This window comes from Glycomyces sp. NPDC047010 (assembly GCF_040644205.1).
In the GTDB taxonomy this organism is placed as follows: Bacteria; Actinomycetota; Actinomycetes; order Mycobacteriales; family Micromonosporaceae; genus Glycomyces.
The window spans coordinates 57,672-113,742 of record NZ_JBEYVY010000012.1; the positions used below are offsets into that span (position 1 = coordinate 57,672).

General features: G+C 71.5%; 51 protein-coding genes (2 of these 51 only partly in view). 20 read left to right on the plus strand and 31 right to left on the minus strand.

The features are described from left to right. Nucleotides 1-706, minus strand: the start of a protein-coding gene (locus AB0A65_RS22450) for an ABC transporter substrate-binding protein (protein WP_359954033.1). It extends 1,328 nt beyond the left edge of the window; the window shows 706 of its 2,034 coding nt (coding positions 1-706); the start codon lies at nucleotides 704-706; the stop codon falls past the left edge of the window. 291 nt (nucleotides 707-997) lie between these two features. Then, entirely contained in the window at nucleotides 998-1,510 is a 513-nt protein-coding gene (locus tag AB0A65_RS22455; protein WP_359954035.1) for a hypothetical protein, read from the minus strand. Nucleotides 1,511-1,639: 129 nt separating this feature from the next. Here AB0A65_RS22455 and AB0A65_RS22460 point away from each other — a divergent pair, with 129 nt between their 5' ends. Then, the gene (locus AB0A65_RS22460; protein ID WP_359954037.1) at nucleotides 1,640-2,071 is read left to right on the plus strand and encodes a PH domain-containing protein; all 432 of its coding nucleotides are present in this window, start codon (nucleotides 1,640-1,642) and stop codon (nucleotides 2,069-2,071) included. Between the two features lie 6 nt (nucleotides 2,072-2,077). On the opposite strand, the gene AB0A65_RS22465 is transcribed toward AB0A65_RS22460, so the two are convergent. Then, nucleotides 2,078-4,831 (minus strand): BTAD domain-containing putative transcriptional regulator, encoded by a 2,754-nt coding sequence (locus AB0A65_RS22465; protein ID WP_359954039.1) that lies wholly within the window; start codon nucleotides 4,829-4,831, stop codon nucleotides 2,078-2,080. 251 nt (nucleotides 4,832-5,082) lie between these two features. Between AB0A65_RS22465 and AB0A65_RS22470 the strand changes: the two genes are divergently transcribed. Next, nucleotides 5,083-5,625, plus strand: a complete 543-nt coding sequence (locus tag AB0A65_RS22470; RefSeq protein ID WP_359954041.1) for a hypothetical protein — start codon at nucleotides 5,083-5,085, stop codon at nucleotides 5,623-5,625. Nucleotides 5,626-5,678: 53 nt separating this feature from the next. On the opposite strand, the gene AB0A65_RS22475 is transcribed toward AB0A65_RS22470, so the two are convergent. Then, nucleotides 5,679-6,590, minus strand: a complete 912-nt coding sequence (locus AB0A65_RS22475; protein ID WP_359954043.1) for a 2-hydroxyacid dehydrogenase — start codon at nucleotides 6,588-6,590, stop codon at nucleotides 5,679-5,681. 133 nt (nucleotides 6,591-6,723) lie between these two features. Here AB0A65_RS22475 and AB0A65_RS22480 point away from each other — a divergent pair, with 133 nt between their 5' ends. The 5 genes from AB0A65_RS22480 (at nucleotide 6,724) to AB0A65_RS22500 (ending at nucleotide 12,693) form a co-directional block, all read left to right on the plus strand. Further along, complete coding sequence (locus AB0A65_RS22480; protein ID WP_359954045.1) at nucleotides 6,724-7,869, plus strand: PQQ-dependent sugar dehydrogenase; 1,146 nt, start codon at nucleotides 6,724-6,726, stop codon at nucleotides 7,867-7,869. Then, the gene (locus tag AB0A65_RS22485) at nucleotides 7,870-9,444 is read left to right on the plus strand and encodes a metallophosphoesterase (RefSeq protein ID WP_359954047.1); all 1,575 of its coding nucleotides are present in this window, start codon (nucleotides 7,870-7,872) and stop codon (nucleotides 9,442-9,444) included. A gap of 109 nt (nucleotides 9,445-9,553) precedes the next feature. Beyond that, nucleotides 9,554-10,384 carry a polyphosphate polymerase domain-containing protein gene (locus tag AB0A65_RS22490; protein WP_359954049.1) on the plus strand — a complete coding sequence of 277 codons (831 nt, stop codon included), beginning with the start codon at nucleotides 9,554-9,556 and terminating at the stop codon, nucleotides 10,382-10,384. Nucleotides 10,385-10,402: 18 nt separating this feature from the next. After that, nucleotides 10,403-11,086, plus strand: a complete 684-nt coding sequence (locus AB0A65_RS22495; protein ID WP_359954051.1) for a DUF4956 domain-containing protein — start codon at nucleotides 10,403-10,405, stop codon at nucleotides 11,084-11,086. Nucleotides 11,087-11,088: 2 nt separating this feature from the next. Continuing rightward, nucleotides 11,089-12,693, plus strand: a complete 1,605-nt coding sequence (locus tag AB0A65_RS22500) for a CotH kinase family protein (RefSeq protein ID WP_359954053.1) — start codon at nucleotides 11,089-11,091, stop codon at nucleotides 12,691-12,693. Nucleotides 12,694-12,743: 50 nt separating this feature from the next. On the opposite strand, the gene mgtE is transcribed toward AB0A65_RS22500, so the two are convergent. From mgtE to AB0A65_RS22530, 6 genes are all read right to left on the minus strand, one after another. Further along, the gene (gene mgtE / locus AB0A65_RS22505) at nucleotides 12,744-14,090 is read right to left on the minus strand and encodes a magnesium transporter (protein ID WP_359954055.1); all 1,347 of its coding nucleotides are present in this window, start codon (nucleotides 14,088-14,090) and stop codon (nucleotides 12,744-12,746) included. A 332-nt stretch (nucleotides 14,091-14,422) separates the two neighbouring features. Next, a complete protein-coding gene (gatB, locus tag AB0A65_RS22510) occupies nucleotides 14,423-15,910 on the minus strand; it encodes an Asp-tRNA(Asn)/Glu-tRNA(Gln) amidotransferase subunit GatB (protein ID WP_359954057.1) in 1,488 nt (495 codons plus the stop codon). Nucleotides 15,911-15,914: 4 nt separating this feature from the next. After that, on the minus strand, nucleotides 15,915-17,414 hold the full coding sequence (gene gatA, locus AB0A65_RS22515) for an Asp-tRNA(Asn)/Glu-tRNA(Gln) amidotransferase subunit GatA (RefSeq protein WP_359954059.1): 1,500 nt from the start codon (nucleotides 17,412-17,414) through the stop codon (nucleotides 15,915-15,917). Beyond that, on the minus strand, nucleotides 17,414-17,713 hold the full coding sequence (gene gatC, locus AB0A65_RS22520) for an Asp-tRNA(Asn)/Glu-tRNA(Gln) amidotransferase subunit GatC (RefSeq protein WP_359954061.1): 300 nt from the start codon (nucleotides 17,711-17,713) through the stop codon (nucleotides 17,414-17,416). The genes gatA and gatC overlap by 1 nt, the downstream gene beginning before the upstream one ends. Before the next feature lie 364 nt (nucleotides 17,714-18,077). Next, nucleotides 18,078-19,892: an ABC transporter ATP-binding protein gene (locus tag AB0A65_RS22525; RefSeq protein WP_359954063.1), complete on the minus strand. Its 1,815-nt coding sequence runs from the start codon at nucleotides 19,890-19,892 to the stop codon at nucleotides 18,078-18,080. After that, a complete protein-coding gene (locus AB0A65_RS22530; protein ID WP_359954065.1) occupies nucleotides 19,889-21,655 on the minus strand; it encodes an ABC transporter ATP-binding protein in 1,767 nt (588 codons plus the stop codon). Before AB0A65_RS22530 ends, AB0A65_RS22525 begins: the two co-directional genes overlap by 4 nt. Nucleotides 21,656-21,838: 183 nt before the next feature. Here AB0A65_RS22530 and AB0A65_RS22535 point away from each other — a divergent pair, with 183 nt between their 5' ends. From AB0A65_RS22535 to AB0A65_RS22545, 3 genes are all read left to right on the plus strand, one after another. After that, nucleotides 21,839-22,171: a hypothetical protein gene (locus AB0A65_RS22535; RefSeq protein ID WP_359954067.1), complete on the plus strand. Its 333-nt coding sequence runs from the start codon at nucleotides 21,839-21,841 to the stop codon at nucleotides 22,169-22,171. Nucleotides 22,172-22,252: 81 nt separating this feature from the next. Continuing rightward, entirely contained in the window at nucleotides 22,253-22,831 is a 579-nt protein-coding gene (locus tag AB0A65_RS22540) for a hypothetical protein (RefSeq protein ID WP_359954069.1), read from the plus strand. A gap of 205 nt (nucleotides 22,832-23,036) precedes the next feature. Beyond that, nucleotides 23,037-23,915, plus strand: coding sequence for a peptidoglycan-binding protein (locus tag AB0A65_RS22545; RefSeq protein ID WP_359954071.1), 879 nt, complete (start codon nucleotides 23,037-23,039; stop codon nucleotides 23,913-23,915). Between the two features lie 67 nt (nucleotides 23,916-23,982). Here AB0A65_RS22545 and AB0A65_RS22550 read toward each other — a convergent pair whose 3' ends face one another. The 8 genes from AB0A65_RS22550 to AB0A65_RS22585 form a co-directional block, all read right to left on the minus strand. Further along, nucleotides 23,983-24,996 carry a response regulator gene (locus AB0A65_RS22550; protein WP_359954073.1) on the minus strand — a complete coding sequence of 338 codons (1,014 nt, stop codon included), beginning with the start codon at nucleotides 24,994-24,996 and terminating at the stop codon, nucleotides 23,983-23,985. A gap of 82 nt (nucleotides 24,997-25,078) precedes the next feature. Beyond that, nucleotides 25,079-25,864: a 23S ribosomal RNA methyltransferase Erm gene (erm, locus tag AB0A65_RS22555; protein ID WP_359954075.1), complete on the minus strand. Its 786-nt coding sequence runs from the start codon at nucleotides 25,862-25,864 to the stop codon at nucleotides 25,079-25,081. Between the two features lie 216 nt (nucleotides 25,865-26,080). Beyond that, nucleotides 26,081-27,619 (minus strand): cation acetate symporter, encoded by a 1,539-nt coding sequence (locus tag AB0A65_RS22560; RefSeq protein WP_359954077.1) that lies wholly within the window; start codon nucleotides 27,617-27,619, stop codon nucleotides 26,081-26,083. Then, nucleotides 27,619-27,972 carry a hypothetical protein gene (locus AB0A65_RS22565; protein ID WP_359954079.1) on the minus strand — a complete coding sequence of 118 codons (354 nt, stop codon included), beginning with the start codon at nucleotides 27,970-27,972 and terminating at the stop codon, nucleotides 27,619-27,621. The genes AB0A65_RS22560 and AB0A65_RS22565 overlap by 1 nt, the downstream gene beginning before the upstream one ends. Beyond that, entirely contained in the window at nucleotides 27,969-28,718 is a 750-nt protein-coding gene (locus AB0A65_RS22570) for a LytTR family DNA-binding domain-containing protein (RefSeq protein WP_359954081.1), read from the minus strand. Before AB0A65_RS22570 ends, AB0A65_RS22565 begins: the two co-directional genes overlap by 4 nt. Then, nucleotides 28,715-29,779 (minus strand): histidine kinase, encoded by a 1,065-nt coding sequence (locus AB0A65_RS22575; RefSeq protein WP_359954083.1) that lies wholly within the window; start codon nucleotides 29,777-29,779, stop codon nucleotides 28,715-28,717. Before AB0A65_RS22575 ends, AB0A65_RS22570 begins: the two co-directional genes overlap by 4 nt. Before the next feature lie 93 nt (nucleotides 29,780-29,872). Next, complete coding sequence (locus AB0A65_RS22580) at nucleotides 29,873-31,534, minus strand: cation acetate symporter (protein ID WP_359954323.1); 1,662 nt, start codon at nucleotides 31,532-31,534, stop codon at nucleotides 29,873-29,875. A 17-nt stretch (nucleotides 31,535-31,551) separates the two neighbouring features. After that, on the minus strand, nucleotides 31,552-31,908 hold the full coding sequence (locus tag AB0A65_RS22585) for a DUF485 domain-containing protein (RefSeq protein WP_359954085.1): 357 nt from the start codon (nucleotides 31,906-31,908) through the stop codon (nucleotides 31,552-31,554). A 294-nt stretch (nucleotides 31,909-32,202) separates the two neighbouring features. Between AB0A65_RS22585 and AB0A65_RS22590 the strand changes: the two genes are divergently transcribed. Beyond that, nucleotides 32,203-32,616, plus strand: a complete 414-nt coding sequence (locus AB0A65_RS22590; protein WP_359954087.1) for a VOC family protein — start codon at nucleotides 32,203-32,205, stop codon at nucleotides 32,614-32,616. Between the two features lie 70 nt (nucleotides 32,617-32,686). Here AB0A65_RS22590 and AB0A65_RS22595 read toward each other — a convergent pair whose 3' ends face one another. The 5 genes from AB0A65_RS22595 to ligA all read right to left on the minus strand — a co-directional run bounded on the left by AB0A65_RS22595 (nucleotide 32,687) and on the right by ligA (nucleotide 39,275). Further along, on the minus strand, nucleotides 32,687-33,040 hold the full coding sequence (locus tag AB0A65_RS22595; RefSeq protein ID WP_359954089.1) for a hypothetical protein: 354 nt from the start codon (nucleotides 33,038-33,040) through the stop codon (nucleotides 32,687-32,689). After that, nucleotides 33,037-33,510 carry a hypothetical protein gene (locus AB0A65_RS22600; protein ID WP_359954091.1) on the minus strand — a complete coding sequence of 158 codons (474 nt, stop codon included), beginning with the start codon at nucleotides 33,508-33,510 and terminating at the stop codon, nucleotides 33,037-33,039. Before AB0A65_RS22600 ends, AB0A65_RS22595 begins: the two co-directional genes overlap by 4 nt. Before the next feature lie 108 nt (nucleotides 33,511-33,618). Further along, nucleotides 33,619-34,593 carry a sigma-70 family RNA polymerase sigma factor gene (locus AB0A65_RS22605; RefSeq protein WP_359954093.1) on the minus strand — a complete coding sequence of 325 codons (975 nt, stop codon included), beginning with the start codon at nucleotides 34,591-34,593 and terminating at the stop codon, nucleotides 33,619-33,621. Between the two features lie 102 nt (nucleotides 34,594-34,695). Next, nucleotides 34,696-36,723: a bifunctional diguanylate cyclase/phosphodiesterase gene (locus AB0A65_RS22610; RefSeq protein WP_359954095.1), complete on the minus strand. Its 2,028-nt coding sequence runs from the start codon at nucleotides 36,721-36,723 to the stop codon at nucleotides 34,696-34,698. Nucleotides 36,724-37,061: 338 nt separating this feature from the next. Continuing rightward, on the minus strand, nucleotides 37,062-39,275 hold the full coding sequence (gene ligA / locus AB0A65_RS22615) for an NAD-dependent DNA ligase LigA (protein WP_359954097.1): 2,214 nt from the start codon (nucleotides 39,273-39,275) through the stop codon (nucleotides 37,062-37,064). A 169-nt stretch (nucleotides 39,276-39,444) separates the two neighbouring features. Here ligA and AB0A65_RS22620 point away from each other — a divergent pair, with 169 nt between their 5' ends. The 5 genes from AB0A65_RS22620 to AB0A65_RS22640 all read left to right on the plus strand — a co-directional run bounded on the left by AB0A65_RS22620 (nucleotide 39,445) and on the right by AB0A65_RS22640 (nucleotide 44,181). After that, entirely contained in the window at nucleotides 39,445-40,842 is a 1,398-nt protein-coding gene (locus AB0A65_RS22620) for an alkaline phosphatase PhoX (protein ID WP_359954099.1), read from the plus strand. A 159-nt stretch (nucleotides 40,843-41,001) separates the two neighbouring features. Continuing rightward, nucleotides 41,002-41,727: an ABC transporter ATP-binding protein gene (locus AB0A65_RS22625; protein WP_359954101.1), complete on the plus strand. Its 726-nt coding sequence runs from the start codon at nucleotides 41,002-41,004 to the stop codon at nucleotides 41,725-41,727. Between the two features lies 1 nt (nucleotide 41,728). Continuing rightward, nucleotides 41,729-42,466, plus strand: coding sequence for an ABC transporter permease (locus tag AB0A65_RS22630; RefSeq protein WP_359954103.1), 738 nt, complete (start codon nucleotides 41,729-41,731; stop codon nucleotides 42,464-42,466). A 9-nt stretch (nucleotides 42,467-42,475) separates the two neighbouring features. Continuing rightward, the gene (locus tag AB0A65_RS22635) at nucleotides 42,476-43,096 is read left to right on the plus strand and encodes a TetR family transcriptional regulator (protein WP_359954105.1); all 621 of its coding nucleotides are present in this window, start codon (nucleotides 42,476-42,478) and stop codon (nucleotides 43,094-43,096) included. A gap of 68 nt (nucleotides 43,097-43,164) precedes the next feature. After that, on the plus strand, nucleotides 43,165-44,181 hold the full coding sequence (locus AB0A65_RS22640; RefSeq protein ID WP_359954107.1) for a magnesium and cobalt transport protein CorA: 1,017 nt from the start codon (nucleotides 43,165-43,167) through the stop codon (nucleotides 44,179-44,181). A 6-nt stretch (nucleotides 44,182-44,187) separates the two neighbouring features. Here AB0A65_RS22640 and AB0A65_RS22645 read toward each other — a convergent pair whose 3' ends face one another. Continuing rightward, nucleotides 44,188-44,889: a VIT family protein gene (locus tag AB0A65_RS22645; protein ID WP_359954109.1), complete on the minus strand. Its 702-nt coding sequence runs from the start codon at nucleotides 44,887-44,889 to the stop codon at nucleotides 44,188-44,190. Between the two features lie 172 nt (nucleotides 44,890-45,061). Here AB0A65_RS22645 and AB0A65_RS22650 point away from each other — a divergent pair, with 172 nt between their 5' ends. Both AB0A65_RS22650 and AB0A65_RS22655 read left to right on the plus strand, forming a co-directional pair. After that, on the plus strand, nucleotides 45,062-47,287 hold the full coding sequence (locus AB0A65_RS22650; RefSeq protein WP_359954111.1) for a DUF4173 domain-containing protein: 2,226 nt from the start codon (nucleotides 45,062-45,064) through the stop codon (nucleotides 47,285-47,287). 71 nt (nucleotides 47,288-47,358) lie between these two features. Beyond that, the gene (locus AB0A65_RS22655; RefSeq protein WP_359954113.1) at nucleotides 47,359-47,997 is read left to right on the plus strand and encodes a sulfotransferase family protein; all 639 of its coding nucleotides are present in this window, start codon (nucleotides 47,359-47,361) and stop codon (nucleotides 47,995-47,997) included. 10 nt (nucleotides 47,998-48,007) lie between these two features. Here the strand turns inward: AB0A65_RS22655 and AB0A65_RS22660 are convergent, their stop codons facing one another. Genes AB0A65_RS22660 through AB0A65_RS22670 form a run of 3 tightly spaced genes read right to left on the minus strand, consistent with a single transcriptional unit; the run spans nucleotide 48,008 to nucleotide 51,286 of the window. Continuing rightward, nucleotides 48,008-49,015, minus strand: a complete 1,008-nt coding sequence (locus tag AB0A65_RS22660; protein ID WP_359954115.1) for a methionine synthase — start codon at nucleotides 49,013-49,015, stop codon at nucleotides 48,008-48,010. After that, entirely contained in the window at nucleotides 49,008-50,108 is a 1,101-nt protein-coding gene (gene mnmA / locus AB0A65_RS22665; RefSeq protein ID WP_359954324.1) for a tRNA 2-thiouridine(34) synthase MnmA, read from the minus strand. Before mnmA ends, AB0A65_RS22660 begins: the two co-directional genes overlap by 8 nt. Before the next feature lie 20 nt (nucleotides 50,109-50,128). Further along, on the minus strand, nucleotides 50,129-51,286 hold the full coding sequence (locus AB0A65_RS22670; RefSeq protein ID WP_359954117.1) for a cysteine desulfurase family protein: 1,158 nt from the start codon (nucleotides 51,284-51,286) through the stop codon (nucleotides 50,129-50,131). 239 nt (nucleotides 51,287-51,525) lie between these two features. Between AB0A65_RS22670 and AB0A65_RS22675 the strand changes: the two genes are divergently transcribed. After that, a complete protein-coding gene (locus AB0A65_RS22675) occupies nucleotides 51,526-52,437 on the plus strand; it encodes a hypothetical protein (RefSeq protein WP_359954119.1) in 912 nt (303 codons plus the stop codon). A gap of 91 nt (nucleotides 52,438-52,528) precedes the next feature. On the opposite strand, the gene AB0A65_RS22680 is transcribed toward AB0A65_RS22675, so the two are convergent. The 3 genes from AB0A65_RS22680 to AB0A65_RS22690 all read right to left on the minus strand — a co-directional run bounded on the left by AB0A65_RS22680 (nucleotide 52,529) and on the right by AB0A65_RS22690 (nucleotide 55,086). Beyond that, the gene (locus AB0A65_RS22680; protein WP_359954121.1) at nucleotides 52,529-53,140 is read right to left on the minus strand and encodes a biotin transporter BioY; all 612 of its coding nucleotides are present in this window, start codon (nucleotides 53,138-53,140) and stop codon (nucleotides 52,529-52,531) included. 236 nt (nucleotides 53,141-53,376) lie between these two features. Beyond that, nucleotides 53,377-54,306: an electron transfer flavoprotein subunit alpha/FixB family protein gene (locus AB0A65_RS22685; RefSeq protein ID WP_359954123.1), complete on the minus strand. Its 930-nt coding sequence runs from the start codon at nucleotides 54,304-54,306 to the stop codon at nucleotides 53,377-53,379. A 9-nt stretch (nucleotides 54,307-54,315) separates the two neighbouring features. Continuing rightward, nucleotides 54,316-55,086 (minus strand): electron transfer flavoprotein subunit beta/FixA family protein, encoded by a 771-nt coding sequence (locus AB0A65_RS22690; protein ID WP_359954125.1) that lies wholly within the window; start codon nucleotides 55,084-55,086, stop codon nucleotides 54,316-54,318. Nucleotides 55,087-55,262: 176 nt separating this feature from the next. Here AB0A65_RS22690 and AB0A65_RS22695 point away from each other — a divergent pair, with 176 nt between their 5' ends. Continuing rightward, complete coding sequence (locus AB0A65_RS22695; protein ID WP_359954127.1) at nucleotides 55,263-55,586, plus strand: PLD nuclease N-terminal domain-containing protein; 324 nt, start codon at nucleotides 55,263-55,265, stop codon at nucleotides 55,584-55,586. A gap of 10 nt (nucleotides 55,587-55,596) precedes the next feature. Here AB0A65_RS22695 and clpX read toward each other — a convergent pair whose 3' ends face one another. Beyond that, nucleotides 55,597-56,071, minus strand: partial view of an ATP-dependent Clp protease ATP-binding subunit ClpX gene (clpX, locus tag AB0A65_RS22700; RefSeq protein ID WP_359954129.1) — the final stretch only. The gene runs 824 nt beyond the window's last position; the window shows 475 of its 1,299 coding nt (coding positions 825-1,299); its start codon lies off the right edge, out of view — the gene reads right to left on this strand; its stop codon occupies nucleotides 55,597-55,599.

Sequence of the window (56,071 nt, forward strand, 5' to 3'; positions counted from 1 at the left end):
TGAAGCGCTGGCCAGAGGTGCCGGTCGCCATGTCGTCGCGGAAGAGGGGCTTGGGCGAGTTGAACCGGACGATGAAGGTGTAGTCGTCGACGATCTCCAGTTCGGCGGGGCTGCCGTCGATGGAGGAGAGCTCGGTCGGGAAGCCCTGCGTGAGTTCGGGGTTGGAGGCGACGTTGACGAAGGCGAACTCGACGTCGGCGGTGGTGAGCGGCTCGCCGTCGGACCACTTGACGCCTTCGCGGAGGACGATCGTGAACTCGGTGGCGTCGGCGTTCGGTTCGAGGCTCACGGCGATGTTCGGGCGGATCTCGGCCCAGTCGCGGGAGCGTTCGAGGAGGTGGCCGTCGTTGATGGTGCGCCAGAGCCAGGGGCCGTCGGCGGCGCCGGTGACGGCGGTGGTCCAGGTGCCGCCGTAGAGGCCGGAGGACTCGGCGGGCTTGACGACGAGGGGCTCCTTGGGGAGGCGCTCCTCTACGGGCGGGAGGTCGCCGGCCTCGACGCGCTCGGCGAGCATGGGGGCCTCGGGGCCTTTGTCGCCGCCGCCTTCGCCGGAGTCGTTCTCGGTGGAGAAGAAGCTGCATCCGGCGGCGGAGGCGGTGAGCGCGGCGGCGCCGGAGACGACGAGGCCGCGGCGGGTGAGCGTGGGGTCGGGCCACTGGAGGGCGGGCCGCTCGGAGGGGTTGCTGCGGGGCTGCTGAGTGCTCATCGGTGAGCGCTCCTTCCGTGGTCGCGCAGTGCACATGAAGGGGTCCGGCGGAGCCCTGCACGACTCCGCGGCGTACCGAAACTGTTGGGGTATTTCCGGAACAGATCCGAAAACTTTCGGTAATAGCGGTGAGCGTACGGCACCGCCAAAACAGCGTCAAGGCTGGTAAGTCGCCGCAAAGGTCACGATAGAATCACGATTGGCAATCGCATTCCGCCTCGTTGACGCTGAACAGTTTCGGAAGTTTCAGGAGATGGCGCGCGTTTGCCGCCAGTGACGCGGGTCGATGCCCTATTCGTCCCCGCGGCGCGGCGGCAGGCCCCGCCGGAACCCCTCCCAGAGGGACCGCATGACGAAGATCTTCTCGTCCAGCTCGGCGTCTGCCGAGAGCGCGCGGCCCGAGTAGGGCGCGCGGAGGCGCCAGGGCTTCTGCGCCGGGTCGTTCACGTAGACGACCGGGACGGTGCGGCCCGCGCGGCGCTCGGCACGGATGTCCGCGACCTCGGTCCACGCCGCGTACCGTTCGGGCTTGCCTTGGGCCCCTTGGGTGTCGAGCGGGTGGATGCCGCGCTCGTCGAGGACCACGCCGTGGCGGCGAGCCCCCGCGTAGGCGACCGCGAGGGCCACCGCGGCGGCGACGAGCACGAGGCCGCCGAGGGTGAGGTGGTACCAGTGGCCGACGGCGAGCATGTACCCGACGGCGGGCACGAGCGCCACCAGCGCGGAGACGCCGCCGAGGAACAGGGCGCGGCCGATGACCTGTCGCGTCGTCGGACGGAATGTGATCTTGACGGCCACACTCACCCCCACCAGGCTCGTTCCGCTGCCGTTGCCCTGATCGTGCCATGCGGGGCGCTCACGTCAAGCGACAATCGGACAGAAACCGGACCGGCACTGTGCGGACCCCGCGCCCGGGTGTGTCAATCTGGACCCATGACGCCCGCAGACTCCCCGCTCCCGACCCGCCGCCTGCGCATCCGCCGCTCCGCGGCCATCACCGGCGCGGCCTTCGTGGCCTGGCTGACCGTGGCCCCGCTGTCCCTGTCGCTCATCCTGGAGCAGCCGCTCTGGAGCCCGGTCTCGATCGTCCTCGGCGCCGTCCTGCTCTTCGCGCCGCTCGGGATCTCCATGTGGGCGTGGCGCTCCGGCGTCGACGTCACCACCGACGGCATCGCCGTCCGCGGCGTGTTCACCACCCGCGAGATCCCCTGGAAGCAGATCGACGGCTTCGCCACGGGCAACGAGGGCGTCCAGGCGATACTCGCCGACCAGTCCCAGATCAAGCTCGACCCCCTCAAGCCCGAGAACCTCCCCCAGGTCCTGGAGATCGGCGGCCAGGAACTGCGCGACGCCGACGAGGACTGAACCGCCTCAGGCGAACTCCCGCAGGCGGCCCCGCGCCTCGGCCGCGCCGTGCGGGTCGAAGTACTCCAGGACGCCGATGCGCCGCAGCCACACGTCGCGTGCGGCGCTCAGGTCCCCGGTGGAGCGGTGGACCTCGGTGAGCCGCTCCAGGCTGTCGGCCTGGTTCGGGTGGTCGTAGGCGCGCTCGAACCGGTCGATCGCCCGGTGGAACATCGCGACCGCCTCCCCGTGCCGGCCCCGCACGTGCTGCACGGAGGCGAGGCTGTCGAGGGCGATCCCCTGGCCGGACCAGTCGTCGAGCGCCTCGCACCGCTCCAGTGAGCGTCGGCAGTGCTCGAACGCCTCGTCGGTCCGCCCGAGCTGCAACTGGTACCAGCCGATCGCGTTGAGCATGGCCGCTTCGCCGTTCGGGTGGCCGATCTCCCGGAAGATCCGCAGGCCGCGGCGGCTGTGGTCGAGGGCGTCCGCGAACCGCCCCTGCCGGCCCCGGAGGATCCCGAAGCTGCGGTGAATGCGCGGCCGCAGCGCCCGAACCCCCGTCTCGTCGCAGAGGTCCAGGGCCCTCGCGAGGTGGCGGTCCGCTTCACCGAGTCGGCCGATGTACAGGAAGTGCCAGTGGAGTAGCCGGTGCACCTGCACCCGGCCCGTCGTGTCGCCGTTCCGGGTCGCGACGGCGAGAGCGAGTTCCAGGGTCTCGACGCCGCCGGGGCGGCCGCCGACGCGCGGCGAGAAGTAGGTGGTCGGCCAGACGAGCGGCCAGACGTGGGCGTCGAATCCGGTGCGGGCGGCCAGGTTCGCGGCGGCGAGCAGGTTGGACAGCTCGGCCTTGACCCAGCGCACGCCCTCAACGTGGTCGTCGAAGCGCTCTGGGACGGCGTCGGGGTGCTCCGGCGGCATCGGAAGCGGGTCGCGGCTGGGGGAGGCCAGGTCCGCGGCCAGGTTGAAGGTGCAGAGGTAGTGGTCGAGGAGCCGCCGGACCGCCTCGCGGCGTGCGGCGTCGTCCTCGTGCTCGGCGGCGAGCTCCCCCGCGTAGTCGCGCAGCAGGTCGTGGAAGGTGAACCGGCCGGGGGCCCCTTCGGCGAGGAGGTGCGCCGCGGCCAGTTCGCGCAGGAGCCGCCGCGCCTCCCGGTGGCTCACCGCGGCGAGCCCCGCGGCCGCGGGCGCGGAGAAGTCGGCGCCCGGGTGCAGGCCCAGCAGCCGGAACATCCGGGCGGCCGCGGGGCTGAGGGCCCGGTAGGACCAGGAGAGGACGCTGCGCACGTCGGTCGCGGGCTCCTCCCCCTCGAACCCGTCGAGACCGCCGTCGAGCTGCGCGGCGACGGCGGCGAGGCTGAAGTCCGCCCGGGTCGCCGCCCGGGCCGCGACGACGGCCAGCGCCAGCGGCAAGCCCCCGGAGGACTCCACGATCCGGTCCACCGCCTCGGGCTCGTCCGCGATGCGCTGCTTGCCGAGCCGGGCCTCCAGCAGGCCGGTCGCCTCCCCCGGGGTGAGCAGGTCGAGCGGGACCGGCCGGGCGCCCTGGGCGGCGACGAGTCCGGAGAGCCGGTTGCGGCTGGTGACCACCGTGAAGGTGCGGGGGCCGCCGGGCAGGAGGGGCCGGACCTGCTCGGCGTCCCGCGCGTTGTCGAGGACCACCAGGACCGCGCGGTCCGCGATCAGGCTGCGGTACAAGGAGAGCAGGGTGCCGGGGTCGGTGTGGGTGCGCTGCGGCGGGACGCCGAGGGCGGCGAGGAGGAGCCGGAGCCCTTCGGCGGGGGCCATCGGCTCGCTGTGGGGGTCGAAGCCCCGCAGGTTGAGGTAGAGCTGCCCGTCGGGGAACCGCTCGGCGACCTCCAGGGCCCAGCGGACGGCGAGGGTGGTCTTGCCGACCCCGCCGGTGCCGGTGACCGTGGCGAGGCCGGGCGCGGGCTCGCCGAGCAGCGCGTGGAGGGCCTGGAGCGGCGCGAGCCGGCCGCTGAAGACGGGGTTGTCGGGCGGGAGCATCACGGGGACGACGGGCCGGGTCTCGGGGGCGGCCGGTGCAGGGGCCGGGCCGGGCCGGAGCTCGCCGCGGAGGATCGCCGTGTGCAGGTCGCGCACTTCGGCGCCTGGTTCGACGCCGAGTTCCTCGGCCAGTCTCTCGCCGAGTTCGGCGAAGGCGCGCAGTGCTTCCGGCGTGCGGCCGCACCGGTACAGGACGACCATGAGCTGGGCCGTGAAGCGCTCGTGGCGCGGGTGGTCGGCGACGAGCCGCCGCAGCTCGGCCACGAGCATGTCGCGGCGCCCGAGGCGCAGGTCCACGTCGATGCGGGCTTCGAGGAGCCGGAGCCGGTACTCGTCCAGGCGGTGCCCCACGGTGTCGAGCCGCCGCCCCGACATGCCCGCGAGCGAGGGGCCCCGCCACTCCCGCAGCGCCTCGGTGAGGGCCTGCGAGGCCGGTTCGAGCCGCCCGGCCGCGAGGTGGTCGCGGGCGAGGGCCTCCAAGCGCTTGCAGCGCAGCAGATCCAGTTCCTCGGCCCGGACGGCGAGCCGGTAGCCGAGCCCGACCCGCTCCAGGCGAGCCCCGGCGGGCCCGAGCTGGCGCCGCAGCCCGGCGGCGATGTTCTGGGCCTGGCGGGTGCCCGTGACGGGCGGATCGCCCTCCCACAACGCTTCGACCAGCTTGTCCACCGGGACCGTCTGGTTCGCCGCGTCGAGGAGGAGCGCGAGGATCTTCGGATGGTGTCGGCCCCGGATCGAAACGGGCCCTTCGGGGCCGCGCACTTCCAGGGGTCCGAGCAAGCGGAAATCCATGGGGGTGAGACTCCGTCCAGTAGCTTGACCGGAACTCTGAGTTTCCCACACAATCCGTGCCGGATCGGTGCACCGCCGCGGGCCCCGTCCGGCCGGAGCGCGGTCGTACCGGGACTGACCAGCGGCGACGTCGGCGGATTCGAGAGCTCTGATCGGGCATGCGGGACCCGTGCCCCATCCGTGCCCGACCCGTGCGCGCGGGCGCGAGCATCGAATCCACACCGATAGAAGGAGAACCCATGCAAGACGACACGAAGGCCGGCCGCTGGAAGCTGCGGGCGTTCTCGCTGGTCGCCGCGTTCGCGATGCTCGTCGGCGCCCTCATCGGCTCGACCGCCCAGGCGGCCGAGCCCGACTTCACCGCGGAGGCCATCGCCTCCGGCCTCACGGCCGACCAGGCCGCGGAGCTCCAGAAGCGGGTCGACGACGTGCTCGCGTCCATTCCGGGAGGGACGCAGGTCTCCCCCACTGAGATCGCTTACGACGGCCTCGATGTCACCGTCGACCCGTTCGCCTCGGAGTCGGACTACTCGGCGGCGGCCATCAGCTGCCCGGCGAACTACTTCTGCATCAACAGCCCGACCACGAACTACCGGTTCTACGAGTGCAAGACGTGGACACTCACGAACTGGATCGGCACGTGGCCGTACAACAACAACCAGACCACCGGGACGGTCGCACGGGCCTACGCCTCGAACGGGTCGACCGTCGTCTGGTCCAACACCGCGAAGAGCAGCGGAAACGCGTACGTCACGCCGTGGTGGTACTTCCGCCCCTGCTGACGGCGCCGAGCTGATTCAGGGCGGTGCCGGTCTCCGGCACCGCCCCTCAGTCGTCAGTAGCCGTCGGCGACGACGTTGTCGAGGGGTTCGCCTGCTGCGAAGCGGCGGATCTGGGGGCCGACGGGGGCGTAGGCGCGGTCGAGGGTGCCGTCTACGGAGGCGCCCGCGTGCGGGGTGATGAGGGCGCCGTCGAGGTCCCAGAGGGGGTGGTCCGCGGGGAGGGGTTCCGGGTCGACGACGTCTACCGCGCAGCGGAGGCGGCCGGAGGCGACTTCGGCGACGAGGGCGTCGGTGTCGACGATGGGGCCGCGGGCGGCGTTGACGAGGAGCGCGCCGTCCTTCATGCGGGACAGGAACTTCGCGTCCACGAGGCCGCGGGTGGCGTCGGTCAGCGGGAGGATGAGGACGACGATGTCGAACTCCGGGAGCAGGGTCTCGATCGCGGCGATCGGGTGGACGCCGGGGCGTTCCCGGCGGGCGACCTTCTCGACCTCGACGCCGAGCGCGGAGAGCACCTCGGCGACCTTCTCGCCGATGTCCCCGGCGCCGACGACCAAGGCGCGCTTGCCGACCGCGGTGGTGGTCCACTCGACCCGCCACTCGTGGCGGGCCTGCTGGCGGGCGAAGAGGTCGAAGCCGCGCATGGACGCGATGACCGCGCCGACGGTCCACTCGGCGGTGACGCCGGTGTGGACGCCGCGCGCGTCGCACAGGGCCACCCCGGGCGGGACGACCGGGACCCAGACCTCGGCGCCGGCGCTGAGGAGCTGGATCGCCTTCAGGGACGTCATGTCCCGCAAGGGGGTCGTGACCTTCGACTGGGCGAGGAACGGCGGGACCCAGAAGTCGACCGAGGCGGGGTCGGACGGGTAGTCGGACCTGCCGTCGTAGACCTCGACCTCGACGTCTTCGGGGAGTTCGCCCAGGAGGGCGCGGCCTTCTTCGTGAGCGATCCAGACTTTCACAGTTCCCGAGCCTAGCCGCAGCAATCGCTTTCGACCGCCGGGGCCATGCTTAGAACCGGGCCGCATTGGGGACCCCGGGGCGGTGATTCGCGGGGAACGAGACGTGTCGTGGACTGCCTATAAGGTTGTCGCCATGCGCAGGTTGCTTACGGCCGCGGCGGCTGCCGCCGCCGCATTCTCGCTCGCCTCGTGCTCCTTCGGCGAGCCGCCCGAGCCCGAGTCCGGCGAGCCCCCGAACCTGCCGACCCCCTCGGGCGCGCCCGAGAGCCCGGCGACGTTCATGGACGTCGTCGCCGAGGGCCTCGAAGTGCCCTGGGGCCTCGACTTCCTCCCCGACGGCACCGCGATCGTCGGCGAGCGCACCGGGCGGCTCCTCCAGATCCCCGTCGCCGAGGACGGCACCGCGGGCGAGCCCGTCGAGCTGCGCACGATCGACGTGGACGACACCGGCGAGGGCGGCCTCCTCGGCGTCGCCGTCTCCCCCGCCTACGACGACGACCACGCCGTGTACCTCTACTACACGAGCGATGACGACAACCGGATCGTCCGCATCGACCCGACCACCGACGCCGCGCCCGAACCGGTCCTCACCGGCATCCCCGCCTCCGACCACCACAACGGCGGCGCGCTCGAATTCGGCCCCGACGGGTTCCTGTACGCGACCACCGGCGACGCCGGGAACGGCGACACCGCGCAGGACCCGGAGTCCTTGAGCGGCAAGATCCTCCGCATCACCACCGAGGGCGAACCGGCCGAGGGGAACCCCGACCCCGCGTCCCCCGTCTACTCGCTGGGCCACCGCAACATCGAGGGCCTCGCCTGGAACGCCGCGGGCGACCTGTACGCCACCGAGTTCGGCCAGGACATCGCCGACGAGGTCAACCTGATCGAACCCGGGTCGAACTACGGCTGGCCCTATTACGAGGGCCCCGGCGACGACCAGTACACGGACCCGGTCCTGACCTGGGAGCCCTTCGAGGCGTCCTGCGCCGGGGCCGTGTTCCTGGAGGACTCGCTCGTCACCGCGTGCCTGCGCGGCCAGCGCCTCTGGATCACGCAGTTCGACTCGTCCGGCGCGCCCGCGGCCGAACCGCAAGCGGCCGTCGTCAGCGAGTTCGGTCGACTACGATCGGTCGCCATGGGCCCCGACGGGATGCTGTGGGTGACGACCTCGAACCGCGACGGCCGCTGCGTCGAGGAGCGCGGCTGCACCGCGAACGAGGCCGACGACCGCATCATCCGCTTCTCCACCAGCTACGCCGCACAAGGAAGGGTCTAAATGAACGACCGGTCCCCCGCCCTGCGCCGCCTCCGAGACACCGCACGCCCCGTCGCACGGCGCGCGAGATCCCTGTGGCGCAAGGCGGCCGCGGGCTGGTCGCGCTTCAGGCGCTCCCCGGCGACGCGCCGCGCCGCGGTCGCCGTCGCGATCCTGGCCCTCGGGGTGGGGGCCGCCGCCGCGGGCCTCGCGCTCGTCGGCGGCACGAAGGCCGACATCGGGCCGTTCGACACGACCGTGTCGATCCACCCGGACGTCAGCGGCGAGACGAAGGTGAAAATCCCGCCGCTGGGCGACATCATCTTCGACAGTCACGACGGGCCGATCGGCCTGGACCTGTCGCTCGACTCGATCGACCCGGTCGAGGCGCAGTACATCATGAACTCCCCCGACGGGTTCACGACCGCGTCGCAGAGCCTCGCCACCGATGTCACGGACGCGGTGATCCGCGTGGCCGTGGAGGCGCTCGCGATCGTGACGCTGTGCGGGCTGCTGGTCGGCGCGCTCGCGTTCCGGAACATGCGCCGGGCGCTGCTCACCGGGGTCACGTCGCTCGCGGTCACCACCGCGCTCGTGGGCTTCGCGGCGGGCACGCTTCGGACCGAGTCGATCTCGCAGCCGCGCTACGAGGGGCTGCTCACGTACGCACCCAGCGTGGTCGGCAGCGCCGAGAACATCGCGGAGAACTACGAGGAGTACGTCGGGGACCTCCAGCAGATCGTCACGAACATCTCCGGCTTCTACACGCTGGCGATGGACATGCCGCAGGTCGGCATCGAGGACGACTCGATCCGGGTCCTGCACGTCTCCGACCTGCACTTGAACCCGAACGCGTGGCACCTGATGGAGACCGTGGTCGGGCAGTTCGACATCGACGCGGTGGCGGACACGGGCGACATGAATGACTGGGGCTCCGAGCAGGAGGCCGAGATCTTCTCGCGCGGCGTGGAGCAGATCGACGCGCCGTACGTGTTCGTCAAGGGCAACCACGACTCGGCGACCACCGTGGCGGCGCTCGCGGCCTACGACAACGTGGTGATCCTCGACGGCGAGGTGCAGGAGATCGCGGGGCTGCGCTTCGGCGGGGTGCCCGACCCGCAGTTCACGCCCGACAAGGGGAACCTGCCGGGCAAGGAGTACGTGCAGCAGATGCTCGCCGAGTCCGGGGAGCGGCTGGCGGGCGCGATCACCGACGCGGGCGGCGCCGACGTGGCGATGGTCCACGAGCCCCCGATGGCCGAGCCGCTGGCCGGGGTGGTGCCGCTGGTGCTGGCCGGGCACATGCACGAGCGGTCGGTGTCGGACCTCGGGGACGGCACGATGCTCATGGTCGAGGGGTCCACGGGCGCGGGCGGGCTGCGCCACTTCACGTCCTCGTCGTCGGGGAAGATGGAGATGGACATCCTGTACTTCGACCCGAACACGAAGGCGCTCACCGCGTACGACTCGATCTCGGTCGGCGCCGGGGACAACACGGACGTGACGCTGGACCGGACCGTGATCCCGCTGGACGACCAGGTGAACGAGGACGAGATCCAGAGCGGCACGGAGTCGACTGCGCCGCAACAGGACTGAGAACCGCGTTCATTCTCCGTCGACCTTGAGCTGATCTTGAGTTAACCCAGAGTTCAAAATCAGTTCGCGAGGTTTGACTCATTGCGTTCCCGAATGACAAGGAGCGCCAATGACCGGACCCGACGCCGGACACCTGCGCCGCACCGCCAGCGCGCTGCACTCGTTCAACCGCTTCGAGATCAAGTACCTCCTGTCGTACGACGAGGTCCCGCGGCTCCGCGAGGAGCTGGCCGCCCGCATGGAGGCCGACCCGTTCAACGTGCGCGGCGGGTACCCGGTCGCGAGCCTGTACTACGACTCCGCCTCGCTGCGGTACTACTGGGAGAAGATCGAGGGCCTGCGGTTCCGCCGCAAGGTCCGCGTGCGCGCGTACGGCGAGCGGCATGAGCTGAACGACGACACGCCCGTGTACATCGAGATCAAGCAGCGGGTCAACCGGGTCACGCAGAAGCGGCGCGTGAAGGTGCCGTACCTGCTGGCGCGGCGGCTGTGCGACGAGGCGGTCCTCATCGACCACCTGCCGGAGCAGCGGCCGTTCCTCGAAGAGGTCATGGGCCTGGTCGAAGGCCACGGGCTGCGGGCCACCGCGATCACCGCGTACAGCCGCGAGGCGTACCTCGGGTCGGACGCGGACCTGGGCCTGCGCGTGACGATCGACCACCGGGTGCGGGGCCGCGACCGCGACTTCCACCTCGGCGCCGAGGTCGAGAACCGGCTCATCATCCCCCCGAACAAGGCGATCGTCGAGGTCAAGGCCAACGAGCGGGTCCCCTACTGGGTCACCGACACGGCCGCGCGCCTCGGCATGTCCGTCGTGCGGATCTCCAAGTACTGCCAGAGCATCGAGGCGCACGGCATGGCGCCGCGCTCGGTGTTCCACGTCCCCACCGAGGACGACTACTCGGTCCACTCCAAGAACGAAGCCTCGGCTTCCGTCTAGCCGACCCAGAAAGCGACCATGGACTTCCTGACAAGTTTCAACGACCTCTCGGCCGAGTTCAGCGTGGCGGACATCGCCATCTCGCTGACCCTGTCGTTCATCCTGAGCTGCACGATCGGGCTCGTCTACCGGTGGACGCACCGGAACGTCTCGTACAGCCAGTCGTACGTGCAGACCCTCATCGTCATGGGCATGATCATCTCGGTGATCATGCTGATCGTCGGCTCGAACGTGGCGCGGGCGTTCGCGCTCGTCGGCGCGCTCTCGATCATCCGGTTCCGCAACGCGCTCAAGGAGACCCGCGACGTCGGGTACATCTTCCTGGTGATGGGCGTGGGCATGGCCTGCGGGACCAGGTTCTACCTGCTGGCGGTCATCGCGACGGTCGTGGTGTGCCTGGTGCTGGTGCTCATGTACCGGTTCAACTGGTTCGCGCATAACGTGCAGCGCCAGGTCGTGAAGGTCCATGTGCCCACCGACGAGGACTACGGCGACCGCATCGACGACGTGCTCATCCGCAACACCGACGAGTACGAGCAGGTCAGCATCGAGACGATCCGCGGCGGGGCGCTCCTGGAGTACACGTACACGGTGCGGCTCAAGAAGGGCAAGCAGCCGTCGGGTCTCCTCGGCGAGCTGCGCGAGGTGACCTCGGGCCAGCAGGTGACCGTCCTGACCGGTTACGACCAGACGGACCTGTAGCCGTGGCGGGCAGGAAGCTGCGCCACCGGATCCCGGTGAGCCTCAGGCACTACTGGAAGCTCATCGTGGGTTCGGTCGGGCTGATCGCGGTGCTCACACTGGCGGTCGGGACGGTGCGCGCGACGGCCCTGGTGTACTCGGACGCCAACGAGGGCTTCGTGGTCACGAACGACATCCAGGGGACGGTCGACCTGTTCGACACCTCGGTGGCGCACGAGATCAGCCTGTCGTACAGCGACTCGGACTACGACGAGATGGTCGAGGAGTTCGAGGACTCCGGCGAGAAGGGCTGGATCAAGGCCGACATCACCATCGACGGCGTCACCATCTCCGACGTGGGCATCCGCTTGAAGGGCAACTCGACGCTGTCGGCGCTCGGCGGCGGCATGTCGACGGGCGGCGGCGACGGCGAGGACGGCGGGGGCTTCCCCGGGGGCGGCCAGTTGCCCGAGGGGATGGAGCTCCCGGAGGGCATGGAGATGCCCGAAGGCATGGAAGGCATGGAGTTCCCCGGCGGCGGCGAGGGCGGCGCCGGGGGCATGGGGGGCATGGGCGGTTCGACGCTCAGCTTCGACGACCCCGAGGGCCTGCCGTGGCTCGTGGACTTCTCGAAGTACGTTGACGGGCAGGTCTACCAGGGCAACAAGCAGATCAGCCTGCGCGTGGACTCCGCGATGGGCGGCGGGACCGAGGGCACCTCGCTCAACGAGGCCGTGACCCTGGAGCTGCTCGAAGCGAGCGGCCAGTCCTCCTACGACTGGACGTACTCGACGGTGTCGGTCAACGGCGGGGAGGCGGTCACCCGCCGGGTCGTGGACATCATGGACGTGACCTGGGCCGAGGACGAGTACGGCGAGAACGCCGGGGTGCTGTACAAGGCCCTGTCGACCGGCTCGTTCACGTACCAGGGCGCCGACCCCGACGAGTACGAGGACGACTTCAAGCAGCTGAGCATGGAGGGCTCGTACGACGCGCAGCCGCTCATCGACTTCCTGGAGTGGATGAGCGAGGCCGACGACGCGACGTTCGACGCCGAGCTGGGCGACTGGATCGACGTGGAGTCGTTCGCGAACTACACGGCCTTCCAGAACCTCGTGTCCAACGGCGACGACATGTCGGGGCCGGGCCAGAACTACTACCTCTGGTACGACTTCGACACCGGCCTCATCTCGATCCTCACGTGGGACGTGGACCTGACGCTCCAGAGCGCGGACCTCGACCCCGCCGACACCGCCTCGATCGGCGGCGGAGGCGGCATGGGCGGCGGCGGTTTCGGCGAGATGCCCGAGGGCATGGAGCTTCCGGAAGGCATGGAGATGCCCGACGGCGCCGAGATGCCTCAAGGTGATGAGGGTGGCGGCTTCAGCATGGGCGGCAACGAGTTGAAGGAGCGGTTCCTCGCGTCGGAGGCGTTCCAGGACGAGTACGACACCGCCTACCAGGAGCTGTACGACTCGCTGTTCGCCTCCGGGGCCGCACTCGACGCAGTCGAGACGGCGCAGGAATCGGCGGAGCTGAACGGCGGCGATGCGGCGGCTTCAGCGGAGTCACTGGCGTCGATCGTCCAGCAGCGCACGGACTACCTCGCGGAGGCATTGGCCGAGTAGAACTGAGAAGCCCCGGTGCGGCACGGCACCGGGGGCTTTTCGCTCGCGGCTCAGCCGGTGAGGGCCGGGCCGAGGACCAGCGCGGCCACCGAGAAGTAGATGAGCAGGCCGGTCGCGTCGCACAGGGTCGAGACCATCGGGGCCGACACGAGGGCCGGGTCGATGCCCACTTTCTTCGCCAGGAGCGGCAGCAGCGAGCCGACGAACGTGGACCACGTGCAGATGACCAGCAGGGTGATCGCGATGATGAGCCCGATGTCCCAGCCGTAGACGAACCCGACGACGGGCCCGCCGACGAGCGCGAGCAGCGTGCCGAGGACGAAGCCCACGCGCGACTCGCGCCAGGTGATCCGGAAGGCGTCGGAGAAACGGACCTCGCCGACGGCCATGGCGCGGATGATCGTCACCGACGCCTGCGACCCGGAGTTCCCGCCGGTGCCGGTGAGCAGCGAGATGAAGACCGCGAGGACGGTGACGTTCGCAAGGTACGTCTCGTAGTAGTTGAGCACGGTGACGGTGAGCGAGGCCGAGACGGCGAGGACGAGCAGCCACACGGCGCGCTTGCGCGCCAGCATGAACACGCCGGCCGACAGGTACGGCCGGTCCAGCGGCTCGGCGCCGGCGCTGCGGGCGACGTCCTCGGTGTCCTCGGCTTCGAGGACCTCCATGGCGTCGTCCCAGGTGATGAGGCCGACGAGGCGGTCCTCGTGGTCGACGACGGGGAGCGCGTTGAGGTTGGCCTCCTGGATGAGGCGCGCGGCCTCCTCCTGGTCGGTGTCGGTGGAGACCTGGTAGTGCTCGCTGGCGATGAGGTCGGCGACCTCGGTGTCGGGGTCGGCGCTGACGAGGTCGGCGAGGGTGACGGTGCCGAGGAGCTTGCGGTGCCCGTCGGTCACCGGCAGCACGTCGAGGTGCCGGGGCCGCTCGCGCAGGTGCCGGATGCGCTCGATCGCGGCGGCGGCGGTCATGGACGCGCGCAGCGACACGTAGTCGGGCGTCATGATGCGCCCGGCGGACTCGGGCTCGTACCCGAGGAGCTGGGCGGTCTGGCGCCGGTCGGCGGCGCTGAGCTGCGACTGGAAGCGGGTCGCGACCTTGGCGGGCATCTCGTCGAAGAGCTTGGCCCGGTCGTCGGCCTCCATGGATTCGAGCAGCTCGCGCACGAAGTCGGTCTTGAGCCCGTCGATGAGCTCCTGCTGGTGGACCGGGTCGAGCTCCTCGAAGACGACGAGCGCGCGGTCCTTGGGCAGCAGGCGGAACCTGAGCGCCTGGTCGGCCAGGTCCATGCGGGGGAGCTCTTCGACGAGTTCGACGGTCGAGAAGTCGGCGAGTTCGAGCCGGAGTGCGGCGAGTTCGTCGACTGCCGCGGGCGAAATGGGCTGGATGGTCGTCGCCATGCGTCAGCCACCTCCTAACACGAGGAAAGGGCCGTGCCCCTCGACGTGTCAGCAGAAAACGCTGGTCAGGCCGCCCGCTCTACGATAAGAGGGCGCGAGGCACGGTGAAAGCCAAATGAGAAGAACGCGGTCGTATCTCGACTGGATCCGGGGTCGTCGCCCATGGCCCTCACCTCCTCGGGTAGCAGTGCACCTGACCGCTCCAGGATACCCATCCCTTGTGAACAACATCGCTCTACGGGGTACCCGGAGACTCGCAGCTCACACTGGAATCAAACGGACAGTGAACGCGAAAAGGCCGGGCGTGTCGCCCGGCCTTTCACGGTGGTGGACTAGCTCAGCCTGTCCAGGATGATCTGGCGGACCGTCCCGGCGTCGGCCTGGCCCTTGGTGGCCTTCATGACGGCGCCGATGAGGACGCCGGCGGCCGCGTGGGTGCCGCCGCGGATCTTGTCGGCGACGGCCGGGTTGGCGGCGATGGCCTCGTCGACGGCCGCTTCGAGCGCGCCGGTGTCGGAGACGACCTCCAGGCCGCGCTTGGCGGCGACGTCGGCCGGGGAGCCCTCTCCGGCGAGGACGCCGTCGATGACCTGGCGGGCGAGCTTGTCGTTCAGGCGCCCGTCGTCGACCATGGCCTGGAGCTCGGCGACCTGCGCGGGCGTGATGGCGAGCGCGGCGAGCTCCTCGCCGGACTCGTTGGCGCGGCGGGACAGCTCGCCGAGCCACCACTTGACGGCGCCCGCGGGGCCGGCCCCGGCGGCGATGGTGGACTCGATCAGCTCGACGGCGTCGGCGTTGACCACCGACTGCATCTCCTTGTCGGCCAGGGACCACTCGGCCTGGAGGCGCTCGCGGCGCTTGCGCGGCGGCTCGGGGAGGCTGGCTCGGAGCTGCTCGACCCATTCGCGGGACGGCTCCATGACGGCCAGGTCCGGCTCGGGGAAGTACCGGTAGTCGGTCGCCTCCTCTTTGGACCGGCCGGGGTTGGTCGACCCGTCCGTCTCCTGGAAGTGGCGGGTCTCCTGGATGATCCGGACGCCCTCGTCGAGGAGCGCGGACTGGCGGCGCACCTCGTAGCGGACGGCGCGCTCGACGCTGCGCAGCGAGTTGACGTTCTTGGTCTCGGTGCGGGTGCCCCACTCCTCCCCCGGCTTGCCGAGCGAGAGGTTGACGTCGCAGCGCATCGAGCCCTGCTCCATGCGCACGTCGGAGACGCCGAGGGAGCGCACGATGTCGCGCAGCTCGGTGACGTAGGCGCGGGCGACCTCGGGGGCCAGCGCGCCGGTACCCGGGACGGGCTTGGTGACGATCTCCACCAGCGGGATGCCGGCCCGGTTGTAGTCCACGAAGGACTCGGTGGCGCCGTGGATGCGACCGGTCGCGCCGCCGACGTGGAGGGTCTTACCGGTGTCCTCTTCGAGGTGGACGCGCTCGATCTCGATGCGGTAGGGCTTGCCCTCGACGGTGACGTCGACGTAGCCCTCCTCGCAGAGCGGCTCCTCGTACTGGGTGGTCTGGAAGTTCTTCGGCATGTCCGGGTAGAAGTAGTTCTTCCGGGCGAAGCGCGTCCATTCGGCGATGCGGCAGTTGAGCGCGAGGCCGATCTTGATGGTGGCCTCGACGGCGGCCCGGTTGGCGACCGGGAGGGCGCCGGGGAGGGCCAGGCAGACGGGGCAGACCTGGGTGTTGGGCTCGGCGCCGAAGGTCGTGGAGCAGCCGCAGAACATCTTGGTGCGCGTGTCGAGCTCGATGTGGGTTTCGAGGCCGAGGACGGGCTCGTAGGTCTCGACGGCCTGCTCGAACGTGTTGAGTTTCGTCATCGGGCTACTTCCCTTCGATCTCGGGGGCGGTGTCGGCGAGGAGCACGTCCTGGGTGGACTCCAGGGCGGCGGCGACGCGGTAGGTGATGTCGTCGCCCAGGACCGGGCCCATGACCTGGAGGCCCACGGGCATGCCCTCGGAGAGGCCGACGGGGACGGAGACGCCGGGGCCGCCGTACATGTTCGTCGGGATCGTGTAGAGGTCGGCGAGGTACATCTGGTACGGGTCGCCGGTGCGGGCGCCGAACTCGAACGCGATGAACGGCGTGGTCGGGCTGATGATGGCGTCGACGGAGGCGAAGGCCTTCTCGAAGTCCTGCTTGATGAGCGTGCGGACCTTCTGGGCCTTGCCGTAGAACGCGTCCACGTACCCGGCGCTGAGCGCGTAGGTGCCGAGGATGATGCGGCGCTTGACCTCCGGGCCGAACCCGGCTTCGCGGGTGAGGCTCATGACCTCTTCGAGCGAGTGCTCGCCGTCGTCCCCGGCGCGCAGGCCGTAGCGGACGCCGTCGTAGCGGGCCAGGTTCGAGGACGCCTCGGAGGGGGCGATCAGGTAGTAGGTCGGCAGCGCGTACGCGAACGACGGGCAGGAGACCTCGACGATCTCGGCGCCGAGCTTGACGAGCTGCTCCACGCCGGCCTCGTAGGCGGCGACGACGCCGGGCTCGGCCGCGTCGGCGCCCTCCTTGAACTCCTTGACGACGCCGAGCTTGACGCCGGTGAGGTCGCCGTTCGCCCCGGCCCTGGCGGCCTCCACGACGGGCGGGACGGGCGCGTCGATGGAGGTCGAGTCGCGCGGGTCGTACCCGGAGATGACCTCGTGGAGGAGCGCGCCGTCGAGGGCGTTGCGGGACACCGGGCCGGGCGTGTCGAGCGAGGAGGAGAAGGCGATGAGCCCGTAGCGGGAGTTGCCGCCGTAGGTGGGCTTGGCGCCGAAGGTGCCGGTGACGGCGCCGGGCTGGCGGATCGAGCCGCCGGTGTCGGTGCCGATGGCGAGGGGGGCCATCTTCGCGGCGACGGCCGCGGCGGACCCGCCGCCGGAGCCGCCGGGGATGCGGCCGGTGTCCCACGGGTTCAGGGTCTTGAAGTACGCGGAGTACTCGGTGGAGGAGCCCATGGCGAACTCGTCCATGTTCGTCTTGCCGAGGATCGGCATCTTCGCGGCCTTGATGCGCTCGACGATCGTGGCGTCGTAGGGCGGGATCCAGCCTTCGAGGATCTTGGAGGCCGCGGTGGTCGGGAGGCCCTTGGTGACCACGACGTCCTTGATCGCGATGGGGACGCCCGCGAGCGGGCCGAGGTCCTGGCCGGCGGCGACGGCGGCGTCGACTTCGGCGGCGACGGCGAGCGCGCCGTCGCGGTCGACGTGCAGGAACGCCTTGACGGTGCCGTCCACGGCGGCGATGCGGTCGAGGAACGCGGTGGTGACCTCGACGGAGGTCAGGCGGCCCTCGCGGATGTCCGCGGCGAGTTCGGCGGCGGTCCGGTCGATGATGCGGGACATCAGGACTCCTCGTCCAGGATGCGCGGGACGCGGAAGCGGTCCTCGGCGGTGTCGGGGCCGCCGGCGAGGACGGCGTCGCGGGGCAGGGACGGCTGGGGCTGGTCTTCCCGGAACACGTTCACCAGCGGCACCGCGTGCGAGGTCGGCTGGACGCCGTCCGTGTCCACTTCGGCGAGCGTCTTCATCGACTGGAGGATGACGTCGAGCTGTCCGGCGAAGGCGTCGAGCTCGTCATCGGTGACCTCAAGGCGGGCCAGCCGCGCCAGGTGCGCGACTTCCTCGCGTGAAATCGTACTCACGACAGGTGTTTCCTAACGGTTACTAGCTGCGGGAAGACCAGTCGAGTCTAGGCCGTGCGCGGCGGCGGCCCGAGGCGGGCACGGCCGGGGCGCGGACGGGTCATAGCGCCGCGGACGGTCCGGTGCGGCGGGGTGCGGGCGGCGGGTCGCGGAAACGGGTCGGCACGGATCGAGCGGGGTGGATACGGCACCCCTAGCCACGGCGAATGTGACGTGATACTCTCTCGGTACTGGTTCGGAACGGGTTTCCTGGTTTCCTTTCTGTTTCCTTGCTAAGAACGAGTCGGTGGGTGTTCCGACTTGTGGTGGTGTTCTCGGACCAGTACGGGCCCCGGGCTTTTCGCTCGGGGCCCATTTCTCTGTCTTACAACGGATTCCCCACTGCGGCCAGGTCCTCGTCGCGGTGCTCGGGCTCGCCGTGCCAGGCCCGCCAGAGTCCCGCGTAGTGGCCGTCGAGCGCGATGAGCTCGTCGTGGTTCCCCAGTTCGGCGACGCGGCCGTCCTCCACGACGGCGATGCGGTCGGCGTCGTGCGCGGTGTGGAGCCGGTGCGCGATGGCGATCACGGTGCGGCCCTCCAGGACCGCGGCCAGGGCCCGCTCGGTGTCGCGGGCGGCCCGCGGGTCGAGCATCGCGGTGGCCTCGTCCAGGATGACCACGTCGGGGTCGGCGAGGATGATGCGCGCCAAGGCGATCTGCTGCGCGGAAGCGGCGTCGAGCTCGCGGGCCTTGCCGCCCAGGGCCGTGTCGAGGCCCTCGGGCAGGTCGAAGGCCCAGTCGGCGCCGACCGCGGCGAGCGCGTCCTTCAGCTCCTGGTCGGTGGCCTCGGCCTTCGCGAGGATCAGGTTGTCGCGCAGGGAGGCCGTGAAGACGTGGTGCTCCTGGGTGACGAGGGTGACGCGGCGGCGGCGCTCGTCCAGCGGGAGCGCGGCGACGTCGACGCCGCCGATGGCCGCGCGGCCCTCGCGGGGCGTGTCGGAGCCGGAGATGAGCCGCGCGAGCGTGGACTTCCCGGCGCCGGAGGGGCCGACGACAGCGAGGCGCTGGCCCGCGGGGACGGAGAGGCTGACGCCGTGGAGGACGTCGCGCACGCCGGACGGGTACGCGTAGCGCACGTCGATGAGGTCCACGGTGCCGTCCACGGGCCGCTCGGTGGTCGCGTTCGCCTCGGTGTCCTCGGCTTCGGCGACGCCCTCGATGCGGGACATGGCCGCGAAGCCGCGCTGGACCTTCTCGACCCACATGAGGATGTGGTCGATCGGGAACATGATCTGGCGGGTCAGCACCGCGCAGGACGCGACGGTGCCGAGGGTGATCGAGCCGTCGAAGTAGAGCGCGCCGCCGACGAGGAGGACCGCGGCGGTGGGCAGCGCGTAGGAGCCGTCGAGGAACGGGAAGAAGACACTGCGCAGGTAGAGCGTGTAGCGGGCGGCGCCCCAGTGGCGGGCGACCGTGGCGTCCCCGGCGCCGTCGCGCTGGCCGCGGAGGCGGTAGGTCTCGGTGGTGCGGGCGCCGTCGGCGGAGGCGCCGATGGTGTCGCCGATGCCGGACTCGGCCTGGCGTTCGGCGAGGTAGCCGTTGCGGGCGCGCTTGAGGTACCAGCGGGTGCCGACGACCAGGCCGGGGGCGACGACGAGCATGCACAGGCCGAGGACGGGGCTGGCCCAGAGCATCGCGGCGAGGAACACGATCACCTTGAGGACCGAGACGATGATCTGCGGGAGGCCGTCGCGGAACAGGACCCCGGCCTCGGGGACGTCCGCGGAGGAGCGGGTCATGAGGTCGCCGGACCCGGCCTGCTCGACCACGGGCATCGGCAGGCGCAGGGCGCGGTCGACGAACTCGACGCGCATCCGCGCGGAGAGCTTCTCGCCGAGGCGGTGGGACACGAACGTGCCGAGCCAGGTGAACGCGACGACGGCGACGATCGAGCCGATGAGGCCGAGCGCGAGCTCGTCGATGACCCCGGCGCCCTCTCCGGCGGCGAGCTTGTCGAGCATCTCGCCGAGGAGGAGCGGCGCGACGGCGGCGGCGACCGCGGCGACCAGGTGCAGGCCGATCGCGGCGGCGGCGCGGCGCTTCTCGGACAGGAGCAGGCGCAGGAAGGCGCGGCGCACCGCCGGGGTGTCGGCGACGGGCAGCTGGCCGGACGCGGTGCGCTCGGGCGCCTTGGTGGTCATGCTTCCTCCCGGGAGACGAGTGCGCGGTAGTCGGGGTGCTCGGCGGCCAGGTCGTGGTGCGAGCCGGTGGCGATGACCTTGCCGCCCTGGACGAACGCGACGCGGTCGGCGCGGCCGAGCCACAGCGGCGAGGTGGTGGCGACCGCGGTGGCGAGCCCGGCGCGGGTCTCGGAGAGCCGGTCCACGATGCGGGCCTCGGTGTGCGAGTCGACCGCGGAGGTCGGCTCGTGGAGCAGGAGCGCCTCGGGGGCGGCCGCGACGGCGCGGGCCAGGCGCAGGCGCTGGCGCTGCCCGCCGGAGAGCGTGCGGGCCTGGTTGTCGAGCTCGGAGTCCAGGCCCTGCGGGAGGGACTCGACGACGTCGGCGGCGGAGGCGGCCTCGATGGCGGCGGCGACGCGGTCGCCGCCGTCCCGGGCGCCGATCGCGGCCGCGAGGGTGCCCGCGAACAGGTACGCGTCGTGGTCGGCGACGAGGACGCGGCGGTGGAGTTCGTCGCGGTCGAGCACGGCGACGGGGACGTCTCCGAAGCGGGCCTCGGAGTCGGCGTAGCCGCCGAGGCGGTCGAAGACGCGGGCGACCTGCTCGGAGTCCGCGGAGGCGACGGCGAGGAGCTCGCCGCCTGCGACTGTGAGTCCGGATTCGGGGTCGTGGAGCCCGGCGCCGGTGGCGGGGCCGGGGAGGGTCTCGGCGGGGGCGTCGCGTTCGGGGGTGTTGAGCAGCTCGCAGACCTTCCCGGCGGCGACGCGGCCCTCGATGATCCGGTAGGTGCAGCCGATGAGCCAGTGGACCGGCAGCAGGAGCGCGCTGGTGTACCCGAAGGCGGCGACCATCTGGCCGGGCGTGAGGTCCCCGGCGGCGACCTGGCGGGCGGCGATCCAGATGACGACGCCGAGGAGGACCGCGGGGGTGCCCTCGCCGAGGGCGTTGAGCCACGCCTGCGGGGCGGCGACCTTGTACCCGGCCTCGCGCAGGGCCTCGGAGTCCTTGCGGTAGGAGGCGGTGAAGCGGGCCTCGCCGCCGATGCCGCGCAGGACCCGCAGGCCCGAGACGATGTCGGAGGCGCGGCCGGTGATGTCGCCGACGCGCTCGCGGTACGCCTCCTGGCGGTCCTGGAGCTTGTTCAGGACCGGGCCGGTGACGAGGCCGACGAGGAACACGCCGATGAAGATGGTGAGGCCCAGGGCGACCGAGGTGTTGAAGAGGAGGACGCCGACGGCGACGAGGCCGACGAGGCACCCGGCGGTCGGCGAGAGGGAGTCCACGGCCCAGGAGATCCGGTTGATGTCCGTGGCGCCCACGGAGACCACCTCGCCGGTGGTGAGCTTGCGGCGCAGCTCGTCGCCGAGGCGGTTCACCTTGCGGGTGGCGAGCTGGAGCGTGCGGTACGAGGCGTCCATGCGCCAGTAGACCGTGAGGCGGTGGGACCAGACGATCATCGCGGCGGTGGCGAACCCGGCGAGGATCATGCCGCAGGCCCAGAACGTCAGGGTGCCCCAGTCGCGTTCGCGCAGGCCGCCGTCGACGGCGCCGGTGAGGAAGTACGGCAGGACCGGGAGCGAGCCGAGGGCGAGGCCGGAGGTGAAGAGCGCGCTGAGCGCGAGGCCCTTGTTGCGGCTGGCGAGCCAGGCGAGGAGGCGCCACGGGGTGCGCGGAGGATGCGTAGGTTCGCGCCTCACTGCGTTCGGCGAAGCCGGGTCGCCGCGGGAGCCGTCCGGGAGGAGGGGGTCGGCGAGCGGGTATTCGGGAGCACGGAGGAACCTCACTTGCCGAGCGTAAAGGGAGGGTCCGACAACCGGCAATCGATTAACCGCCGATGTGAGCCTTGACCTGCGAATTCGTTGGCCGGTGGGCGAAATGGGCGCATCCGAGGGGTTCTCGCGAACCATGGTCTACGATGTCCGGGAAACCCGGGGAGGACCGCCATTCACCGACAGCGCGCGTTCGGCTTGCAGCTGTTCACCGCCGTCGCCGTGCTCGCGTTCGGGTACCTCGGGTGGGTCGCGGCCCATCCCCTCTCGGTGTGGATCCTCGGCCACTGCCACGTCGCGGACCGGGCGTCCCTCGTCATCGCGCTCCTCATGTACGGCCTCGTCGGGGCCGTCATGTCCCTCGTGTGGCACTGCTGCCTGACGACGGTCCGCGAGGCCGCCGGGCTCATCGCGAGCGGCGGCGAGCCGGGGGCCGGCCGGGTCTCCGCGGGGCCCGGACGGCGCGGCTCTGTCGCGCTCCAGTTCGGGGCCTGGGTCTGCGCGGGGCGGGCGCCACCGGCAGGACGGTGACCCCAGCCAGCGCGCCGGCGCACTGAGTGCGGTTCTGCGGCGCGCCGTCCCGTTGCCGCACTCCCCGACTGGAGCACTCTGTTGCCGACCCTGCATTCCGAAAACCTGCTTGACCCCGAGTGGACCGGCGAGCTGTGGGGCGCCGCCGGCCGCCCCGTCCTGCTGCTGACCGAGACCGGCGAGGACCGGTCCGCGTGGTGGCCGGTCGCCGCGCGGCTCGCCACCGCGCACGCCGTCGCCGTGCTCGACCTGCCCGCGGGCGGGCGTATCGGCGACCGCGCCGAGACGCTCGCCGAGTTCATCGCGCGCATGGGCACCCGCGCGCCCGTCATCGCGGCCCACGGCCGGGCCGCGGTCATCGCCTCGCTGTTCGCGTGCCGGTACGTGGCCCACGGCGTGGCCGCCATCGAGCAGCCCCTCGACGCGCCCGCGGCGGACGAGGACACGGCCGCGGCGCTGGAGGAGGTCACCGCGGGACCGCGGAAGGTCAAGTGCCGGTATTTGTCCGTGTTCTCCGCCGAGCCGCGGCCGGGCTACGCGGCGTGGCTCGCCGAGCGGATCCCCGGCGCGGAGTGCGCCGTGTACGGCACTGCGGGCCGGTATCCGCACCTCAGCGCCCCGGAGCGGTTCACCGAGGACGTGAGCGCACTGGCGTCCTGAGCGGGAATGCGACCGTCCATTTGACACGGAGCGACGGTCCGGAGACGGTCACGTGGAGTTTTGTTTCATCCGAGTCCTTCTCAACGAAGAAAATCTTCGATATGGTCTCAATCACGATTCGATCCTCTACCCCCCGAACGATCCCCGCTCCGTCAGCGGCGGCGAGCAGCGCCGCCGCACAGGAAGTCCGAAGGGACGCAATCGCATGACCCACAATGAACCGCGCATCCCCCGCTCCCGCCGCTGGGTGCTCTCCCGGGCCCTCATGGTCGGCGGCGCAGTGGGCGCCGCCGCGGTCCCGACCGTGTTCGCACTCCAGTCCGCGAGCGCCGCGGTCTCGGTCGACATGGAACTCGTGCTCGTGGCCGCGATGGTCGACCCGCAGAAGTCCGGCACCGGCACCACGCTCAACGCGGCGGCCTCGGTGAAGGCCGTCGAGCAGGCGCTCGACGCCAAGAACCACCTCGCGACCTCCGCGGTCGACGGCCACTACGGCACCTCCACGATCACCGGGTACTCCGCGTGGCAGAAGGCCCTCGGATACACCGGCATCGACGCCAACGGCATCCCCGGCCCCACCTCGCTGACCCGCCTCGGCAGCGACACCGGGATCTACACCGTGACCCGCCAGGTCAGCATCGGCTCCAACTCGGACTCCTACGGCGGCAGGCGGGTCAACACCCGCACCAAGAACATGCTCGCCGCCGCCGACGCGAAGCTCTCGTGGAGCCTCGCCCTGACGCAGGGCTCCTACACGACCGGCAACCCGTCCTCTGCGGGCACGCACGACGGCGGCGGCGTCGTCGACATCAGCGTCAGCGGCATGTCCACGACGCAGCGCTGGCAGACGGTGAAGGCCCTCCGCGACGTCGGCTTCGCGGCCTGGCTGCGCACCCCCGAGCAGGGCTTCAGCTACCACATCCACGCGAACGCGGTGGGCGACACCGACATGGTGGCCGTCGCGCGGGCGCAGGTCCACGACTACTTCTACGGCAAGAACGGGCTGGCCAGCCACGCCGCCGACAACACCCCCAGCGCCTACAAGGGTTCGTTCACCTGGTGGGAGCAGTACAAGCGGAGCTGACAACAGCTCGACACGAAGACCGGCGGGCGGGGCCACACAATGGCCCCGCCCGCCGCTTCCGTCTGCGCTACTTCCCGGAGAAGAGGTCCATCCAGCCGGAGCCGGAGCTCTGGGACTGCTGGCTGCGGCGGGTGCCGACGATGTCGATGACGGCCTCCACCAGCTCCTCGGGGCTGTCGGTGGCGACGGCGACCCGGGGGTGGGTGATCGCTCGGGCCCTCGCGTGGTCGGTGAAGATCACGACCGGGGTGGGGATGCCCGCGTCGACCATGCGGTCGGCGAGCTTGACGCCGGCCTCGTCCCCGTCGGGCTCGGTCTGGCGCCTCAGGTCGCTGATGACGAGGTCGTAGTCCCTGCGCCGGAGCTCCCACACGGCCTCCTCGGTCGAGTCCACGGAGTTGACGGCGATCCCGGCGGTGCGGAACAGGCGGGCCAGCGCTTTGTTCCACTCCGGGTGGTCGTCGACCCAGAGGATCGAGCTGCCGTTGAGGAGGTCGGACGAGAAGGCGAGGCGGGAGGCCGCGCGGAGGCTGCGCTGGACGTCGGGGGCGCCGTAGACCGGCTGCTGCTGGTAGGGGGCGAGGGGCACCGCGCCGGGGTAGCCGACCTGCGTGCCCGGGAGCGGCGGCGCGTAGTAGGTGGTCGGGCGGGGCTCGGTGAGCGGGCCCGCGATCTCGTCGGGCTTGGTCTTGGGCTTGGCGCCGTTGTCACCGGGCTCGTCGGCGGGCGGGGTGTTCATGGGGCGCAGGCGGGCGGGCTCAGCGGTGTCGTCGTCGGGGGCGACGATCGTGGGCGGCGGCGCGAAGTCCGGGGGCGCGTAGCCGCCGGGCTGGACCGGGAGGGGCGGCAGGGGGCCGTTCCAGTCGGGCTGGGGCAGCGCGGCCACGGGACCGCGGACATACGACTCCTCGATGGCCTGCTGCGCGAGTTCGACCGTGACCCAAGGGGTCTCGACCTTCGTCATCCTCGGCGCCTGCTGCGTGAAGATGCGCTTGGCGACGGCCAGGGCGATGAAGCCGAAACCGATCCAGAGGAAGGCGGGCAGCACCTTGATCAGCTCGATCCAGATCGCTTCGCTCATGAACGGCTCCAAGAGAGGGGGTACCGGGCCGGGCATCTCAACCTTAATCGCCCGGCGCCATCGGCCCGGCACCCCCTTGCGCCTATCGGGTGAGTGCTTTGTACAGGGCGATCCACTTGTCGGGGTGGACGAGGCCGACCGGGGCGTCCTTGGCGATCCCGGCCTCGGCGCAGGCGCGGGCGGCGGCGCGGGCCGAGACCGCCTGGCGCAGTGAGGAGGCGAGGGAGCCGCCGACGCCGGTGAAGCCGAGGGCGACCATGTCGCGGTAGTCGCGGAGGGCCCTTCTGGGGAGCAGGGGCTTCGGGCGGCGGGTGAGGTGGAGGACGGCGGCGTCCACCTTCGGGACGGGCCGGAACTGCTCGCGGCCGATGCGCAGGCCGAGGGCGAGTTCGTGTTCGGGCCAGGCGTCCACGGCGAGCTTGGACCAGCGGCCGTAGTCGCCCGTGTGCTTGCGTGCGAACTCGCGCTGGACGACGAGGCTCGCGGTGGTGAGGTCGGGCGCGTCGAGGCACCAGCGGACGATGTCGGTGGTGATCGCGAAGGGCACGTTGGCGACGACGCGGAACGGCTCGCGCGGCGGCTCGGCGTCGCGGAAGTCGCCGGTGCGGAGCCGGAAGTGGCCGAGGTGCCCGTAGCGGGACCGGAGGCGGTCGGCGAAGTGGCGGTCCTTCTCGTAGGCGAGCACGCGGCGGGCGCGGTCCAGGAGCGGCGCGGTGAGCATGCCGCCGCCGGGGCCGACCTCGACGACGAGGTCGTCGGGGCCGACGTCGGCGGTGAGGCGGCGCGCGAGGTGCGGGTCGGACAGGAAGTTCTGGGACAGGCGCTTGCGGTCGGACGCGCGCGAGTACTGGGAATGGCTGCGGGACATGGGATACCTCTGCGGAAGTGGTCGAATCGGGAACGTCGATTCGCCCAGACCGCGCAGTGGCGCAGCGGGTGCCGTCAGATGGCACCGTCAAGAACCGGCCGGAGCCGGGAGAAGGCGTGCGCGTGCGGGGCCTAGGCCGCCGCGCGGAGCCGCATGAAACACGGGCCGAACGCGGCGCACGCGCTGAGCCCAGGAGATCCCCACATGCGGGCCAGGCTACCGGAGGGGGCGGGCGCCGTCGAACCCATTTCCGGAGCGGGCCGGGCCGGTGCGGATCGGGCCGGTGTCGCCGGTCGAGTAGCGGCCGGGCACGTGGAGGCGCAGGACCGCTTCCCCGGCCCAGTCGGGGACGGAGGAGGGGCGGGAGGCGGCGGCCATCGTGAGGAACGCCAAGGGAACCGTCCACAGCGCGGGCTGCGCGAGGAGGATCGACCAGGTGCCCGGCGGCAGGTCGAGGATGACGGACGCGAGGGCCGCGCCGGTGGACGAGGCGGCGCCCACGAGGAGCCCGGCGGTCGCGCCGGTCGCGGTGAGGCCGCGCCACCAGATGCCGAGGGTGAGCAGCGGGCAGAACGTGGAGGCGGCGACGGCGAAGGCCCAGCCGACGAGGACGTTGATGTCGACGTCGGCGGCGGGCAGCGAGAGCACCACCGCCAGCGCCGTCCCGACGAGGACCCCCATGCGCAGCTTGGAGAGCGAGCCGCCGAACAGGTCGTGCGAGAGGCCCCCGGCGAGCGCGAGGAGCAGCCCCGATGACGTCGAGAGAAACGCCGCGAACGCGCCCGCGGCGACGAGCGCAGTCAAGACCGCGCCGACCGTGCCCGGGGCGATGGCCTCGGGGACGAGGACGGGAACGACGTCGGTCTCCTCCGGGTCGGGCACGGCGATGCGCCCGAGGAGCCCGTACACGACCGGGAACAGGTAGAACAGGCTCAGCAGCATGATGACCGAGACGGCGACGCGGCGGGCCGCGCGGGCGCCCGCGACGGTGTGGAAGCGCATCACGACGTGCGGGAGTCCCATGGCGCCCAACGTGGTCGCGACCAGGACCGAGAGGGTCGCGAGGAGCGAGTGCCCGGAGCCGTCGAGGTCCAGGAGCGGCCGGGCCCAGTCCGGGTCGGGGCCGTGGGCGGCGAGCGCGGCCTCGCGGCGGTCGGACCCGGCGAGGACGATGAGCACGACGGCGGGGCCCGCGATGAACGCGAGCTTCACTAGGTAGTGGAACGCCTGCACGTACGTGGCCGAGCGCATCCCGCCGACGGCGATGGTCGAGGAGACCACGAGCCCGGCGCCGATGACGCCGATCCAGTACGGGATGCCGGAGACGAGTTCGAGGACCACCCCGGCGGCCTTGAACTGCGGCAGCAGGTACAGCAGCATGATCACGAGGACCACGAGCCCGCACATGCGGCGGATGCGCGGCGAGCCGAGCCGGTATTCGGCGAAGTCGGGGACGGTGTAGGCGCCGCTGCGGCGCATGGGCCCGGCGACGAGGGCCGCGACGAGCACGTACCCGGCGGTGAAGCCCACGGCGTACCACATCGCGCCGACGCCGTTCTTGACGAGCAGGCCCGCGAGGCCCAGGACCGAAGCGGCCGAGACGTACTCCCCCGCGATGGCGAGGGCGTTCCAGCCGGGCACGATCGAGCGGGACGCGACCAGGAAGTCCGGAGTGGACCGTGCGGCACGCACGCCCCACACGCCGATGACGACGCTGGAGACGAGGACCAGCGTGATCGAGGCCAGGCCGAGCATCAGGGGCCGTCCGGCGCGTGCTCGTCCTCGACGCGCTCGGCGCGGCGCACGTGGACGGCCGCCAGCGCGAGCAGCACCGGGTAGGGCGCGAAGAACAGGACGGCCCAGCCGAGGCGGCCGGGCACGAGCGCGGCGGCCGCGAGGAGCACGGCGAGGGCGATCCCGAGCGCGGCGGCGGTGCGCACGGCGAGGCGGCGCTGGCGCCGCAGGGCGCGTTCCGCCGCTTCGAGGTCGATCGCGGAGGACGGGATCGCGGGCCGCCCGGCGAGGTGGCTGAGCCGCCCCATGGCGTCCGCCCCGCGCCGTTGCGCGAGGCGGGTCTGGGGGCTGGTGACGCGGACCCTCTGGATCATTGGTCTCCGCGGACGGCTTGGAGGAGGCGCTCGCGGAGGAGACGGGAGTGGCGGCGGCTCACGGGGACTTCACCGGCGCCGGTGACGGCCACAAGACCCGCGGTCGAGGTCACCCGCAGCTCGGTGATCGAGGCGAGGTTGACGAGGAAGGACCGGTGCGCGCGCACGAATCCCGCTGCGTCCCAGACCTCTTCGAGATAGGTGAGGGACTGGCGGAGCAGGTGCGAGTGTCGCCCCGAATGGAGGCGCACGTAGTCCCCGTGGGCCTCGGCGTAGGCGATGTCGTCACGGCGCACGAACACGGTCCGGCCCGCCAGCTCGACCTGGACGACCGCCAGGTCGTCGGCCTTGTCCCCCGCCGGGGCCGGGCCGGAGCGGCGGCGGCCGATGCGGGCGACGGCTTCGGCGAGGCGCTCGGGCCGGAAGGGCTTGAGCAGGTAGTCGACCGCACCGAGGCCGAACGCCTCCACGGCGTGATTGTCGTAGGCGGTGACGAACACGATCGCCGGAGGGTGCGAGAGGCGCCGCAGGATGCGGGCCACGTCGATGCCGGTGAGGCCGGGCATGGCGATGTCGAGGAACGCGGCGTCGAAGGTGCCCTCCCCGAGGAGGCGCACCGCCTCGTCTCCGCCTGCGGCGCACTGGACCTCGCCGACGCTCGGCTGCTCCGCGAGCTGGCCGGCGAGCTCGGCGCGGGTGGAGGACTCGTCCTCGACTACGAGGACGCGCAGACCGTTGCCGCTCATGCGTGGACTCCTCTGGCATAGCGGGGGATTCGCACGGTGGCCTTGGTCCCGGCGCCGGGGGCGGTGTCGAGCCACAGGCCGTACTCGGGACCGTAGACCGCCCGCAGGCGCTTGTCCACGTTCGCGAGGCCGATACCGCGGCCCGACCCGGCGCGCGAGCCGGTCAGGATCGCCTTCGCGACGTCGGGGTCCATGCCGTCGCCGTCGTCCTCCACCTCGATGACGCACAGCGGCCCCTCCGAGAAGCCGCGCACGGCGATGTGGCCCGTGCCGGGCTTGGTCTCGAAGCCGTGGCGGACGGCGTTCTCCACGATCGGCTGGACGACCAGGAACGGGATGGGCACTGGCAGGACCTCCGGGGCGATGCGCACGGTGATGTCGAGTCGGTCGTCGAAACGGGCCCGCTGGAGCTCCAGGTAGGTCTGGACGGCGTGGAGCTCGTCGGCGACCGTCGCGAAGTCCCCGGTGCCCGCGAACGAGTAGCGCAGGTAGTCGGAGAAGTCGGTGAGCAGCTCGCGGGCGCGTTCGGGGTCGGTGCGGGTGTGGGCGCTGATGGCGGCCAGGGCGTTGTGCATGAAGTGCGGGGAGATCTGGGCGCGGAGGGTGCGCAGGTCGGCTTCGGCGATGCGCTCGCGGGCGCGCACCAGGTCGGCGTGGTCGAGGGCCCGGACGACGAGGTCGGCGGCCTCGGCGAGGTCCGCGTCGCTGACGTCCCCCGAGACGAGCAGGCACCCGGCCAGGTCGCCGGAGACCACGAGCGGGGCGGCGCGCAGCGGCGGTGCGGTGACTGGTTCGAGGACGTCCAGGGTCTCCGTCAGGAGCGCCTGGGCCGCATCGGGGTCGATGCTCCCGGCGACGGCGAGGATGCGCTCGCAGTCGGCGAGGGCGACGGCGTCGGCGGCGAGGAGCCGGGCGAGGCGGCGGGCGGCGACTTGGGCGCCCTTGCCGGTGAGCCCGTCGGCGAGGGCCTCGCCGGTCTGGCGCGACAGCCTCAGGGCGGCGAGGGTCGCCGCACTGCTGGTCCGCCGGCGCTGGCGATGAGGGGATCGCGCGATCACCATGTCACTGTAACGTGGCGCACATCAGGGCCCGTCCAGCGGACGGGCCCTGATGCCGCGGGGAGGGCCGCCCCGGCCCTCCCCCCTGGGGGCCGCCTAGTGTTCCGAGGCCCGCTCCGCACCCGCGCCGGTGAGCGCCCGGACTTGCATGGACGCGAACCGGTCGGGGTTCGATTCGGAGCTCATCAACGTGCCGACCACGGCGCAGATGAGACCCAGCGGGATGGACACCAGGCCGGGGTTCGACAGCGGGAACCATGCGATGTCGACCCCTTCGCCGAGCAGCGAAGTTTCCGTGCCTGAGAAGGTCGGCGAGAAGATCACCAGACCGATGGCGGAGATGAGGCCGCCGTAGATGCCCGCGACGGCGCCCGCGGTGTTGAACCGCTTCCAGAAGAGGCTGAACAGCAGCGTCGGGAGGTTCGCGGACGCGGCCACCGCGAAGGCGAGAGCGACCAGGAACGCCACGTTCAGGTCCTGTGCGAAGACCGCGATGACGACGGCGATGGCGCCGACGCCGACCGCCGCGAACTTCGCGAAGACGATCTCCTGCTTGCCGCTGGCCTTGCCGTGCTTGAAGACCCCGTTGTAGAGGTCGTGGGCGAGCGAGGACGAGCAGGCGATGATGAGCCCCGCGACCACCGACAGGATCGCCGCGAACGCGGCGGAGGCGATGAGCGCCAGCATGATCGCGCCGCCCGTCGATCCGGCGATGTCCTCGCCGATGACCTGCGAGAGCTGTGGCGCGGCCGAGTTGCCGGCCGGGTTCTCGGCGATGATCGCGTCCTTGCCGACCATCGCGGCGGCGCCGAAGCCGAGCACGAGGGTGAGCAGGTAGAACATGCCGATCAGGCCGATGGCCCAGTTGACGGACTTGCGGGCGGTCTTGCCGTCGGGCGTCGTGTAGAAGCGGATGAGCACGTGCGGGAGGCCCGCGGTGCCCAGGACCAGCGCCAGCCCGAGGCTGATGAGGTCCAGCTTGTTCCACAGCGTCTGTAGGGCGTCCCCTGGCACTTCCGCCCCGTAGCGCAGCCCCGGTTCGAGGAAGGCCGCGCCCTGGCCGGAGACGCTGGCGGCGTCGCCGAGCAGTGCCGAGAGGTTGAAGTTGTAGTGGACGAGCACGAGGATCGCCAGGACGAACGCGAGGCCGATCTTGACGCACGCCTGGAAGATCTGGACCCAGGTCGTGCCCTTCATGCCGCCGAACGCGACGTACGCGACCATGAGCAGGCCGGTGACGACGATGCCGACGACCTTCGCGGCGCCCGAGTCCATGCCGAGGAAGGTCTCGCCCTCCTTGATGCCCAGCAGCAGCGTCACGAGCGCGCCGGTGCCGACCATCTGCGCGAGCAGGTAGAAGATCGAGATGCTCAGGGTCGCAATGGAGGCCGCGGTGCGGACCGGGCGCTGCTTCATGCGGTAGGAGAGCGCGTCGGCGACGGTGAAGCGGCCGGAGTTGCGGAGGGACTCGGCGACGAGGAGCAGCGCCACGAGCCAGGCGACGAGGAAGCCGATGGAGTACAGGAACCCGTCGTAGCCGTAGAGGGCGATGGTGCCGGCGATGCCGAGGAACGAGGCGGCGGAGACGTAGTCGCCCGCGACGGCGAAGCCGTTCTGCCATGCCGAGAAGCCGCGGCCGCCGGAGTGGAAGTCGGTGGCGGTGCTGGTCTTGCGGCCGCCTTGGATGGTGATGAAGATGGTCACCAGGACCATCACCATGAACAGGGAGATCGTGAGGATCCGGTTGGAGTCGCTCATCTCCTGTGCGAGCGTGTTCACTTCGCGCCCCCGTTCATGATGTCGTCGCGCAGCTCGGCGGACTGCGTGTCGAACTTGCGGGCGGTGAAGCGGTTGTAGGCCCACGTGACGTAGAAGGTCACGACGAACTGGCTCAGGCCCAGGATGAGGCCCAGGTTGATGTTGCCGAACAGGACGATGCCCATGAAGTCGCGGGCGTAGGCCGACAGGAGCACGTAGACGAGGTACCAGGCCAGCGCGGAGAGCAGGACCGGGACGGTGAAGCGGAAGAGGGTGCGCTTGAGCTCGACGAACCGCGGGTCGTCGTGCATCGCGGCGATGTCCGCTTCGCTGACCTCGGGCGGTGGTCCGTTGTCTTCGGGGGTTGTGGTCATCGAACCTTCCTCCTTGAAGGGCAATGCGTGTCGCGGTCGTGACCGGCTCGGGTCGACACGGTGACGTGTGTCACCTGGGAATCTAGGGCCTTCGGGGGCCCGCGAGAAGCACCGTTGCCAGGCGTGTCGCCGGGAAGCCGCCGCGGTGCGGCGAACCGGCGCCGAGACGCCGGTGAACGGGCGGTGAGCGGTCGGCGAGCGGTCAGGGCGGGAATCCGGGCCCCGGCGATGAATCCGGGCGGACTCCGTCGTCTCTAGTCGCAAGGCCCTGAGACCCGAAAGCAGCGTGAGCCCATGGCGAGCAAGATGATCTTCCTGAACCTGCCCGTCGCCGACCTGAAGCGCGCGCAGGACTTCTACACCGCCCTCGGCTGGCGCGTCAACGCCGACTTCTCCGACGAGAACGCCGCGTGCGTCGTGGTCGACGCCAACATCTGCCTCATGCTGCTCACCAAGGACTTCTTCACCACCTTCGCCGAACGCCCCATCGCCGACACGGTCGCGTACTCCTCCGCCGCCTACGCCCTGGCCCTCCCGAACCGCGACGCGGTGGACGACCTCACCGACGCCGCCCTCCTCGCCGGAGGCACCGAGGAGACCGCCAACCTCGACCGCAGGGTCCAGGAGGCCGAAGTGGGCATGTACGGCCGCACCTTCGTCGACCCCGACGGCCACCAGTGGGAGCCCTTCTACATGCCCTACCAATAAGAGCCACAAAGGAAACCCGAAAAACGCCGACGGCCGCCCCGCAGAGTGCGGGGCGACCGTCGGCACACTTTCAGTCGGTCGCCTTAGGATGCCCGGTTCCGGCGTAGACGAGCCAGACGGTGCGAGCCGCGTCGTCGATGAGGTACCAAAGCCGACCGCCGCCTGTCACTTCGTACTGCCACCGCTCGCAGTCGGTGCCCTTCCAGACGCCTCGCCCCAGGGCGCCCTTCAGCCGGTGCTGGCGACCCGGGTTCGCTCGCGAACGCGGATCGGACCGGAGGTCCTCCCATGCCTTTCGCAGGTTCCCGCTCGCCTGCTGTTCGAGGTCGGCCCAGCCCTTGACGGCCGCGGCATCGGCGAAGCGGAGGTCGTATTCGGATTCGGTCGGCGGGGGCGCGATCCGGTCCCCGCGCTTAGGGCTCAAGTCCGGTCCTCCGGCATCGGCACCGGCCCGAGGTCGCCCGTGTGCTCACCGGTGAGAAGCGTATGGAGATCGGGGTCCGCATAGACCTCGGCCGAGTGCTTCCACTGCTCCAGCAGCACCGTGACGGGTTCGAGGTTGCGCAGCGAAGCCGATCCCTGAGCGACCTCGATCAGCTCTGAAAGGAATAGGTCGCGATCTCCCTCGGGCAGGAACGTGGACCAGGGCAGCGCTTCAGGGAGCACCTTCCTGATGGTCTCGACCTCCCCTGCCCGGATCAAGCCGGCGAGCAACCGCGCGGTGAAGTCGATGACCGTTGCATCGCGTTCGGTCTGATCGGCCCGGACCAGTGCGAGGTCCCGGGCTCCTCGGCGGCGCAGCAGAACCGCCCGGCCGACGTCGACCAGTGCCGCGGTGGCCGCGGGATGGTGGAGGAGCTCCGAGAACGGCAGCTCCTTGTAGAGCGCTGACATAGTTCCACACTACCTTGGAACTCAGGTCCGATTCAACCGTCCGGGCCCGAACTGACGACGGCTGCCCGGCGCCGAAGGCGCCGGGCAGTCGTCGTTGATGGGGAGTGGTTATTCGCGGTATTCGTTCGGGAGGCCGAAGAGGGGGAAGAGGCGGGTGGTGTCGAGGAAGTAGTTGAGGCCGGCGATGGCGCCGTCGCGGAGTTCGAGGACGGTGATGGACCAGGGGGTCCAGAGGCCGGGTTCGCCGGAGGGCTTGTAGTGGCCGAAGGCGGGGAGGCCGTTGGCGCCCACGGGGACCAGGCGGGAGTCGCGGCAGGCGGAGCCGGTGCCGAGCATGAACTCGGCGACGCCGGCGGGGCCCTGGACCCACAGCGGGAACGGCGGCATGGAGAGGTTGACGTCCTGGGTGCAGAGCGCCGTGAGGGCCTCCATGTCGTACGCCTGGAAGGCCGTGACGTAGCCGTCGACGAGCTTCCGGACGTCGGCGTCGTCCATGGCGGGCGCGTCGGCGGCGGGGTCGGTGTTGACCTTCTCCATGGTGGCCTTGGCGCGCTGGAGGGCGCTGTTGACCGAGGCGGGGCTCAGCTGGAGGGCCTCGGCGGTCTCGGCGGCGGAGAAGCGCAGGACCTCGCGCATGAGCATGACGGCGCGCTGCTTGGCCGGCAGGTGCTGGACGGCGGCGACGAACGCGAGGCGGAGCGTGTCCTTGGCCTCGGCCGCGGCGGCCGGGTCGGCGCCGAAGGCCATCGAGTCGGGGATGGGCTCGACCCACATGTAGTCGGGCTCGGGCGCCGGGAGGGGCGTGCCGGCGTCGGAGGCGGGGGCGAGGTCCATCGGCCTGGCCCGGCGCTGGGGGCCCTTGAGCATGTCGAGGCAGACGTTCGTGGTGATCTTGTACAGCCACGAGCGCAGCGAGGAGCGGCCCTCGAAGGACGCGTAGGACTTCCAGGCGCGCGTGAACGCGTCCTGGACGGCGTCCTCGGCCTCGAAGGAGGAGCCGAGCATCCGGTAGGCGTAGGCGCACAGTTCGCGCCGGTGCGGCTCGAACTCGGCCAGCACATCGTCTTGGACTGCGGTGTTCATGGAATCAGCCTCGCATACGGGACCGACATCCGCGAGCACCGCGGCGCGATCGGCCGACCAGGTCGACCGGTGTGAACGGTCTCCCTTGTGGCCCTGGCGGGTTCAGGCGCGCTTCTGGTGGTCGGCCATCCAGCGCTCGAACGCGTCGGCGCTCATCGGCTTCGCGAAGTGCCAGCCCTGGCCCGCGTGGCAGCCCCAGCCTTCGAGCTGCTTGCGCACGGCCTCGTCCTCGACGCCCTCGGCCACGACCTCGACGTCCAGGGCCCGGCCCAGGTCGATCGTGGTGGAGACGATCGCGGCGTTGTCGGGGTCGTCGATGAGCGTGGTCACGAACGACTTGTCGATCTTGATCTCGGTGACCGGCAGGCGCCGCAGGTGCTGCATCGAGGAGAACCCGGTCCCGAAGTCGTCGAGGCTGATGCCCACGCCGAGGTCGGAGAGGCGCTGCACGTTCTGGAGGACGCGCCGCGGGTCGGCCATGAGCGCGGACTCGGTGATCTCCAGCTGGAGCTTCTCGGCGTCCACCCCGTAGGCGTCGATCCGCTCGGTCAGGAAGTCGGTGAACTCCGGCGACTGGAGGTCGCGGACCGAGACGTTCACGGCCATGCGCAGGTCGTACCCGCGCTCCTTCCAGGCCCGGAGCTGGCGCAGGGCGATGTCGACGACCCGCTCGGTGAGCATCCGCATCACCGAGGAGTGCTCGGCGGTCTCGATGATCTCCGCGGGGTTGACGACGCCGCGCTCCGGGTGGCTGTAGCGGAGCAGGGCCTCGGCGCCGATGACCGCGCCGTCGGCGAGGCGCACCTGCGGCTGGTAGAAGAGGTTCACGCCGGGCGCGTCCGGGTGGTCCAGGGCGCGGCGCAGGTCGCCGAGGAGGTGCAGGCGCTCGGGCGAGTGGTGGTCGAACTCGGCGCCGTAGCGGGTGTAGGACCCGGCGCGCTGCTTGGACTCGTACATCGCGATGTCGGCGTGGCGGAACAGGGTCTGGAAGTCGGCGCCGTCGTCGGGGAAGACCGCGACGCCCACCGAGCCGTCCACTTCGATACTGACGTCGGCGAGGACGATCGGCGCGTCGAGGCGGGCGCGGATCTCGCGGGCGCACTCCATCGGGTCGGTCATGCCGTCGATCTCGGACCACACGAACGCGAACTCGTCGCCGCCGAGGTGGGCGATCTCCTTCCCGGGCGGCTTGTCGGTCGTGAAGCGCTTCGCGAGCTCGACGAGGAGCTGGTCGCCGACCTCGTGGCCGAGCGCGGAGTTGACGTCGGCGAACCGGTCGAGGTCGAGGATGAGCACCGCGACGGCGGTCTTGGTCTCGGCGGCGTCGGCGAGCTTGCCGTCCACGACCTCCTGGAAGCCCTTGCGGTTGAGCAGGCCCGTGAGCGGGTCGTGGTCGGCCTCGCGCTCGCGGTCGGCGGCGGTCTGGAGGATGCGGTAGACGCTGAAGATCGGGATGGCCGAGGCGGCGACGAGCCACCAGGAGGACATCGCGGCGGTCGCCAGGATCGGCGCGATGGCGATCTGGGTGGCCCGCAGGGCCCATTCGCTCTTGAGCCAGTCCAAGGCCAGTTCCCTCCAGGGTCTGCCGGTGCGCAGGCTCTGCCGGCCCGCGACCAGGGCCGTGGACGTGAGCATCCAGCAGGTGCCGGCGGCGAACACGCCGACGAGTTCGATCGCGTCGCCGTTCCAGGTGGTGCCGCCCGCGATCGCGTCCCACACGAACCAGGCCACGCACAGGGCGAGGCCCTGCTGCGAGAGGTTGAAGACCATGCGCCAGCCGGAGGCGTGGATCTGCGCGACCAGGAGCGACATCGCCGCGGTCTGCGCGATCAGGGCCGGGAGGAAGCCCCAGGTGACCATCGTGGCGAGGACGTAGACCAGGTAGATCGAGGCGATCGGCGACATCCACAGGCCGCCCCAGCGGGTGGGGCGGAGCTCGGCGATGACGGCGAGTCCGGCGGTCAGCCAGAACGCGAAGGGCACGTCGAAGGCACCGCCGTCGAACGCGCCTGCGCGCACGGCGGTGAACCCGGCGCCGACGATCGCCAGTACGGCGACCGCCGACGTGAAGCCGTAGTACCGGCCTGGATGCTCTCTAGGCGCAGTGTTGCGCATGAGCGTCGTGGCCATATCGCTCCTCCCACTGCCACACCGTTCCGAGGCGACGCGCCAGAATCACCGCGGCCCGGTCGTGGCCGACTCCTCTGTCATATCGCGATTTTCGCTCCCAGACAACGCTGGGGGCACATGCGGCACACTTGTGACCAGGCGCGACATGTCCGTGACAGAAACCGTTATCCGCACGTCGGCGGCAGGGTACCCCGCGGTCGATTTCGGACCCGGCGGCCCCTTGGGGCGGACCGGTCCGCGCCGCGCACGCGGCGAGGGGCAAGCTTCCACGAGATGACTCTGCCTGGTTCTAACGAGCATCCCCCCCGACTGGAATACGGATCGTTACCGAGTTGTGATCATTCCGGTTCGTTCTCGTCGCCGGAATCCTCGGACTGCGAGGAAAATTCGCCGACGCCGTGCTCCAGGAGCCGGTCGAAGTCCTCCCCCTGCACCACGGTGACACCGAGTTGGACTGCTTTGTCGTATTTCGAGCCCGGCTTGTCGCCCGCGACGACCGCGCCGGTCTTCTTCGAGACCGAGGACGAGGGCTTCCCGCCGCGCGCTTTGACGGCCGCGGCGGCGCCCTCGCGGGTGTAGCCGTCGATGCCGCCGGTGATGACGACCGTGACGCCTTCGAGGGTCTGCGGGAGCGCCTCGGAGGGGTCCGGGGCCTCGTCCTGCATCCGCACGCCCGCCGCGCGCCAGCGCTCGACGATGTCGCGGTGCCAGTCGACGGCGAACCAGTCCTTGATGGCGGCGGCGATGGTCGGGCCGACGCCGTCGACGGCGGCCATCTCCTCCTCGTCGGCGGCGGCGATCAGGTCGAGGTCGCGGAAGTGCTCGGCGAGGGCCTGCGCGGAGACGGGGCCGACGTGGCGGATCGAGAGGGCGTTGACGACGCGCCACAGCGGCTGGGACTTGGCGGTCTCCAGGTTCTGGAGCATCTCCTCGGCGTTCTTGCGCGGGAGGACCTCGCCGGTCTTCTTGTCGGGCTGGCGGGCGAAGGGGGTGACGACCTTCTGCTCGCCGGTCTTCTCGTCGATCTTGGGGAGCCCGGAGTCGGGGTCGCGGACGACGACGCGGATCGGCAGCAGCGCGTCCATCTTGAGGTCGAAGACGCCGCCCTCGTCGGCGAGGACGGGGGCCGCGTCGAGGGGCTGCACGAGGGCCGCGCAGGCGATGTAGCCCATGCGGTCCACGTCGAAGCAGGAGCGGCCCGTGGCGAACGCGAGGCGCTCGCGCAGTTGCCCGGGGCAGGAGCGGGCGTTGGGGCAGCGCAGGTCGATGTCGCCCTCGGCGGCGGGCGCGAGCACGGAGTCGCACTCGGGGCAGCGCTCGGGCATGGCGAACTCGGTCTCGTCGCCGGTGCGGGCGGGGACGACGGGCGCGACGATCTCGGGGATGACGTCCCCGGCCTTGCGGACCACGACGATGTCGCCGATGAGGACGCCCTTGGCCTTGACCTGGTCGGCGTTGTGGAGGGTCGCGAACTCGACCTCGGACCCGGCGACGCGGACCGGGTCGAGGACCGCGTAGGGGGTGGCGCGGCCGGTGCGGCCGATGGAGACCTTGATGTCGAGGAGGCGGGTGTTGACCTCCTCGGGCGGGAACTTGAACGCGACGGCCCAGCGGGGGGTGCGGCTGGTGGCGCCGAGGCGGCGCTGGACGCCGATGTCGTCGATCTTGACGACGATGCCGTCGATCTCGTGGACGAGCTTGTGGCGCTTGCCGCCGAACTCGTCGATGTACGCGAACGCCTCGTCGATGGTGGGGACGACGCGCCAGTACGGGCTGGTCGGCAGGCCCCACGCGTCGAGCGCGGCGTAGGAGTGGGACTGGGAGTCGGGCTCGAAGCCCTGGAGGGCGCCGAGGCCGTGGGCGATGAACGAGAGGGGCCGCTCGGCGGTCTTGGTCGCGTCCTTCTGGCGCAGGGACCCGGCGGCGGCGTTGCGCGGGTTGGCGAAGGGGGCCTTCCCGGCGGCGACCTGGGACTCGTTGAGGCGCTCGAAGTCGGCGCTCGGGAAGTAGACCTCGCCGCGGACTTCGAGGAGGTCGGGGACGGGGAAGCCGTCTGCGGCGGTGAGCCGCTGGGGGACGGCGGCGATGGTGAGGACGTTCGCGGTGACGTCCTCGCCGGTGACGCCGTCGCCGCGGGTGGCGGCGCGGGTGAGGCGGCCGGCCTCGTAGACGAGGTCGACGGCGAGGCCGTCGATCTTGACCTCGCAGAGGTACCGCTCGCCGGGGACCTCGGCGGTGATGCGGTCGGCCCAGGTCTGGACCTCTTCGAGGCTGAAGACGTCCTGGAGGCTGAGCATCTTCTCCAGGTGGACGACGGGCGTGAACGCCTCGGAGAAGGTGCCGACGATCTCGGACGGCGAGTCGGCGGTCTTCAGCTCGGGGAAGGCCGTCTCCAGGTCGACGAGTTCGTGCATGAGCTCGTCGAACTGGCTGTCGGAGACGATCGGCTCCTCGGTGTAGTACCGGCGCCGGTGCTCGGTGATCTCGTCGGCGAGCGCCTCGTGCCGGGCGCGGGCGCTCTCGAAGTCCTGGTTCGCGTCAGTCGTGCTCACGGCCCCATTGTGTCAGCAGGGTCCGACGTTTCGCGGAGGTCGAAGCCTTATGCAACCGGTCACTTTCCGTTCACGTGCTGATTGCCTTCCACACCCTTTGGGCCGTGAGAATCAGCCCCGTACTTCCCGCCCGCCCCCGCCCCGTCCTCACGAAGGAGCCCAGGTCTTGGTGACTCTTCAAGGTTCCAACCGCCGCAGCTTCCTGCGCCGCGGCGCCGCGGACGGGGGCTTCGCGTCCGCCGCGGTGGCGGGCCTCGCGGCCCGGGCCGCGCGCGCCGAGGACGGCCTGCGGGCGCGTACTGCGCCCGGAAACGGCGGCTACGGGCCGCTGCGCGACCTGACCCGCCTCGATGAGGCATCGGGCTTCTCGCAGACGCTCAGGCTCCCTGAGGGCTTCGACTTCGCGGTGTTCTCGGTCGCGGGCGCACCGATGGACGACGGCGGCGCGGTGCCTCCGGGGCACGGCGGCCTCGCGTGCTTCGCGACGGGAACGCGCGGCGAGTGGCGGCTGGTGCGCGGCCACGGCGTGCGCGGCGTCCCGGAGCCCGCTGCGGGCGAGGCGAAGCACCGGTACGACGCGCTCGCGTCGGGCGGGACGACGACGCTCGCGGTGTCCTGGAAGGACGGCGTGTTCGCCCTGGAGGGGTCGCGGCAGTCGCTGTCGGGGGCCGTGGCGAGCCGCTCCGGCGGGCCGGCCCCGTGGGGCTCGTGGCTCGCGTGCGAGGAGACGACGTCGGGGACGGGTGCGGGCTGGGAGGCCGCGCACGGGTACGTCTTCGAGGTCGCGGCCGGGGCCGACGAGGAGTCGGAGCCGGTGCCGCTCAAAGGCATGGGCCGCTTCGTGCACGGCGGGGCCGCGGTGGACCCGCGGACCGGCGCGGTGTACCTGACGGAGGACCAGGCCACGGCCGGGTTCTACCGGTTCCTGCCGAACGTGCCGGGCCGCCCGGCCGAGGGCGGGCAGCTCCAGATGCTCAAGTTCGCGGACGAGTGGAACCGCGACACGCGGACCGGCCGCCGGGCCGGGCGCACCGCGTACGTCGAGTGGGTGGACGTGGACGAGCCCGACCCCTCGGGGGCCGAGGGCGACCCGTTCGCGGTGTTCGACCAGGGCTGGGCGAAGGGCGCGGCCGTGTTCGGGCGGCTCCAGGAGTGCTTCTACGCGGACGGCGCGGTGTACGCCGCGTCGGTCTCAGGCGGCGACGAGGGCGAGGGCCAGCTGTGGGAGTTCCGCCCGCGCGGCCAGCGCGGCGGCACCGTCAAGCTGGTATTCGAGTCCCCCGACGCGTCGCTGCTGCCGTTCCCGGGCGGGATCGCGGTGTCCCCGGGGCAGGGCCTGGTGCTGTGCGAGGGGGCGCGCGAGGCGCCCGCGCTGCGGGGCCTGACGGGCGAGGGCGAGGTCCTCGACCTGGCGGCGCACGACGGCGCGGCCGAGTGGTGCGGGCCGACGTTCTCCCCCGACGGGAAGGTGCTGTTCGCGAACCTGCGCGGGCGCGCCCGCGGCGACCGGGCGGAGCCGGGCCGCACGGTGGCGATCTGGGGCCCCTGGGAGCAGGGCGTGCTCTAGCGAAGTCTTGACCCTCCGATAGGGCCGGCCCCGCGGTGATGACCGCGGGGCCGGTCTTTTCGCGTCCCCTGGGGGCGGTTCGGGGCGTAGCATTTCACCATCCGATGAATTCCCGTGCTACGGTGAATTCATCACTCGTTGAATTACTTGGAGGCTCCGATGCCGCCCACCCCCGCGATAGCCGTCGCCGACCTGGTGGTCGACCGCGGCAGGAAACCCGTCCTGAGGGGCGTCTCCACGGAGATCGCCGCCGGGACCGTCACCGGCCTGCTCGGCCCCTCGGGCTCGGGCAAGACCACGTTCATCAGGGCCGTCGTCGGCACCCAGAAGGTCAAGGGCGGCACCGTGACCGTCCTCGGCGAGCCCGCGGGCGCCAAGCCCCTGCGCGGGCGCGTCGCGTACGTGACGCAGGACGCCTCGATCTACCGGGACCTGTCCGTCAAGGCCAACGTCGCCTACTTCGCCGCACTCTACGGGCGCGACCGGAACGAGGCCATGCGCGCCATCGAACGCGTCGGCATGGGCGACCACGCCGACAAGCTCGCCGGGAACCTCTCCGGCGGCCAGAAGACCCGCACCTCCCTCGCGTGCGCGCTCGTCATCGAGCCGGAGGTGCTCGTCCTCGACGAGCCGACCGTCGGGCTCGACCCGGTCATCCGCGAGGAGCTGTGGGACCAGTTCCGGGCGCTCGCCGCGGGCGGCGCGACCCTCCTGGTGTCCAGCCACGTCATGGACGAGGCCGACCGCTGCGACCGGCTCCTGCTGCTGCGCGAGGGCGCGTTCATCGCCGACGACACCCCCGCCGCGCTGCGCGAGTCCACCGGGACCGCGAACCTCGAAGCGGCGTTCCTCCACCTCATCCGCGAACTCGAAGGGGCGCACTGAGATGTCGCTTCGGATCACGTTCATCACCGCCGGGCGCATCCTGCGCCAGCTCCTCAACGACCACCGCACGGTCGGGCTCATCCTCGCCGTGCCCGCCCTCATCATCGCCCTGATCAGCGCCATCATGGACGACGCGCCGCAGGTGTTCGACCAGACCGGCCTGATCCTCCTGGCCGCGTTCCCCTTCATGCTCATGTTCATGATCACCTCGATCACGCTGCTGCGCGAGCGCACCGGCGGGACCCTGGAGCGGCTCATGACCACCCCGACCGGGAAGCTCGACCTGGTCGTGGGCTACGCGCTCGCGTTCGGGACGGCGGCCGCGACGCAGACGGCCGTCGCCGCCACGGTCGCGTTCGTGTTCCTCGGGCTCGACACGGCCGGGCCGGTGTGGGCGGTGTTCCTCATCTGCATCGTCACCTCGCTGTTCGGGATGGCGTTGGGGCTGTTCGTGTCCGCGTTCGCGACCACCGAGTTCCAGGCGATCCAGTTCATGCCCGTGTTCGTGGTGCCGCAGCTGTTCCTGTGCGGGCTGATCTGGCCCGCCGACCAGATGGCCGGGTGGCTCCAGGGCGTCTCCGACGCGCTGCCGCTCACCTACGCGGTCAAGGCGCTCGCCGAAGTGCAGGCGCACACCGAGGTCACCTCGGACATGTGGGCGGACCTCGCGGTCGTGCTCGGTGCGGTGGTCGTCGCAACCGTGCTCGGAGCCGCGACGCTCAGGCGGCGGACCGACTAAGGTCGTCCCGTGGCGAGAGCGAAGCGGACCGGACGGCGCACCGGGAACCCCGACACCAGGTCGGAGATCCTGGGCGCCGCCCGGCGCCTGTTCGCCGACGAGGGCTTCGAGTCGGTGTCGATGCGGCGCATCGCGGGCGAGGCGGGCGTGGACCCGTCCCTGATCCACCACTACTTCGGGTCCAAGGACGAGCTGTTCATGGCCGCCATCGAGATCCCGTTCGACCCGGCCCCCGAGGTCGAGGCGGTCCTCAGGGACGGCTCGGTCGAGGGCGCGGGCGGGCGGCTCATGCACGCGTTCGTGACGATCTGGGACGGCCCGCACCACGAGAAGCTCCTCGCGGTGGTCCGCACCAGCCTGTCGAAGCCCGCGATGTCGTTCGTGCTCAAGCAGCTGTTCGAGCACCGGATCGTGAAGACCGTGGAGGCGACCCTCGGCGACCAGGTCGACCACATCCCCGTGCGCGCGAACTTCATCGCCTCGCAGGTCTTCGGCCTGGTCGTGGCCCGGTACATCCTGAAGCTGGAGCCGATCGCCTCGCTCAGCGAGGCGGAGCTGGCCGCGACGATCGGGCCGACGCTCGACCGGTACCTGACGATGCCCGTGTCGCACCTGACCGGGGAATCTTGACGCCGAATTGATGTGATGGGGCCTCACGAGCCCTCGGCGGCACGGCGGCCCGACCCTAGACTGGCCGCATGCCGATCGTCGACAGCGCCATCTACCGCAAAGGCGTCCGCGAGACCCACCACGTGTCCCTTGAGGACACGTTCGAGGACCTGCACGAGCACGGCGGATTCGCGTGGATCGGGCTGTACCGGCCCACTGCCGAAGAGCTCCGGGCGGTCGCCGAGGAGTTCGAGCTCCACCACCTCGCCGTCCAGGACGCCACCGCCGGCCACCAGCGCCCCAAGCTGGAGCGCTACGGCGACACCCTCTTCGTGGTCCTGCGCGCCGCCCGGTACCTCGACGGCCCCGAGGAGGTCGAGTTCGGGGAGGTCCACCTGTTCATCGGCCCGAACTTCGCGATCACCATCCGCCACGCCGAGTCCCCCGACCTGTCCCAGGTGCGCGGGCGCCTCGAACGCGAGCCGGAGCTGTGCGCGTTCGGGCCCCAGGCGGTCCTGTACGTGGTCATGGACGAGGTGGTGCGCGGATACCGTCCCGTCATGGCGGGCATGGAGAACGACATCGACGAGATCGAGGAGGCCATGTTCTCCGGCGACGCGGCCGTCACCCGCCGCATCTACGAGCTGTTCCGCGAGGCCATGGCGTTCCAGCGGGCCACCCACCCGCTCGTCACCGTCCTCAAGTCCCTCGAAGCGGGCTACGACAAGTACGCCGTGGACCTGGAGCTGCGCCGCGACATGCGCGACGTCCTCGACAACGTCTACAAGACCGTCGAGCGCGCCGACACCTTCCGGGCCCTCCTCCAGAACGCCCTCACCGTCCACTCCACGCTCGTGACGCAGGCCCAGAACGAGGAGATGCGCGAACTCGCCGCCCAGACCCACGAGCAGGGCGACCAGGTCAAGAAGATCAGCTCCTGGGCCGCGATCCTGTTCGCGCCCGGCCTGGTCGGCACCATCTACGGCATGAACTTCACCCACATGCCGGAGCTGTCGTGGACCCTCGGCTACCCGATGGCACTGGGCCTCATGGTCGTCTCCGCGACCGTCCTGTGGGTGGTCTTCAAGCGCGCCAGCTGGCTCTAGGACCCGCTACGCGGCGACGTCGAAGAGGGAGCCGACCGCGTACGTGACGACCATCGTCGCCGCGCCCACGGACATGATGCGGAGCATCGCCGGGCGCCTCGGGGCGCCGCCGAGGGTCGCGGAGGTCCAGCCGGTGACGGCCAGCGCGGCGACCACGGCGAGGGCGCAGCCCCAGACCCGGACGCCGCCGGGCAGCAGCGTGATCGCCAGGAGCGGCAGCAGCGCGCCGCACGTGAAGCTGATGAACGAGGAGATCGCGGCGTGCCACGGGTTGGTGAGGTCGTCGGGGTCGAGGCCGAGCTCGACGGCGGCGTGGGCGCGCAGCGGGTTGCGGGCGGAGAGCTCCCGGGCGGCGGTGCGGGCGGTCGCGGCGGTGAGGCCGCGGCGCTCCAGGTTCTCGGCGAGTTCGTCCTCGGCGGCCTGCGGGTCCTGGTCGAGTTCGCGCCGCTCGGCGGCCACGAGGGTCGCCTCGGTGTCGCGCTGGGTGGAGACCGAGGTGTACTCGCCTCCGGCCATGGAGAACGCGCCTGCGACGAGCCCGGCGACGCCGGAGACGAGGATCGTGGAGCGGTCGGCGGTGGCGCCCGCGACGCCGATGACGATGCCCGCGGTCGACACGATGCCGTCGTTCGCGCCGAGGACCCCGGCGCGGAGCCAGTTGAGCCGGTTGCCGATCGAGCCGATCTCTTCACCGCCGTGTGCGTCCACGCCCTCAGTGAACCACAAGGTTGCATGGAGTGGGGCTGCTCACGGGATGCGTCAGAACGGGCCCCTGCGGGGTGTTACATGCGGGCCCCCTGGCCCGCAGTTCTACAAGGGATCTCCGGGCGGCGGGCCTCCGCTACCCTCGGGGATCTCCTCAGACGGAAGGGTCTCGATCATGAGCGAACCCGAAGGCGCCCCTGCGCCGCAGGAAGATCCGGCCTCCGGCGACTCCCCCGCCGCAGCGCCCGAGGCGCCCGCAGAGACGCCGACACCGCCGCAGGAGCAGGCCGAGGCGCCCGCGCCGCCGCCGCAGGCCGCCCCGGTCCAGCAGGGCGCACCGGTCCCGGCCCCGCCGCCGCAGATGCCGCACCAGCACCGCGGCGCCCCGTACCAGCAGCCGTACTACGCGGCCCCTCCCCCGCCGCCGCGGATGATCCTCCCGAACCCGCGCTGGCACCGGCCGCACCTGAGCGCCTCGCAGGCCACGGTGATCCTCGTGTTCGCCGTGGCGCTGTTCGGCGCGTGGGCGGCGTTCCCCGGCGGCGGTGTCGGGATCGGCTTGGCGCTCAACGGGATCGCGCTGGTCGCGGTGCCGCTCCTGACGTCGGGCGGGGACATCGTCCCGCGGCTGCCCGGCGCGGTCCTGGTGGCGCTGCTGTGGGCGGTCGCGGCGGTGCGGGACGCGGGCTGGGTCGTGGCCCTGTGCGCGCTCGCGGCGTTCGCGCTGACACCGCTGGTCCTGGCGCCGCAGCGGCGCATCGGCGGCACCGCGCTGGCGGTGTGCATGGCGTGGCTCGAAGGCATCGCGGAGTCGTTCAAGTGGGCCCGGCGCGGCGCGACCGAGCGGGACTCCCGGAACCCGGGGACCGTGCGCGTCGCGTGGACCGCGGGCATCACCGTGGCGCTGCTGCTGGTCTTCGGCGGCCTGTTCGCCGCCGCGGACTCGACGTTCGCGGACCTGGTGGCGCGGCTCCTCCCGGACCTGAACCCGGTGGAGGTGTTCCTGCGGCTGCTGCTCGCGGCGATCCTGGTCCCGCTGGTCCTGGTGTGGGCGTACACGGCGGCGGCGCGACCGCGCTGGGACGCCGAGGGCGAGTCGGAGCACCGCACGGTGTCGCGGTTCGAGCTGGCGATCCCCTTGGGGGCGTTGAACCTCCTGTTCGCGGCGTTCATCGCGGTGCAGCTGCGCGTGTACTTCGGCGGCGAGGCGTACGTGATGGACACGGCCGGGCTGACGTTCGCGGAGTACGCGCGGCACGGCTTCTGGCAGCTGAGCGTCGTCGCGGTACTGTCGCTGGCGCTCATCGCGCTCGCCGCGTGGCTGGCGCCGAAGCGCTCGAAGGCCGACCGGTGGACGGTCCGGGTGCTGCTGGGCCTGCTCGCGCTCATGTCGATGGCGGTCGTGGCCTCGGCGACGTACCGGATGTACACGTACACCGAGACGTACGGGCTGACCCGCCTGCGCATCTGGATCTTCACCGTGGAGTTCTGGCTCGCGGTCCTGTTCGCGATGGTCCTGGTCGGCTGCTGGAAGCTCCGCGCGGCGTGGCTGCCGCGGGCCGTGCTCGCCTCGGGCGCCGTCGCGCTCCTGGGGCTGGCGGCCGTCAACCCCGACGCGCTCATCGCGCGGTACAACATCGACCACGACCACGAACTGGACATGTCTTATCTGGACGGACTCTCGGCCGACGCCGCCCCGGAGCTCGCGGGCCTGGACGAGGAGGACCGCGACTGCCTGCTCGGCTCCGGCGAGTTCGAGGGCGACCGGGACGTCATGGCGTGGAACTGGGGCTACCAGCGCGCGGTCGAGGCCGCGAAGGACGCGGATGAGCCGGAGCCGTTCTGCACCAGCGAGTACCGCGGGACCGCGACCGAGGCCCCCGAGATCGACATGACCCAGCCGAACGCGGACCCGGACGGGTTCTGGCACTGGGACACCTGCGCCGAGTACGGCCTCAACGAGGCGACCGGGCTGTTCGGGACCTCGGCGACCGGCGACCGCGGCCTGGTGCCCGACGACCCGTCGCAGTACGCGGAGGACCTCGACCCGGCCGCGGGCGAAGGCGACCGGGTCCTGCACTGCGGCTACTACGGGCCGGGCTCCAAGTACCTGATGATCGAGACGTACCGGTGGCCCGCGGCCGCGGACGCCGTCGGCGGCGTGCAGGCCATGCAGGCCGAGCGGGAGGCCGACCCGCTGTACGAGGTCGCGCCGTTCGAGAGCGAGACCTCCGCGGGCTTCACGACCGTGATCGGCGGCGAGAGCCTGGAGTACGCGACGGCGCTCGACGAGCTCGTGATCGTGGTGAGCATGTCCGCCGCGCCCGTGGACGACGCCGCCAAGGAGGTCGCCGCGGACCTGGCCTACCAGTCCTGGGAGCTGTACCTGGAACGCGGTTAGACCCGGGTCCGGTCTGGACGTTTCGCGCACTGAGTTTGCACGCGCGTAACATGTCCGGTTAGTTTCGTCCCATGCTCCGAGTGATCGGCGCGGGCCTGCCGCGCACCGGGACGATGACCCTCAAGCACGCCCTGGAGACGCTCCTCGGCGCGCCGTGCCACCACATGTCGGAGGTGTTCGCCCACGTGGACACCCACCCGGCGGGGTTCCTCGCGGCCGCCGAGGGCGGCCCGTCCGACTGGGACGGGCTGCTCGGCGGGTACGCGGCGGCCGTGGACTGGCCCGCGTCGGCGTTCTACGCCGAACTCGCCGAGGCGTACCCGGACGCGGTGGTGGTGCTCTCGCGCCGCGACTCGTTCGACACGTGGTGGCGCAGCTGCAACGACACGATCTTCACCGGCATGGACTCCGACGGGTTCGCGACCCCGGAGTGGACGGCGATGATCGCCGCGCTGTGGGAGAAGACGTTCCCCGGCGCGCCGCGCACCGACCGGGACGCGGTCGCCGCGGCCTACGAGCGGTACCACGAGCGGGTCCGGGAGGTCGTCCCCGCGGACCGGCTGGTGGAGTTCACGACCGGCGCGGGCTGGGAGCCGCTGTGCGCGGCGCTCGGCCTGCCGGTGCCCGTGACGCCGTTCCCGCACTTGAACACGACGAAGGAGTGGCACGAGCGCACCGGCGACGTGCCGCCCGGCGGCATAGGAAAGTAAGTGCCGGGCGCTAGCCGTGGAGGCGCTTGGCGGCCTCGCGGCTCGCCTCCATCGCGAAGCGCGCGTAGGCGGGGCTGGCCCCGGCCATGCCGCACGTCGTGGAGACGCTGACCTGGCGCGCGAGCTGCTCGGGCGCGAACCCGAGACGGCTCCACAGCGCCTGGACGCGGTCGGCGGCGGCCTTGTCGACGTCCGGGCGCTCCTGCCCGAGCGGCGGGACGACGCCCGCGATGAGCATCCCGCCGCCGTCGAGGTACTCCCCCAGGGCGTCGAGGCGCGGCACGTCGTCGAGGCCGAAGGACGTCAAGTCGATCGAGACCGCTTGCGCCCCAGCCTCTTGCAGCAGCTCGACCGGCGCGTCAGGGGCGCAGCAGTGGACCACGAGCGGCACGCCGACCGCGTCGGCCACCTCCCTGATCCGGTCCCGGGCCACCTCGACCGGCACGCGCCGGTAGAAGTCCAGCCCGGACTCGGTGTTGATCCGCGCGGCCAGCGCCGCGGGCAGGCTCGGCTCGTCCAACTGGATCGACAACTCGGCCTTGGGCATCCGCGCCTGAGCGGCCGCGACGTAGCCGCGCAGGCCCTCGGCGAGCGATGCAGTGAGGTCGGCGACCGCGCCGGGGTCGGCGAGCATCGCGCCGCCCGTGCGGCGCCACAGGTTCGCGGCGAGCGTGAACGGGCCGACCGCGGTCAGGCGGACAGGGCCGTGGGCGTTGACCTCGTGGAGCGCGTCGAGGTCGCGTTCGAGGAAGTCGGCGGCGCGGCGCGCGTCGATGCCGGGCAGGTCGGCGATCTCCCAGCGGAAGCCCCACCACTGGACGGGCAGCCCCGCGAGGAGCGTGGCGCCGCGGCCGATCATGTCGGCGCCGAGGCCGCGGTTCGGCAGCTCCGGCAGGTAGGGCCATTCGGGGAGCTCCCCGAAGACGACGTTGACGGCCTCGGCGATGTCGGTCCCGGGCAGGGAGCCGATCCCCGTGGCGACCCCGGTGGGGAGCGCGCCGGACAGTTCCTCAGACACCGGCCGCCTCAAGCGATTCTGAGGCGTCGATCGTGCCGGACGCGAGCACCGCGTCACCTTCGGCCGCATCGGGGTCGTAGACGACGAGGGCCTGGCCGGCGGCGACGCCGAACGCGGGCTTGTGCAGGCGCGCGGTCAGGCCACCGTCCTCCGCGGTGACCGTGGCCGGGTAGACCTCGCCGTGGGCGCGGAGCTGGATCTCGGCCTCGAACGAGCCGGTGCGCTCCGCGGCGAGCCACACGGGCGTGCCGGTGCGGATGCGGTCGACGCGCAGGGCCTCGCGGGGGCCGACCTCGACGCGGTTGTCGACCGGCGTGATGGAGAGGACGTAGCGGGGCTTGCCGTCGGCGGCGGGCCGCTTGAGGCCCAGACCGTGGCGCTGGCCGACGGTGAACTGGTGGGAGCCGTCGTGGCTGCCGAGGACCTCGCCGGTGGCCTGGTCGACGATGTCGCCGGTGGCGCTGCCGAGCTTGTTCTTCAGGAACCCGGCGGTGTCGCCGTCGGCGATGAAGCAAATGTCGTGGCTGTCGGGCTTGCGGGCGACGGCGAGGCCGCGGGTCTCGGCCTCGACGCGCACGAGGTCCTTCGGGGTGTCGCCGAGGGGGAACATCGAGTGGGCGAGCTGCGCGGGGGTGAGCACGGCGAGCACGTACGACTGGTCCTTGCCGGGGTCCACGGCGCGGCGCAGGAGCCCGTCGTCGCCCTTGCGGGCGTAGTGGCCGGTGGCGACGGCGTCGAAGCCGAGGGCCATGGCGCGGTCGAGGACGGCCGCGAACTTGATCTTCTCGTTGCAGCGCAGGCACGGGTTCGGGGTGCGCCCGGCCGCGTACTCGCTGTAGAAGTCCTCCACGACGTCCTCGTGGAAGCGCTCGGCCATGTCCCACACGTAGAAGGGGATGCCGATGACGTCGGCGGCGCGGCGCGCGTCGCGGGAGTCCTCGATGGTGCAGCAGCCGCGGGCCCCGGTCCGGTAGGTCTGGGGGTTCTTCGACAGCGCCAGGTGGACGCCGGTGACGTCGTGCCCGGCCTCGACGGCGCGGGCCGCGGCCACGGCCGAGTCGACTCCGCCGCTCATGGCGGCCAGTACTCGCAGTTTCACGCCTTCCATGCTAGCTACGTGAGCCCGGCGGTCTTGGCGCGGCGGACGGCCTCGGGGAGGGCGGCCACGAGGGCGTCGACGTCGGCCTTCGTGGTCGGCCAGCCGAGCGTGAACCGCAGGGAGGAGCGGGCGTCGTCGGGGTCGGCGCCCATCGCGAGCAGCACGTGGGAGGGCTGCGCGATGCCCGCGGAGCACGCGGAGCCTGTGGCGCATTCGACACCGGCGGCGTCGAGGAGCATCAGGAGCGCGTCGCCCTCGCAGCCGGGGAACGACAGGTGCGCGTTGCCGGGGAGGCGGTCGACGGGGTCGCCGTTGTAGACAGCGTCGGGGACGGCCTCGCGGATGCGGGCCACGAGGTCGTCGCGCAGCAGCGCGAGCCGCTCGGCCTCGGCCTCGCGGGCGCGCACGGCGTGGGCGACCGCCTCGGCGAGCGCGGCGATGCCGGGCACGTCGAGGGTCCCGGAGCGGATCTCGCGCTCCTGGCCGCCGCCGTGGAGGAGCGGCACGGCGGTCACGTCGCGGCGCAGCAGCAGCGCGCCGGTCCCGGTGGGGCCGCCGAGCTTGTGGCCCGAGAGCGTCAGGGCTGCGGCGCCGGAGGCGGCGAAGTCGACGGGGACGTGGCCCACGGCCTGGATGGCGTCGGTGTGGACGGGGATGCCGTGGGCGGCGGCGAGCGCGGCGAACTCGGCGATCGGCTGCACGGTGCCGACCTCGTTGTTGGCCCACATGCAGGTGATGACGGTGATCTCGGCGGCGCGCTCGTCGAGGAGCGCGGCCAGCGCGGCCCTGTCGATGCGGCCGATCGCGTCCACCGGCAGCTCGGTGACGTCGGCCTTCTCGTGGTCGCCGAGCCAGGCGACGGCGTCGGCGACGGCGTGGTGCTCGATCGCGGTGGTGACGACCCGGTTGCGGCCGTCGGCGCGGCGGGCCCAGTGAATGCCTTTGACGGCGAGGTTGTCGGCCTCCGTGCCGGAGCCGGTGAAGATCACCTCCCCGGGTTTGGCGCCGAGGGCCTCCGCGATGCGTTCGCGGGCCTCCTCGACGGTGCGGCGGGCGGTGCGCCCGGAGCCGTGGAGGGAGGAGGCGTTCCCGAGGGACTGGGCGGTGCGCACGTAGGCGTCGAGCGCTTGGGGGAGCATCGGCGTTGTGGCGGCGTGATCGAGATAGGCCATGGCCTCTCTATCGTACGGCGCGTTCCGGGTCACGCCCTCCGGCAGCGGCGTCCGGTGCAAGCGTGTTCCGGTCCGTGGGAAGGGGCCTCCGGGCCTGCCGAGATGTCGGCCTCGGACCCGATGGTGGGCCCGCGATAGAATCTGACGAATCCTCCTACCTTTCCGGTATACAGGACTCGCCGCCCCGGACCGGGCTGTGAAGCGACCGCGCAGACCGTGTCGAGAGAAAGTGTGTGCCTATGACGCCCGAGCTCGCCGAAGCGCTCCGCGCAGGGCCGTTCCACACCGCGCTGCGCGTCGCCATCCAGACCAGCGGACTCGGCCTCGACCGCATCCGCCACCGCCTCTCGATGCGCGGCATCACCGTCTCCACGACGAGCCTCAGCTACTGGCAGTCCGGCCGCTCCCGCCCCGAGCGCGCCGAGTCCCTCGCGGCGGTCACCGCGCTCGAAGACCTCCTGGAGCTCCCCGCCGGGTCCCTCCGCGTCCTCCTCGGCCCCAAGCGCGCCCGCGGCCCCCGCTCCATCCGCGGCCAGCTCCCCCGCCCCGACGCGGTCCTCGGCGGCGACGCGGTCCGCGAGCTGTGCGACCAGGTGCCCGCGTCCCGCGAGCACACCCTCGACATCCTCAGCCAGCAGGTCATCGTCCATGTCGACTCCCAGTGGCAGGAGTCCGTGTTCGAGCTGTCGATGCTCGTGCGCGCCAGGCGCGACGACGTGGACCGCTACATCCTGCTCTACCGCGGCGACACCGGCTGCGACATCGACGACATCGAGTTCAAGCCGGTCCGCGACTGCACCGTGCCGAACGTGCTGCGCCACGACGACGCCCCGGTCGCCTTGGCGGAGATCGTGTTCGACACGCCGCTGCCGAAGGGCGCGACCCACCTGTTCGAGATCGTGGTGCAGGGCAACGGCGGCGTCTCCTCCGGCCACGGCAACGCGTTCCGGTACCCGGTGGACCAGTACTCGCTCCAGGTGCGGTTCGCCTCGGACGCGGTCCCGAAGCGGGTCTACCGCTTCGCCCAGTCGAGCCTCCAGCGCGAGAAGCGCGAGACCGGCGACCTCCAGCTGGGCCCGAACCGCACGGTCGCCCTGGCGGAGCCGGTGCCGCGCCCGGGCGCGCTGGGCATCGGCTGGGACATCAGCTGACCGGCCCCCGAACCCTATATCCTATAGGATATATGATATAGGAAAAGGGCGCCTGCGGCTCGAAGCCGAAGGCGCCCTTGGTGTCTGTCGACTAGTCCTGGTTGCGGAACTTCTGGACCGCCCACCAGGTGCCCGGGAGCAGGAGCGCCGCGAAGACGAGCTTGACGAAGTCGCCCGCGAGGAACGGGACCATGCCGGCGTCGAGGGCCTGCGAGGCGCTCAGGTCGAGCGAGGCGGCGAGGTAGGGGACGCCGAACGCGTACATGATGACGTTGCCGACGACCATGAGCCCCACGGTCTTCACGACGGTCCGGTCGCCGCCGCGCTTGGCGAGGTAGCCGACCGCGACGGCGGCGGCGAGGAAGCCGATGATGTAGCCGAAGGTCGGCATCGCATACCCGGAGGTCCCCTCGGTGAACCACGGGACGCCCGCGGCGCCCGCGACGAGGTACAGGCCGAGCGCGAGGGCCGCGCGCAGCGGGCCGTAGGCCGCGCCGACGAGGAGCACGGTGAACGTGGTGAGCACGAACGGCACCGGGCTGATCTGCGGGATGGTGAACGCGACCTGCGCGGAGGCCCCGACGGCCCCGGCGCCCGCGAGCACCAGCACGGCGTCCCGCACGAGCGCGGCGGCCCGCGTCGAGGCGGGCAGGAGGTCGGCGAGCACGCGGGGAGCGGCGATCGTGCCAGTTGAGGCGACCATTGCGGATTCCTCCAACATCATATGTAGGTTCTCTATAACGAGGGGCTCCGGGAAGCCTAACCCACGACTGTTACGACCGAGTGACGGCCTTCCGGTCCACGGGACGCCCGCCCCGATCCCGATGTCGGACCCACCGGGCACCTTTGAAGCCGGGGGCGACTGCGAACCTGAGAACCCTTCGCGCACAACGCGGCCGGTCCGCCCTCGGGGCGGACCGGCCGACGGTCGTTCGCGTATTACTTGCGCTTCTCGATCTCTTCGAGGGCCTGCGGGAGGACCTGGAAGAGGTCGCCGACGACGCCGAAGTCGGCCATGCCGAAGATCGGGGCGTCGGCGTCCTTGTTGACGGCCACGATGACCCGCGAGGTCTGCATGCCCGCGCGGTGCTGGATCGCGCCGGAGATGCCCGCCGCGACGTACAGCTGCGGGCTCACGGTGGTGCCGGTCTGGCCGACCTGGAACTTGTGCGGGTAGTACCCGGCGTCGGTCGCCGCGCGCGAGGCGCCGACCGCGCCGCCGAGCGAGTCGGCGACGCGCTCGATGAGCGCGAAGTCCTCAGCCGAGCCCACGCCGCGCCCGCCCGAGACGACGATGCGCGCCTCCGACAGGGCCGGGCGGTCCCCGGCGGGCTCGTCCACCCGCTGCACCACCTTGACGCGCTGGTCCGCCTCGGCCACCGCGGCGTTCACCGCTTCGACCGCGGGGGAGCCCGGGGCCGGGGACGGCTCGGTCGCGCCGGACTTCACCGTCGCGAGAGCGAATCCCTTGGTGGGCTTGGATTTCACGATCACCGCGCCCGCGAAGGCGTCCTGGGTCGCGTTGCCGTCGGCGTCGAGGCCGGACACGTCGGTCATGAGGCCGTTGTCGAGCGCCACGGCCACGCGCGCGGCGAGGGCCTTGCCCTCGTCGGTGCTCGGCAGCAGGAACACGCCCGGGTTCGCATTGCGCGCCAGGTCGGTGAGGACCGCGGCCTTCGGGTCCACGAAGTAGTCGTCGGCGCCCGGGGCCTCCACGCGGTAGACCTTGGCGGCGCCGTACTCCCCCGCGAGCGCGGCGGCGGCGTCGTCGAAGGCGATCGCGGAGACGTCGCCGAGGGAGCGCGCGAGGGTGAGGACCTCGGCGGCGTGCTTGCCGGAGTTCGGTACATACACGAGGATGTCGGTCATCACGGGCTCCTAAATGAACTTCTCGGCGGCGAGGAATCCGGCGAGGGCGGACCCGCCCTGGCCTTCGTCGGTGACGATCTGGCCCGCGGAGCGCTCGGGGCGCGCGGCGGCCTCGACGACCTCGTTCCAGGCGGCGGACGGACCGGCGGCCTCGACGCCCAGGTCGGCGAGCGTGAGGGTCTCGACCGGCTTGCGCTTGGCGGCCATGATGCCCTTGAGCGACGGGTAGCGCGGGGTGTTGATGGTGTCCCACACCGAGACGATCGCGGGCAGGGGCGCGTTGAGCACGTCGTACCCGTTGGCGCGCTGGTGCTCCACGGTGATCGAGGCCCCGTCGGTCTCGATCTTGCGGGCCCCGGTCAGGGCCGGGGCGCCGGTGCGGGCGGCCAGGAGCTGGGGCATGACGCCCATGTTCGAGTCGGTGGACTCGGCTCCGGCGATGACGAGGTCCCACTCAAGGCGGCCGAGCGCGGCGGCGAGGATCGCGGAGGTGGTGAGGGCGTCGGACCCGCCGACGGCGTCGTCCTCGACGTGGACGGCCTTGTCGGCGCCCATCGCGAGGACCTTGCGCACGGTCTCGGTGGCCTGGGAGGGGCCGAGGGTGAGGACGGTGACCTCGCCGCCGTGGGCCTCCTTCAGCGCGAGCGCGGCTTCGACGGCGTATTCGTCGAGCTCGCCCATGACGTTGTTGGCGCCGTTGCGGTCCACCCGCAACTGGGCGTCCAGTTGTCTCGCGAGCCCCGAGTCGGGGACCTGCTTGACCAGAACCACGATGTTCATAGACCAACCTCCGAGGTCGTTCTTGGCGACTTGGCGACACAGTAAAGGGCCTTGCACCCGACCCTGAGCCTAGGGCCGACTATATCCTACGAAGTTACCAACGAGTAACACCACGGAGGGCGCAACACCCCGAGCCGTTGTTGTCCCGATGGCGGCAAGCGGGCATGATTGGGGACATGATCCGCGCGTTCGTCTTCCTGTTCCTGGCGCACCTGGCGCTGGTCATCGCGGCGCTCGCCGATTGCCTTGGGGGCGAGCACCAACCCCGGAAGCTCACGCGCGGGTGGTGGGTCGTCATCATCCTGCTCGTGCCGGTCGCGGGCGGCATCCTCTGGTTCTCGATCGGCCGGGCGCGGCCGCCGCGCCCGCAGCCGGGCACGGGCCGCACCGGGAACGCCGGCGGGCCCAGGAACCCCAAGGGCCCGGTGGCCCCCGACGACGACCCCGACTTCCTGCGGGACATCGACCGCCGCCTGCGCGACGACAACAAGGAGGACTGAGCCCCCGGGCTCAGGCCGACTTCTCGCGGCGCGGGCGCACTGCGCGCCTCGGCGTGGCCTTCGTGCGCGGCACGAGCGTCGGGTTGACGTTGCGCCGCACCACGTCGGCGGTGATCTCGACCTTCGCGACCTCGTCGGCGCGCGAGGGGATCTCGAACATGACGGGCTGGAGGACCTCCTCCATGATCGCCCGCAGGCCCCGCGCACCGGTGCCGCGCAGGAGCGCGGACTCGACGATCGGTTCGAGGGCGTCCTGGTGGAACTCCAGCTCGACGCCGTCGAGTTCGAGGAGGCGCTGGTACTGCTTGACCAGGGCGTTGCGTGGCTCGGTGAGGATGCGCAGGAGCGCGGCCTGGTCGAGGTGGTCGACGGTGGTGAGGATCGGGAGGCGCCCGACCATCTCGGGGATGAGCCCGTACTTGAGCAGGTCGTCGGGCATGACCTGGGAGACGATCGCGTCCCCCTCGGCGTCCTCGGCGTGCAGC

Excerpts from the sequence above, each read along its gene's own strand:
- AB0A65_RS22460 (WP_359954037.1), top strand. The coding sequence starts at position 1,640 with ATGACGCCCGCAGACTCCCCGCTCCCGACCCGCCGCCTGCGCATCCGC.
- AB0A65_RS22470 (WP_359954041.1), top strand. The coding sequence starts at position 5,083 with ATGCAAGACGACACGAAGGCCGGCCGCTGGAAGCTGCGGGCGTTCTCG.
- AB0A65_RS22480 (WP_359954045.1), top strand. The coding sequence starts at position 6,724 with ATGCGCAGGTTGCTTACGGCCGCGGCGGCTGCCGCCGCCGCATTCTCG.
- AB0A65_RS22485 (WP_359954047.1), top strand. The coding sequence starts at position 7,870 with ATGAACGACCGGTCCCCCGCCCTGCGCCGCCTCCGAGACACCGCACGC.
- AB0A65_RS22490 (WP_359954049.1), top strand. The coding sequence starts at position 9,554 with ATGACCGGACCCGACGCCGGACACCTGCGCCGCACCGCCAGCGCGCTG.
- AB0A65_RS22495 (WP_359954051.1), top strand. The coding sequence starts at position 10,403 with ATGGACTTCCTGACAAGTTTCAACGACCTCTCGGCCGAGTTCAGCGTG.
- mgtE (WP_359954055.1), bottom strand. The coding sequence starts at position 14,090 with ATGGCGACGACCATCCAGCCCATTTCGCCCGCGGCAGTCGACGAACTC.
- gatB (WP_359954057.1), bottom strand. The coding sequence starts at position 15,910 with ATGACGAAACTCAACACGTTCGAGCAGGCCGTCGAGACCTACGAGCCC.
- gatA (WP_359954059.1), bottom strand. The coding sequence starts at position 17,414 with ATGTCCCGCATCATCGACCGGACCGCCGCCGAACTCGCCGCGGACATC.
- AB0A65_RS22525 (WP_359954063.1), bottom strand. The coding sequence starts at position 19,892 with ATGACCACCAAGGCGCCCGAGCGCACCGCGTCCGGCCAGCTGCCCGTC.
- AB0A65_RS22545 (WP_359954071.1), top strand. The coding sequence starts at position 23,037 with ATGACCCACAATGAACCGCGCATCCCCCGCTCCCGCCGCTGGGTGCTC.
- AB0A65_RS22550 (WP_359954073.1), bottom strand. The coding sequence starts at position 24,996 with ATGAGCGAAGCGATCTGGATCGAGCTGATCAAGGTGCTGCCCGCCTTC.
- erm (WP_359954075.1), bottom strand. The coding sequence starts at position 25,864 with ATGTCCCGCAGCCATTCCCAGTACTCGCGCGCGTCCGACCGCAAGCGC.
- AB0A65_RS22560 (WP_359954077.1), bottom strand. The coding sequence starts at position 27,619 with ATGCTCGGCCTGGCCTCGATCACGCTGGTCCTCGTCTCCAGCGTCGTC.
- AB0A65_RS22565 (WP_359954079.1), bottom strand. The coding sequence starts at position 27,972 with ATGATCCAGAGGGTCCGCGTCACCAGCCCCCAGACCCGCCTCGCGCAA.
- AB0A65_RS22570 (WP_359954081.1), bottom strand. The coding sequence starts at position 28,718 with ATGAGCGGCAACGGTCTGCGCGTCCTCGTAGTCGAGGACGAGTCCTCC.
- AB0A65_RS22575 (WP_359954083.1), bottom strand. The coding sequence starts at position 29,779 with ATGGTGATCGCGCGATCCCCTCATCGCCAGCGCCGGCGGACCAGCAGT.
- AB0A65_RS22580 (WP_359954323.1), bottom strand. The coding sequence starts at position 31,534 with ATGAGCGACTCCAACCGGATCCTCACGATCTCCCTGTTCATGGTGATG.
- AB0A65_RS22585 (WP_359954085.1), bottom strand. The coding sequence starts at position 31,908 with ATGACCACAACCCCCGAAGACAACGGACCACCGCCCGAGGTCAGCGAA.
- AB0A65_RS22590 (WP_359954087.1), top strand. The coding sequence starts at position 32,203 with ATGGCGAGCAAGATGATCTTCCTGAACCTGCCCGTCGCCGACCTGAAG.
- AB0A65_RS22600 (WP_359954091.1), bottom strand. The coding sequence starts at position 33,510 with ATGTCAGCGCTCTACAAGGAGCTGCCGTTCTCGGAGCTCCTCCACCAT.
- AB0A65_RS22605 (WP_359954093.1), bottom strand. The coding sequence starts at position 34,593 with ATGAACACCGCAGTCCAAGACGATGTGCTGGCCGAGTTCGAGCCGCAC.
- AB0A65_RS22610 (WP_359954095.1), bottom strand. The coding sequence starts at position 36,723 with ATGGCCACGACGCTCATGCGCAACACTGCGCCTAGAGAGCATCCAGGC.
- AB0A65_RS22625 (WP_359954101.1), top strand. The coding sequence starts at position 41,002 with ATGCCGCCCACCCCCGCGATAGCCGTCGCCGACCTGGTGGTCGACCGC.
- AB0A65_RS22630 (WP_359954103.1), top strand. The coding sequence starts at position 41,729 with ATGTCGCTTCGGATCACGTTCATCACCGCCGGGCGCATCCTGCGCCAG.
- AB0A65_RS22640 (WP_359954107.1), top strand. The coding sequence starts at position 43,165 with ATGCCGATCGTCGACAGCGCCATCTACCGCAAAGGCGTCCGCGAGACC.
- AB0A65_RS22650 (WP_359954111.1), top strand. The coding sequence starts at position 45,062 with ATGAGCGAACCCGAAGGCGCCCCTGCGCCGCAGGAAGATCCGGCCTCC.
- AB0A65_RS22655 (WP_359954113.1), top strand. The coding sequence starts at position 47,359 with ATGCTCCGAGTGATCGGCGCGGGCCTGCCGCGCACCGGGACGATGACC.
- AB0A65_RS22670 (WP_359954117.1), bottom strand. The coding sequence starts at position 51,286 with ATGGCCTATCTCGATCACGCCGCCACAACGCCGATGCTCCCCCAAGCG.
- AB0A65_RS22675 (WP_359954119.1), top strand. The coding sequence starts at position 51,526 with ATGACGCCCGAGCTCGCCGAAGCGCTCCGCGCAGGGCCGTTCCACACC.
- AB0A65_RS22680 (WP_359954121.1), bottom strand. The coding sequence starts at position 53,140 with ATGGTCGCCTCAACTGGCACGATCGCCGCTCCCCGCGTGCTCGCCGAC.
- AB0A65_RS22685 (WP_359954123.1), bottom strand. The coding sequence starts at position 54,306 with ATGACCGACATCCTCGTGTATGTACCGAACTCCGGCAAGCACGCCGCC.
- AB0A65_RS22690 (WP_359954125.1), bottom strand. The coding sequence starts at position 55,086 with ATGAACATCGTGGTTCTGGTCAAGCAGGTCCCCGACTCGGGGCTCGCG.
- AB0A65_RS22695 (WP_359954127.1), top strand. The coding sequence starts at position 55,263 with ATGATCCGCGCGTTCGTCTTCCTGTTCCTGGCGCACCTGGCGCTGGTC.